Origin of the sequence: Desulfocucumis palustris (assembly GCF_002933875.1) — a bacterium.
Classification (GTDB): domain Bacteria; phylum Bacillota; class Desulfotomaculia; order Desulfotomaculales; family Desulfocucumaceae; genus Desulfocucumis; species Desulfocucumis palustris.
This window is the reverse complement of sequence record NZ_BFAV01000157.1, coordinates 230,686-284,575: the sequence shown is the minus strand read 5'-3', so window position 1 is coordinate 284,575 and position 53,890 is coordinate 230,686. Positions and strand designations below refer to the sequence as shown.

Here is a 53,890-nt window from a genome sequence, read left to right as displayed (position 1 = left end):
GTTCCCATCCCGAACACGGTAGTTAAGCCCTTCAGCGCCGATGGTACTTGGGGTTAACCCCTGGGAGAGTAGGTCGTCGCCGGAATAAATTTTAATTGGGGACATTCCTTGGAAAGAGGTTTGTCCCCTTTCCTATAGCAATTTCCTAAAAGAGGCCTGTCCCCATTATACTCACGGTAAAACCGTGAGATTTTTAAATTATATATATTTTGACTACTCAAAAAATAAATTACTTGATTTGTTATCCGGGTGAGTTTATAAATTGTAAGAGAGGTACCACTATAACAAGGAGTGCTCACGCATGAAGATTACTATCATTGGTGCCGGTAAGGTAGGACTGGAAATTACCCGCAGGCTATCTGAAGAAGGGCACGACATAGTGGTTATTGATCGTGATGAGGCTAAACTGAATAAAATCCAGGAAAAAATGGATGTGCTCACTGTCCGGGGAAACGGTTCCAGCGCCCAGTTAATGAGGGATTCCGGCATAAGCGACAGCGATCTGCTGGTGGCGGTGACCAACAGTGACGAAATCAACATGATTTCCTGCATGACCGCCAAAAGGCTGGGCATACAGCGAACCATCGCCAGGATACGCGATCCGGATTACGCCAGGGATCTGATAATTTCCAAGGAGGACCTTGGAGTTGATCTGGTTATTAACCCGGAATATGCGGCTTCGCTGGAAATTATGCGGTTATTAACCATTAATCTGCCGGTGCACACGGAGCTCTTTGCCAACGGAAAGGTACAGATGCTGGAACTCAATATTGACGAATCCCACAGCCATTTCGCGGGTAAAAAGCTGATGGAGATTGAGCTGCCCAAATCCTGCCTGGTGGTTGGCATTTCCCGGAAGGGGAACCTGATTGTTCCCGGCGGTATGGATTTCATTTTGCCCGGAGATACAATTTACCTGCTGGGCAATACGGAGAGTACAAATAAAATATGCAGCAGGGTTAAAAAGAGAAAGCAGCGGGTTCAGAGTGTGCTTATACTGGGCGGGGGAAAAATTGCCTATTATTTGACGGAACGCTTATGCCGCCAGGGTTTGAAAGTTAAAATAATTGAGCAGAATCCGGAACGCTGCAAAGAATTATCCGAGCGCCTGCCCGAAGCCCTTATATTAAAAGGTGACGGAACCGATGTGGAGCTTTTAAAGAACGAGGGAATACATGAAACAGACGGATTTGTGGCGGTAACCGGAATAGATGAGGAGAATTTGTTAATCTCCCTGCTAGCCAAGCAGCTTGGGGCCAAAAGGGTTATAGCCAAAGTCAGCCGCCCCAGCTACGCTCCGCTGGTGGAACGGCTGGGGGTCGACGCGGCTATCAGCCCACGCCTGATTACCATCGGGGAAATAATGCGCTTTATCCGGGGAGGCAGGCTGCTGTCGATGGTTTTGTTGCTGAATGAACAGGCCGAGGCGATGGAGTTGATCGCCCAGACCGGCAGCAAGATAGTAGGGAGGACATTAAAGAATTCGGGATTGCCCAAAGGGGTTATTGTGGGGGCTATCAGCAGGGAAAATAAAATAATAATACCCAAGGGCAATGAGGTTATACGGCCCGAGGACCGGCTGGTGGTTTTCGCCCTGGGGCATAACGTTCATACTGTAATAGCCATGTGCAGCGCGGAGGGAAACCTGCTTGAACAGACGACTTATTTTAAGGACACTGGGACTGGTGCTGTTATGTGAGGCGGCCGCCATGGTCCCTTCTCTTTTTATATCTTTTTATTACACCGGAGAAGATTCCCGGGCTTTAATGATAAGTATTGTTATCACCGCCGCGTCGGGAGCCCTGCTGGCCCTGGTTAAACCGGAGTCACTGCACGTGGGCTACCGGGAGGGTTTTGCCATAGCCACTTTCAGCTGGCTGTTGTCGGCCATTTTCGGTTCTATCCCCTTCGTGCTCTCCGGTGTTCTGCCCAGCCCGGTGGATGCTTTTTTTGAGACCATGTCCGGTTTTACCACCACCGGGGCGTCGGTAATTACCGACCTGGAGGTTATACCCCAGGGAATTCTTTTCTGGAGGAGCTTTACCCACTGGCTGGGGGGCATGGGTATTATTGTGCTGACACTGGCGCTGATTCCCTCGTTGAAAATTGCCGGCATGCAGATGTACAAGGCCGAGGTGCCCGGTCCGACCAAAAGCAAAATGCTGCCGAGAATTGCCCAGACCTCCAGGGAATTGTACAAAATATATCTTATTATCACAATTGTTGAAATAATCGCCCTTAAGATAGCGGGAATGAACTGGTTTGATTCAATTATCCATACTTTCGGGACGGTTGCCACCGGGGGCTTTTCAAACAAAAACGCCAGCGTAGGCGCGTACGATAATCTGGCCGTGGAAGTAATAATTATCTTTTTCATGATTGTCTGCGGCATGAATTTCGCCCTGCATTTTTACGCCCTGCGCGGTAATTTCAGGCCCATATGGAAGGATCCTGAAAGCAGATTGTACTTAGGGGTAATACTGTCCAGCATTCTTTTAATCAGCGGCAACCTGGTGCTGTCCGCCCAGTTTGAGATTGGAAAGGCTCTCAGGGACGCCGCCTTTTCAGTCAGTTCCATTATCACCACCACGGGCTATGCCACTGCGGATTTTGATAAATGGCCGTTATTCAGCCAGTTAGTGCTATTGATGCTGATGCTTATCGGGGGCTGCGCGGGCTCCACCGGCGGCGCCATAAAAAATGCCCGTTTTCTTATCATGTTCAAAGCCATATCGAAACAATTCGTCAAACTTCTTCACCCCCAGGCGGTGGTGCCTGTCAGGGTGGGCAAGGAGGTTATTTCCCAGGACGTGGTGGAAAATGTTCAGACGTTCTTTTTCCTTTATTTTATAATTCTCAGCGGGGCTACCTTCTATATGGCCGGGATAGGGCTGGATTTTATCAGCGCCGTTTCCTCTGTGGCCGCCACCCTTGGCAACGTTGGGCCGGGCTTCGGCGCGGTGGGTCCCATGACCAATTATTCGGGTATACCGGATTCAGGCAAGGTTATACTTTCCCTATGTATGCTGGTGGGCAGACTGGAGATATACAGCGTGATTCTGTTGCTGAGTTCTAAATTTTGGAGATAGCATTCTCTTTGTTGATACCGCTTTGTCCTTTTTTGGTTCTATGTTAAAATATTTACCGTAAGTTGGGGACATTCCATTGAGATAAAGGAGTTGATATAGATGTCGGGACATTCAAAGTGGTCCACTATAAAAAGAAAGAAAGCCAAAGTCGACGCCCAGCGGGGCAAGGTGTTCACCAGACTGTCCAAGGAGATTATCATGGCGGCCAAGGCCGGGGGCGGTGATCCCGAAGGTAATATGCGGCTGAAGACTGCCATTCAGAAAGCCAAGGAGGTCAATATACCCAACGAAAACATTCAGCGGGCCATAATGAAGGGCACCGGGGAATTGGGCGGAGGCAACTTTGAAGAGATCGTCTATGAAGGCTACGGGCCTGGTGGCGTGGCCGTGATGATGGAAATACTGACCGACAACAGGAACCGCACGGCGGGAGAAATAAGGCACCTTTTTTCCAGGTACGGAGGCAACCTGGGTGAAACCGGCTGCGTCTCCTGGATGTTTGACAAAAAAGGTTTAATTATGGTTGATAAAGCCTCCGGCGCCAATGAGGACGACCTTCTTCTGGCTGTGCTTGAGGCCGGGGCCGAGGATATGAAGGTAGAAGAAGACAGCTTCGAAATATATACTGAGCCGGAAAGTTTAGAGTCGGTCCGGGAAAATCTGGCCGCTCAGGGCTGTGTTATCGCTGACGCGGAGATTACCATGATCCCCCAGACATCGGTTAACCTCGCCGGGAATGAGGCGGAGCAGATGCTTAAACTAATGGATTCCCTGGAGGACCATGACGACGTGCAGGAGGTTTACGCCAATTTCGATATTACGGAATAAATCAGTGTTATAAATATGGTATAATGCCTATTAACGCCACAAGCGGGGCGAACGGTGAATCCAAGGTATAAAACATTACTTAAATGGTTATAAATCAGATATCTTGAGAATTACCGGGGTGAACCGCATGTTAAGAAAGATTCCCATGCTGGCAATGAGTATTGTCGTGATTATGCTGGTGGCGTTTGTTTTTTATCAGGCCCTCAATTTTTTTGTGAGTCCTTTAATGAAGCCCGGCCATCCGGTATATAATATTGGCCTGGCCGGGGATACCAGGGTGGTTTCGGGAACCATCGTAAGGCAGGAGAACAGTTACCTCTGCAAGGACGTGGAGACGGTATATCAGGGGCCTGCTCCCAGGGAACTGGTGGGTCTGACCGAAAAGGAGCTGGAAAAGAAATATCCCGCCGAAGAAGGCTGGAGCATCAAAACCGTTGACGGCGGGATACTGGTGCTGACCAGGAATGTTGATGATTTTTGCAGCCTGCACAGGGATTACCGGCACCTGGGCATTTACCGCAACGTGCTGGCCGTATATCAGGGCCCCCTTGGCTGCGACCAGAAACTGATACGGCTGGAAGAGGGTAAAAGGATGGAACTGCTGCCGGAGGATTTAAGGAAACGGCTTGAAAGCGCGGCGGATTTGGCAAATGTCGACCCAGCAGCCAGAGAAGAATTGAAGTATCACCTGGAATTTGAGAACGAGGCAATGCTTAACAGCATGCTGGAAAACCTGGATGAAGTTGTCGAGTAATCGGGGACATTCCTTCCGGGAACAAATAAAAAGGTGAGGGGTTTAAGCATATAAAGGCCTCTTGCCCGGCCCGGGGGTGGCTTATGATAATTATGGGGGTGGATCCCGGTATCGCCATTACCGGTTACGCGGTTTTGGATTACAGCCGGGACCGTTTCAAGGTGATTGACTTCGGCGCTGTAACCACCGATAGCAAAACACCCCTGCCACTAAGACTGAAACAACTATTTAACCAGCTGGATGATATAATTAAAACAACAGCTCCGGAGCAATTTGCCCTGGAGCAGCTTTTCTTTAATAAAAATGTACGCACGGCCCTTACTGTGGGGCATGCCAGGGGTGTGGCCATGCTTTGCGCGGCCCGGGCGGGACTTGAAGTTTTCGAGTACACGCCGCTGCAGGTTAAACAGGCCGTGGTGGGTGAGGGCAGGGCTGATAAAGGCCAGGTGCAGTTCATGGTCCGGGCGCTGCTTTCCCTGCGGGAAGCCCCCAGTCCGGATGATGTGGCCGACGCCCTGGCAGTGGCCATTTGTCATTCCTATCACTGTGGCGTATCGGGGGTTGGTTTTAGATGATCGCGTTTATTAAAGGCAATCTTTATTCTGTGCATACGGACACGGTGGTTGTGGATGTCAACGGAGTGGGCTACAGGCTGCAGGTGCCCTTGTCGGTAATACCCCGTCTGCCCGGGACCGGTGTGGAAGTGGTGCTGTATACCCATATGCACATGAGGGAGGACGGTATAAGCCTGTTTGGTTTCGACACCCAGGAGGCATTGGAGCTGTTCAGGCTGCTGCTGGGAGTCAGCGGGGTGGGCCCCAAGGCCGCCCTGGGGGTACTGTCCACTATAACGCCGGAAAATTTCAGCTCCGCGGTAATCACTGAAAATGCCGCCCTGATTAGCAGGGCTCCGGGGGTGGGCAAAAAAACCGCCCAGAGAATTATTTTAGAGCTCAAGGATAAAATCGCCAAGATTAGCCTGCCGGACAGGGAGCAAACAGTGCTGTCCGGAGAGGCGGGACACACCGCGGACGCGGTCAGTGCTTTGATTGCCCTGGGCTATGGCTCCGCCGAGGCGCTCAGGGCGGTGCAGGAGACCGGCAGGGAATTGGAACAGCCGGGCGTAGAGGATTTAATCAAATTGTCCTTAAAAAGGCTTGCCGGCAACAGAGTATAAGGTGAGGGGACACACCGCGATAAACTGTTTTACCGGTAATAATTAACCCGGGGGATGTTGGTGGTTTTGAATAATAATTTTAATGACAGGTTGATATCGGCGACGCTGAAGGATGAGGATGCGGAAGCTGAAAACAGCCTGCGGCCACGCAGACTTTCCGAATACATAGGGCAGAATAAGGTAAAGGAAACAATAGATATTTTTATCAGGGCCGCCAGGGAAAGAGACGAGGCGCTGGACCATGTTCTCCTGTTCGGGCCTCCTGGCCTTGGCAAAACAACCCTGGCCAATATCATAGCCAACGAACTGGGGGTAAGTATTAAAATTACCTCCGGGCCTGCGGTGGAAAGACCCGGGGACCTGGCCGCCATTCTAACCAATCTGGGTCCCGGGGATGTGCTGTTTATTGATGAGATACACAGGCTGAACAGGTCTGTGGAAGAAATACTGTATCCCGCCATGGAGGATTACGCCCTGGATATTATTATCGGCAAGGGCCCCGGGGCGCGCTCCATTCGTCTGGAGCTGCCCCGCTTTACCCTTATCGGCGCCACCACCAGGGCGGGGCTGCTGACTTCCCCGCTGAGGGACCGCTTCGGGGTTATTTCCAGGCTGGATTACTACAGACTGGAGGATCTGGTGGAAATTATAAACCGGGCTTCGGATATACTGAAAGTACGGACGGATAACGCCGGGGCCCGGGAAATAGCCAGGCGCTCCAGGGGTACGCCCAGGGTGGCCAACCGGCTGCTTAAAAGAGTCCGGGACTATGCCCAGATTAAGGCGGATGGAGTGATTGACGCCCGGGTGGCGGCGGAGGCCCTGCATTTTTTCGAGGTGGATGCCCTGGGGCTGGATAAAACCGACCAGCGTTTACTGCTTGCAATCATCGAAAAGTTCAATGGAGGACCGGTGGGGCTTGATACCATATCGGCCGCCGTGGGGGAAGAAGCCGATACCATTGAGGATGTATACGAGCCTTACCTGATGCAACTGGGCTTGCTGACCCGCACTCCCCGGGGCAGAATTGCCACTGCCATGGCTTACAGACATCTGGACATACCTGGTCCCGAAAAGGATTGATATGAATTGAAATTGCTGTTGCACACCTGCTGCGGGCCCTGTACCATCTACCCGCTGGATAAAATCAGAGAAGAGGCCATGGATGTGACAGGTTACTATTATAACCCCAACATTCATCCTTACAGTGAATGGCTAAAGCGCAGGGAAACCTTGGAAAATTACGCCAGGGAAAAGGATTTCAGGCTGATTGTTGACGAAGATTATCCCCTGGAAGAATTTTTGCGTTCCGTGGTGCACCGGGAGTCCGTACGGTGTTCTTATTGCTATGCCATGCGCCTGCGCAGGGCTGCAAAGGTGGCCAGGAAGGGAAAATTCGACTGTTTTTCCAGTACGCTTCTGGTAAGCCCCTTTCAAAAGCATGATTTAATAAAGGAAATAGGCGAAGCGGTGGCCAAGGAAACCGGTATTCCTTTTTATTATGCCGATTTCCGGCCCGGCTACAAGGAGGCCGCTTCCCGGTCCAGGGAACTGGGGATGTACCGGCAGCAATACTGCGGCTGTATATATAGCGAAAAGGAAAGGTATTATAAAAAGCCGGGCAAATAGATTGGTGAGTGATTGAAATGGATTCCCTTAACGGCATCGGAAAAATTATCGTTATCATGGGGATTATTCTGGTTGTGACCGGGCTTTTGCTCATGTTCTCCGGCAAGATATTCAATTTTGGAAAACTGCCCGGTGACATATTAATCCGCAAGGGTAATTTTACTTTTTATTTTCCCCTGGTTTCCATGATACTTCTCAGTATATTGCTGACGGTGATACTTAATCTGTTTTTCCGGAGGTAGCCGTTATGCCTCCCCAAAACAACTAAAATTAATACTGAGTAATAATTTAGGCAGGAAAAATCTGCTTGGTGTCGAAATCCCTAGTTTGTTAAATATTTCTTCTTTATGTTATCGGGGGTTTTGACAGCATGCTTGCACATAATTTTTTCAAATTAAATAACCGACTGGTCAAGGCACCATTAACGGGGCTGTTTTTTTTGTTTCTGGGGGTGGCGCTGTTTTTACTTCCCTTTAAGGCCGGCGCCGATGTTTCCGTGGTGGTTAAGGATATAAGGGTGGGACTGGCCCTGAAAACCCTTGTGCAGGATTTTTCGGTTACCGGGGAATACCGGGTGCTGGACGCGGTGACGGGGTCGGAAGTGGCTGTGGCCAGAGCCGGGGAAAGATGGCAGGCCAGGTTTGACGGGGGGCGGATTGAACTGCTCAGGGACGGAGAGAGCCTGGGGAGATTTGACAACCCGGTGGTGCTGAAGGAATCCGCCCGGAGTATTTTGGCCATATCCGCCGGCGGCTCACTGACCGGGATTGGTCCCGGCAGGCCGGCTGTGGAGGCTGCCGGAGGTGAAACGGGGCGGCTGGACTCTGATTTGAGCGGATACCGGGTGCTTACCGGTGATGGGCAGTCGGCATTAAGAGGAACCACCGGTCAAAACCTGCTGGCTTTGAGCAATGGCGGAGCTTCTCGGAAGTACCGGGGGGATCTGGAGTTCAGGGCCTTTAGCGACGGCATGGCGGTGATAAACCAGCTGCCCCTGGAGGAATATCTATACGGCGTTGTCCCCGGGGAAATGCCTTCATCCTGGCCGGAGGAGGCTTTGAAGGCCCAGGCGGTGACGGCCAGGAGCTACGCCATGGCCCAGATGACGGCGGGCGCTTATTCATCCTATGGATTCGACGTGCTGGCCGGCCAGCAGAGCCAGGTCTACCAGGGCTATGACGCGGAGAACCAAAAGGTGAAGGATGTGGTTGACCAAACCCGGGGCCGGGTACTGACCTGCAGGGGAATTGTGATAACCGCCTTTTTCCACAGCTGCAGCGGAGGCTACATTGAGAACAGCGAGGATGTCTGGCAAAATCCTCTGGAATATATAAAGGTTAAACCCGACCCGGCGGATATTAATGACAAATACTATCACTGGGAGAAAGCATACGATCAAACCCAGTTGGTGGACCAGTTAAGGCAAAAGGGATACAGCTTCAGCAGTATTTCGGATGTTGTTGAAATAGCCAGAACCTCTTCCGGCGCCAGGGTTAAAAAGGTGGCTGTAACTGGTCTTGACGCCGGGGGACTTCCTGCCAGGGTTGAAATATGCAACGCCGATTCCGTGCGTTCCGCCTTCGGGCTGAACAGTTCCCTGTTCGAAATGGAAGTGGAGAAAGATGAGCAGGATTCTCTGTCCAGGATTGTTTTTTGCGGGAGCGGACTGGGACACGGTTTGGGCATGTCCCAGTACGGCGCTCTGGGTATGGCCGGGGAAGGTTATAATTACCAGGATATATTGAAATACTATTATACTGACGTTGATATTGACCTGCTTTATTAGAATGGCTTAAGGTGACGCATTGAAAACCGCTGATTTTGACTATTTCCTTCCCGAGGAGCTAATTGCCCAGGATCCCGGCCTGAAAAGGGACGAGTCCAGGCTGCTGGTTTTAAGAAGAGACGGCTCCGGCATGGAGCACAGGAAATTTAACAATATAGTTGAATATTTAGCGCCCGGGGACGTGCTGGTAATTAACGACACCAGGGTCATCCCGGCCAGGCTCTTTGCCCGGAAGGCGCCAACCGGGGCGGAGATAGAAGTGCTTTTACTCAGGCAGCTGTCACCCCACAGTTGGGAAACCCTGGTTCGCCCCGGCAAAAGGGTCAGGCCGGGCACCCGCCTGATTTTTAGCCAGGGACTGCTGGAGGCGGATGTGGCGGATGTTACGGATGCCGGCGGGAGGATTCTTGACTTTAAGTATCAGGGCGATTTTAATGAGGTAATAGAAAAGATAGGCCGGATGCCGCTCCCGCCTTATATTAAAAATTATCCCGCGGACCCCGGCCGCTACCAGACGGTTTATGCCCGGGAGCCGGGTTCCGTGGCGGCTCCCACGGCGGGCCTGCACTTTACTCCGGAGCTGTTGGAGAGAATAAAGGGCAAAGGCGTTAATATTGTTTCCGTGCTTTTACATGTGGGTCTGGGCACTTTCCGGCCTGTAACCGCGGAGAATGTGGAAGAGCACCTGATGCACCGGGAATACTATGAAATAACCCCGCGGGCCGCTGAAATAATCAACGGCGCCAGGGCAGGCGCCGGCAGGGTCATAGCCGTCGGCACCACCAGCACCCGCTGCCTGGAGAGTTCCGCCGAACAGGACGGCAAGGTGCGGCCGGGAACCGGCTGGACGGATATATTTATATATCCCGGCTATAAATTCAAGGTGATTGACGGTTTAATAACCAATTTTCACCTGCCCTGCTCCACCCTGCTGATGCTGGTAAGCGCCTTTGCCGGCAGGGAAAGGGTTTTGGACGCCTACCGGACTGCCGTGGACAGGCGCTACCGTTTTTTTAGTTTCGGCGACGCCATGCTGCTGATTTAAGAAAAAGTAAGAAAAAGGAACATTATGGCTATAATTTTTAAGGAACTGCTAAAAGACTCAAAATCCAGGGCCAGGCTGGGGGAACTGGAGACCCCCCACGGCAAGGTGGAAACTCCTATTTTTATGCCCGTGGGCACGCAGGCCACGGTAAAAACCATGACCCCGGAAGAAGTAAAGGAAATGGGCGGACGCCTGATACTGTCCAATACCTACCACCTTTACCTGAGACCCGGCCACCAATTGGTGCGTAAAGCCGGCGGGCTGCACCGGTTCATGAACTGGGACGGGCCAATCCTCACGGACAGCGGCGGATTTCAGGTGTTCAGCCTGGGGCCGCTGAGAAAAATTGAGGAGGACGGGGTAAGGTTCCGCTCGCACATTGACGGTTCGGAACATTATTTCAGCCCCGAGCGGGCGGTGGAAATACAGGAGGCCCTGGGGGCGGACATTATAATGGCCTTTGACGAATGCGCCCCTTATCCCTGCACCAGGGAGTATGCCGTAAAAGCCCTGGAGCGCACCACCCGCTGGGCCGGGAGATGCAAAAAAGCCCATGGCAGGGAGGAGCAGGCCCTTTTTGGCATAATCCAGGGAGGGACTTTCAGGGATTTGCGGGAAATAAGCGCATCCCAACTGCTGGAGCTTGATTTTCCCGGCTACGGTATAGGCGGCTTGAGTGTTGGCGAGCCAAAGGAATTGATGTATGAAATGCTGGATTACACAGTCCCCTTGATCCTTGAGGAAAAACCCCGTTATCTGATGGGGGTGGGGTCGCCGGACTGCCTGCTGGAGGGAGTGGCCAGGGGCGTGGATATGTTCGACTGCGTTCTTCCCACCAGGATAGCCAGAAACGGCACAGTGTTTACCCATACAGGCAAGCTTGTGGTTCGCAACGCGGCTTATGCCGAGGATTTTACTCCCCTGGATCCGGAATGCGACTGCTATACCTGCAGGAACTTCTCCAGGGCTTATGTGAGGCACCTGATCAAGGCCAACGAGGTTTTGGGCATCAGGCTTACCACCATACATAATTTGCGCTTTATAATACGTCTCATGGAAAATGTTAGAAGGACAATAAAAGAAGGCACATTCCTGGAATATAAGGAAAAATTCTTAAGCCGTTTTAATTCCGACTAATTTTTTATCCTCAGTAAAAGGGAATCGGCTTAATAAGACGAATAATATCATTATATAGAAAGGAGGTTCCTTATTGAATTCCGGTAGTATAGGCACCCTTATTTATATTGTGGCGCTTTTCGCCCTTTTGTATTTTTTGATGATTCGTCCCCAGCAGCAACGCCAGAAAAAACACCAGCAGATGGTCAGCGGCATGAAGGTTAACGATCAGGTAACCACCGCGGGCGGCATGTTGGGTTCCGTGGTTAAAATCAAAGAGGACACAATTATCCTCCGTGTGGCCGATAATGTACGCATTGAGTTTTTGAAAAGCGCCGTCGCCCAGGTGCGGGAATCCGCTCCGGAGGAAGAGAAAGAATAGCTGTTTAAGATCTGGTCCGGGCTGAACGCCCCGGGGCGTTAATAATATGCTAATAGATTCCGGATCTTGGAGGGTAGGCTTGAAGTCTACTCTCTTTCTCCGTATTGGTTAAAATGGCAAATTGAACTCCCTAAGGCTTATTATGGCAGGTCCGCCCCCTGTTTGCCGGCTCACCAAATTGCGTTACAGGGACCCGGGCATGTATAAAAATTGCCCAATCCATGCATTTTACACCATGTGCGGGATTTTTTCCTTAACGCTGCAGTTATGTTTATATACCGGCAAAACGGCAGGAGGATATATATGGTTACTCTGGAGGATGTCAGGAAGAACCCGGTGGTGGACAGCTTTATTCGCAAGGGAAATGAGTATCTGGGCGCCATGGGCTTTACCGAGCATAGCTACAGGCATGTCAACCTGGTTAGCAAGATTGCCAGCACCATCTTAAAGCAGCTGAAATATTCTCCCAGGGAAGCGGAGCTGGCGGCTATCGCGGGTTACCTGCACGATATCGGGAATGTGGTCAGCCGTAACGACCACGGTAATTCCGGGGCGTCAATAACCTTTCCCATATTGATGGCCATGGGTATGGAACCGGATGAGGTGGCGGCGGTGATATCCGCCATTGCCAACCATGAGGAACAGTATGGCCAGCCCATCAGCAACATTTCCGCCGCCTTGATCATGGCGGATAAATCCGACGTGCACCGCTCCCGGGTGCGCAATCAGGATTTTGCCACCTTCGATATCCATGATCGGGTAAATTATGCCGTGGAGCATGCTTTTCTGCGGGTGGATGCGGAAAACCGGATTATAACCATGGATCTGACCATTGATATAACAATCTGTTCGGTTATGGAGTACTTTGAGATATTTTTGACCAGAATGGTGCTCTGTCGGCGGGCTGCCTGCTTTTTGCAGTCCAATTTCGAACTGATTATTAATGATTCCAAGCTGTTGTAGCAGTTGTAAAATCAGGGGGGAGAATATTAAAACATGAAGTGGAGCAAAGTACTGATCCTGTTGCTGATTATCGCGCTGGTGATTTCCGCCGCCGTGCTGTCAGTGGCCCCGGTATTTGACCAGAACAAGACCCTGGGCAAATACCTTCCTCTGGTAAAGGGCATTAACCTGGGGCTTGACCTGCAGGGCGGGGTGCACGTGGTATTCGAGGCTCACGATACGCCGGAAGCCAAGGTTACTCCAGATACCATGAAACAATTAAAGGCCATAATTGAGAACAGGGTTAACGGACTCGGGGTATCGGAGCCGATAATCCAGATTCAGGGTGAAAGACGCCTGATTGTGGAGCTGGCAGGCATCAAGGACCCCGAAGAAGCCGTGCGCACCATCGCCAAGACCGCGTATTTGCAGTTTATTACCGAGGACGGCAAAACCGTGGTCACCGGGGCTGATTTGAAGGATGCCAAGGAGGGCAAGAACCAAAACGGAGAGAATGTAATAAACATTGCCTTTACGCCCGCGGGGACCAAAAAATTTGCCGAGGCCACTGCGGCCAACGTGAACAAAAGAATAGCCATTGTGCTGGACAACCAGGTGTTGACAAATCCCAATGTTAATGAGCCCATTCCTAACGGCAAGGCTGAAATAACGGGTTACGCCACCCTGGATGAGGCTCACAATGACGCGTTGCTGCTGCGCTCCGGAGCCCTGCCGGTAAAGGTGACGGTGGAAGAAAAACGTTCGGTGGGACCGGCCCTGGGTGCCGACTCCCTGGCTAAATCGGAACACGCCGGCCTGGTGGGCGTGGTGGCCATACTGGTGTTTATGCTGGTTTATTACCGGCTGCCGGGATTGATTGCCGATTTTGCCCTGGTGATTTACACTTTAATAGTTCTGGCGGTTTATGTGGGGCTGCACGTTACCATGACATTGCCGGGCATAGCTGGTTTTCTGCTGTCCCTGGGCATAGCGGTGGACGCCAACGTAATTATTTTCGAGCGGCTGAAGGAAGAGCTGCGCACCGGCAAGAGCCTGCGCTCCGCCATTGACGCGGGCTTTAAACGCGGTTTTACCGCTGTTTTTGACGCCAACGTCACCACCATAATAGCGGCGGTGGTGCTGTACTATCTGGGCACCGGCCCCATCAAGGGCTTTGCCGTAACCCTTATCATAGGTATTCTGGCCAGCATGTTTACGGCGATTTCGATGACCCGCTGGCTGCTGCATCTGGTGGCTGCCGCCAACATAAGTAAAAATCCCAAATATTTCGGCGCGTAAGGGGGTAGGGGAATGTTTCATTTTGTTAAACTGCGCAAAATCTGGTATATAATTTCTATTGCCGTGATAGTTCCCGGTATTATCTCCCTTATGCTGCAGGGTCTTAATTTAGGGATAGACTTTACCGGGGGCACCATTATGGAGGTCCGTTTCGACAAGGCCGTTAATGTTCAGGATGTGAGAAACGTTGTGGATTCCCTTGGTATTGAGGGAAGCAAGAGCATCCAGCAGAGCGGTGACAGGGACTATATCATTAAAACCAAGGCGCTCAGCCAGGAAGAGAGCGACAAAATGTTCAGCCAGATACAGGACAAGCTGGGCAAAGCCACCCTCATGAGAACGGACCTGGTGGGACCGGTGATCGGTCAGGAGTTAGCGTACAAAGCCTTGCTGGCCCTGTTGATTGCCGCTGTTTTAATGGTAATTTACATTACCATCCGGTTTGAGTTCAAGCAGGGCATAGCCGCCGTCGCCGCCCTTTTGCATGATACGCTGGTGGTAACGGGGGTATTCTCACTGCTGCAAATTGAAGTGGATATGGCCTTTGTGGCGGCCATACTCACCATCATCGGTTATTCCATCAACGACACCATCGTCATTTTCGACCGTATCAGGGAAAACCTCAGGAGTCAGAAAAAAGGAGAAACCCTGGAGGACCTGGTGGACAAAAGCCTGTGGCAGACCCTGGCCCGTTCCATAAACACGGTTCTCACGGTTATATTCGTGCTGCTGGCGCTGTATTTCCTGGGCGGCAGCACCATAAAAACCTTTGTTCTGGCCATGCTCATAGGGGTTGCCAGCGGCGCCTATTCTTCAATATTCAACGCAAGCCCGCTATGGGTGGACTTGAAACTTTTGGATAAAAGAAAAAAATTACAGACCGCCAAGGTATGATAGAGAAGAGAAACAAAGAGAGATAGTATTTCATCCTTTTGTTTATTAACATGATATTTGTTATATAAGTTAGTATTTAGCAGGGCGAAATTATATTTTTTTGCTCTGCTATTGTTTTTGTTAGTTAATGGCTTTAATTATGGCATTGTTTTAAATTGTTTCATCAGCTTGTAATTGTGAATACAATAATTAATTGCTGTTTTAATTGTTATTAATGGTTTTATGATATAATAGCTGTACTGTTATTTAGTAAGTAAATAAATAGGGAAATTATAGTAAATGGGACTTGATTAAAATGGTTGCTGTATTATAAAAAATATTCTTGACACAAGAAAATAGAAAACGTTACAATTATTTAGTACTAATGTGACAATATTATGACAGCCTTGCGTATTGAACTATAGTCATAAATATGTTGATAGTTGAAATTACGGCATGAGCTTGGATTTAATGAACTATATTTCATAAGTATCTGCACCACAGCTGTCTGATTGCCTGCTTAAGTTGCCGGCGGGGTATCGGGAACGGTTTTGGGGAGAATGGAGGTGGCCCACATGGTTGGTATTGTTAATCTAGAGGTTCCGGTTCTGGACGAAATAGAGAAAATGATTATCCGTCAGGCCGGCTCCACGGTGCACTATCCGAAAAATCATGTTATTTTTGCGGCTGGGGATATTGCAGACAGAATATTCATGATAGAGAACGGATGGGTCAAAATATACCGGCTTTCCAACGATGGGCGGAGGGTAACGGTGGGCAGCATCCGCAGCCCGGGGGAACTGATGGGCCTGGCGGAAACCCTCTGGGGCGGCGAGCGCACCTGCTACGCGGGAGCTATTCAAAACGTCACCATGGTGGTGGTGCGTAAAAATAAGTTTGAGGAGCTTTTAACCACCCATCCGGCCCTGGCGCTAAAGGTTGCCAAGCAACTGGGAGCGCGGATGAGGGAAGCCGAGGCCATTATTCACGATATGGTTTGCTGGCAGGCTCCCGGCAGATTGGCCCTTATACTGTTTAAGATCGGCGACCGCTGCGGCGAGGAGTCCAGAAGCGGCATAAAAATCAATCTTCCCCTGACCCACGAGGAATTGGCCAACATGGCGGGGACTTCCCGGCAAACAGTTACGTCTCTCTTAAATACCTTCAGGCAGGAAAAGAGCATTGATTACGAGGGACGGGAAATCAGGATAATTAACCCGGATAAGCTGGCCAAGTGGATCATGTGAGGTAAGTGAGCCCGAGGGCTTTAACGAATGTTGATTCCCGATTTTTGAAGCGAAGGAGCTTACAGGCTGCCCGGCGGGATAAAAGACGGGTATTTGACATAATCCACGTCATGTAAGCGACATTTATAATTTATTTTTTTTGTTAAAATTAGAAACAGGACTGGTAAATGTCCTGTTTCTAATTTTTTAAAGCTGGGGACATTCCTTCAGTACATTTGCATTGCAGTAAGAGTTACAGGCCGCTTAGGAAGGTGTTTCCCCCAACCTTATTTGGAGATGATTGGCGTGCTGACCGGTTTGGAGATTCCCCGGCTGGAGGAATTCGAAAAGGAAATGCTCAGGCAGATTGGCCGCAAATATTCCTATGGCCGGGGTGAAGTGATTTTTAGCGCCGGAGATCCCGCGGATATAATATATCTTTTGGAATCCGGCACCGCCAGGATATACCGTTTGGCCGGGGACCGGCGCCAGGTAACCGTGGGCTCCCTGAGAGGCGCCGGTGAGCTAATGGGGCTGGCGGAAGCCCTGGCCGGGGTGAAAAGGACATGCCACGCCTGTTCCCTTGAGCCGCTGAATTTAATTCTCGTAAAATATGAGGATTTCCAAAATCTGTTGTTAAAAGCCCCCCTGTTGTCCATCAAGGTAGCCAGGATGCTGGCCTACCGTATGCGGGACGCGGAGTCCTCAATCCGCGACATGGTTGCCCTGATGGCTCCGGAGAGGCTGGCCTGCACCTTGCTGAAAATAAGCCGGAGCCACGGGGTTATGACCGGGGACGGGTTGAAAATTAATTTAAGGCTGACCCACGGCGATCTGGCTTCCATGATAGGGGCTTCCAGGCAGACTGTTACCAGCATGATAACAGTGTTAAAACAGGAGAATATTATTGTGCAGGAGGGAAGGGAATACAAGATTAAGGATCCGGTGAAACTCAAACGCAGGCTGAACTGATATTTCACCGGCCCCTGTCTCCTTGATATTGAAACACCGTTCGAAAGCTGTCATCCATATGACAGTTTTTTTGTCACCAGAAAGACAGGATCGATGTCAATGGGCTGACATTGCAATTGTTAAATATCTGTTATTTTTTAGACAACGGCATAACATTTTGGGCAAAATTATAAAGGAAAGGAGTGAAAAAGACTTGGCGGGAAAAGTGCTTCGGGGTGATTTGAGCGAGTGGAAGGGCTTGGAGAAGGTTAAAAATTATAAAAAAATATTTGCTTTGGCAAAAAACCTGCTGCATCCCCACAGGGAAAAGCAGGAAAGGCTAATGTCCAGAATCAAGGAGCTAAGGGAATTGTCCTCCATTGCTTCTGAGGCCGGGATGCATTCAATGTATCAATCATTAAATAAAGAGGCCAATGAGTTGTTTATGGAATACCTGGTGCTATGTTTTTTGGATGGTATGAGTTTTTTGTTGCCCCATGCGGTGATCTTGTGGCTCTTAAGTATAAAATTCAGCACTTTGGCACTTCCTGTCAGCTTGCCCTGGGTGGGAAATCAAATCGGCATTATTGTTTTGTATCCGCTTTGTGCTGTTGCTTTTTATGCCGGGCGGGGATATTACAGAAAAAGATGTCCCCAAATAAGAATGTCGTCAACTTAAAGCTGTTTTAATATTTACGGAGGTGTGGTTAATGGAATTTAGTGTGGCTGGTGTAACTGTAAGTCCAATACTATTAATCCTCTGGTCAATTTTTGTGGGTTATATTTTCTCCACCATTGGAGCCGCGGGCGGTATCCTTGCCGGTGTGGGGCATATAACAATTTTCGGCATGAAAAAGGCCAACATGATTAAACCAATGAACCAGATGCTGACCCTGGTCAGCCCGGTTATCGCCGCGCCGCTTTACTTCAGGGAACGCCGCCTGGTGATTCCCGCCGCCGTGGCCCTTGGACTGGGCGGCATACTGGGCGCTCTGCTGGGTTCGTATCTTTCCCATACTTACCTGCAGGATATGAAATCCTATAAGCCCTTGTTCGGCGCCATCACCATGTTTATCGCCTTCCGCCTCTGGTACGAACTGACACCCTCGGCCAGGGAAAAGCAGCAGACGGTTAAAAAAGCCAACCAGTCTTTCGAGAAAAAGGTAAAAGAGCTTAAAGCCGAAGGCAAGCTTAACGAGTTAAAGGAAATCGGAGTTAATTTCAGCCAAACGGGCATCAACAACACCTTTACCTTCAGCGGGGAAACATTCAAGTATAACGCTATTTCTCCCTTCATCGCAGGCTTAATTGTAGCAATTATTTCCGCAGCCCTGGGTGTCGGCGGCGGTTTCCTGCTGGTCCCCTATTTAAGCAGCATGCTTGGTTTCCCGATGTTCATAGTGGCGGGCACATCGGTTCTTTCCATACTGGTTTCCTCAGCCACCAGCATCGGCAATTATATTAAAATGGGCAGCAGCCTGGACTGGGCCATGTTAAGCTTTGAACTTGGCGGCGTTATCATCGGCTCCTACCTCGGCCCCGTGCTTTCCAAATACATCAAGGCTATATATCTGAAAACATTTTTAGCGGTGGTTCTCACATACATCGGTATTGGCTATATGTTCGGCGGTGCTATTACAGCCGCCACGGGTATCAAAATTATATAGGTCAGGGGACACACCTCTAATGCAAGCCTGACTTTTGGGGTGAGGAATGTCCCCAACGTATGTCAGGGGACACACCTCTGATGCAAGCCTGACTTTGGGGCGAGGAATGTCCCCAACGTATGTCAAAAGACACGCCTTTATTGCAGGGCTTGGCTTTGGAGTGAAAAATATTCCTGAATTATTGTGTTATGTTACATTTGGAGAGAGTTTCGGCGTAGAGGAGGAGCGAGGATGAAGTGCGCTTACTGTAAGCAGGAACCAAAAAACAGGTGCGACAAGGACGGTCATGACTGTACCGGAGGGAAGGTAGACCTTTCCGAATACGACAAGGAAGAAAACAAACCCTTTCACCGGGCCAGCGGTTATTTTCAGTACGAATTCGGCAACAATCTCACAAGGCTGGAAGAGCTGATAAAGTTCTGCCAGCGCATGAACTACCAGAAAGTCGGCCTGGCATTCTGCGTGGGTCTGGCTTCCGAGGCGGAGTCCCTGTCAAAAATACTGGAGCAGTATTTTAAGGTGGAGTCAGTGTGCTGCAAGGTCTGTGGTTTGGATAAGAAAAGATTCGATGTTCCCAACCGGAAGCCGGATAAATTTGAGGCGCTGTGCAACCCCATTGCCCAGGCGGAAATACTAAACAAAACAAAGACAGACGTGAATGTTGAACTGGGGCTCTGTGTGGGGCACGATATGCTGTTTCACAAATATTCCGAAGCTCCCGTGACTGTTTTCGCGGTGAAGGACCGGGTGCTGGCGCACAACCCGCTGGGAGCTTTGTACTCCAGTTATCTTAGAAAGAAATTCGGGCTCAAAAATAACTGAGTCTTTGGCTCGGAAGTGGTTGGGACCCTGGAGCAAACTTAAGCTTGAGCTTTACAGCCTGTTTATCCCCGGCCTTCAAGGACGGGGGTCTTACAGGCTGTCAGCGAGATAATAAGAGGTTATGCCGTGTACCGTTTTAAATTGTTTTTATTGACATTATGTTATGACGTATATTGTATTGTTGACAAGCTGAAGAGGTGGCCGGCAAAGTAAATACACCGGTTGTTGAGCGGCCGGTGCGTTAATCACGGGGATGGGCTTGCCCATCCCCTTTTGAAGTTATGCCGGCAAATTGTCGCAAATAATTTTCAGAATTGTCGGGTAAAAGACCTTTTAGGAGGATTGGTCCATGACACTGGGTGTAAGATACAGGATATTTCTACCTGTCACGGGACTGATGCTGGCAATATTTGCCGTATTGCTGCACAACGGCTACCGGCAGATGCAAAATACTGTGGCATTACAGGAAATGGAGCGGTATAAAACCCTGGAGTCCAATATAAATGCCTCACTTGAGGAAACTTTAAAAAGCGCCCGTTACGGCTTGCTCAGCATGATAGAGCAGCCGGAGGTGCATAAGGCTTTGGCGGATAGAAACAGGGAAAAGCTGTTGCAGCTGACTATGCCGGCTTTTATTAAATTAAAGGAGGAGGGGGTGGAGCAAATTCAGTTTCTCCTGCCCCCGGCCACATCCTTTCTAAGGCTGCACATGCCGGAAAAATACGGTGATGATTTGTCCTCCATAAGACATACGGTGGTTGAGTGCGATAAAAGTAAAAAAATTGTGGAAGGCCTGGAGGAGGGCAGGGGTGGATTCGGCTTCAGGGTGGTGTCACCTGTTTTCGACCAGGGAAGATACGTGGGCTGCGCCGAATATGGAGTCGGTTTCGGCAAAAAGGAACTGGAAAAATGGAAAAAACAAACCGGCGCGGATTTTTTTGTGTATGGGATTAGTAAAGGAGTATCCTGGGTGGACAGTGCCGAAGGCAATAAGCCCCTGGCGGCAACCAGGGGGCAGGATGACTGGAAGGTGGAGGGGACAGTTGTGGAGCAGGCGCTTAAATCCGGGAGAATGACGGTGGATTATCCCGGCGACGGCGCTATTGCCGTGCTGATTATACCTGTTAAGGACTACAGCGGCAAAGCGGCCGCCTACATTAAGGCCGTGGTGAGCAGGGAAAAGGTGTTGCAGCTGATCCGGCAAACCATGGTAAAATCCATAGCCATACTGGTTGCGGGCATTTTAGTTGTGTCCCTTGTATTATACGGGGTAATAAGCCGATGTCTGCTGCCCCTGGGGAAAATAGCCGATGGAATGGAAAAGGCCGGCAGAGGGGATTTGACCCAGAAATTATCCATGAATTGCCGTGATGAAATAGGCAGGCTGGTTAACGGATTTAACGGGATGGTGGATAATTTTAAATTGCTGGTGACGGACGCCTCACGCTCCGCCGGGGAGCTGTCCGTGGCCAGCCAGCAGCTTTCCGCCTCCACCCGGCAGGTATCCTCGACGATACAAAATGTTGCGGCGGTAATGGACAATCTGTCCGTGGATACCGAAGGGCTGGGCGACGACGCCCAAAGGATGGAAGAGTCGGCGGGCCGGGTGTTGGAAATGGCGGCAGACGGGGAGAGGTCCATGGAGCGTTTAAAACTATCCATTGACGAACTTAAACTGCTTATTGCCGGTATTTCCGGGGTGGTAAATGATTTTGGCGCCCGTTCCCGGGATATAGGAAAGATTGTTGAAGTAATTTCGGATATAACGGAACAAACAAACCTGCTTGCCCTTAACGCTTCCATAGAGGCCGCCAGGGCGGGAGAGCACGGCCGGGGGTTCGCGGTTGTGGCCGCACAGGTGCAAACCCTGGCGGAAAAGTCCAAAAACGCCGCCCTGGAGATCAGCAGGCTGATCGGCTTCATCCAAAATGACGCGGCGGCGGCCATGGCGGAGGTGGGCAAGGGCACCGCCGGCTTTGAGGAAGGGGTCAGACAACTGGCGGATACCGGAGATAAATTTAATAAAATTACCCGGGCGATCGACAGCCAGTCACGTTTTATCCGGTCTGTGGCTGAATCCCTGACAAATATTAAAGCCGGCGCCATGGAGGTGGCGACGGCCATGGGCAATCAAACCGCCGCCACCGATAGTATCAGCGCCTCCGCCTATGAGTTGAGCGCAATGGCCGAAGGTCTGAATGAAAAAATAGCCAGATTCAGGATGTAAGGGGGCCGGCCTAACGGGAGTCCCGGCCGAAAAGGGACAATATTATTCTGGCGCGGCGAACAATGGGATATTCAATCATTTTACCGTCCACCTGGATCACCGCCCTGCCCCCGGCCTCGGCCTCCTCAAAAGCCGCTATCACTTTACGGGCGTATTCCAATTCCTCCGGCGTGGGGCTGAAAACACTGTTAACAGGTTCGAGCTGCGCCGGATGAATGATTAGCTTACCCTGGAAGCCCAGTTTTCTTGCTATGCCGGCTTCCGAAGACAGTTTCCCGGTGTTCTTAATATCGGGAAAAACCGTGTCCAGGGGCGGTTCTATACCCGCGGCCCGGGAAGCCAGGGCCAATTGGCTGCGGGCTAAAAACAGTCCGTCGCTCTCAGCCGGATAGTTTAACCCCAGTTCCTGGGAAAAATCAACACCTCCGAAGGCCAGGCATCTTACCCTGGGGCCGCCGGCTATTTCGGCGGCCCTGATGATTGCCCCGGGTGTTTCCACAAAGGGAATGAGGGGGGTGCTTCCCCTGGCCAGTCCCTGCCCGGTTTCCAGCAGGCTCAGCAGCCAGTCCACCTTTCTTAAATCTTCGGCGCATTCTGTTTTAGCCAGCATCAGTCCCGCAACGGGCAGTCCGGCAACAGCCTTCAGATCATCCAGTATGTAGTCTGTGGATGTGGAGTTTACCCTGATAAATACCGGCACCGGCGCCGGCTGCCGCAGTATCTCCCGCACGGTTTCCCTGGCGGCTTCCTTGCGGCTGTACGCCACCGCGTCCTCAAGGTCCAGGGTAACGGCGTCGGCCCCGGCTTTAAAGGCTTTTTCAATTTTGCGGCTGTCGTCTCCGGGGGTAAACAATATTGAACGCATTCCAATCACCTCGCAAATAAGGTAAGGGATACACCTTCCCGGGGTTTGCCATATCCCTTATATTCTAACAAATTCCTGTGGAAATGTCCTCTAAATAACACCATTGCGGATTTTAGCGGGTCAAGTTGCAGGGCCAAAAAAATTATCCGGGAGGAAGTGGAAAACATTGTACTTGCTGGTGATTAAAAAAAACCGGTCCCGGGTTCGCCGGGGCCGGTAATAAAAACATGGAGGGTGAGTTTGCTTGTTTATGAAGCGGTTTTTTCCTGGGTATGGCAGTTTTGATTGTTCCAAAAGGACTGCAGCCTGTTCACCATTACTCCCTGGCTTACGCTGACTTTTATTATGGGATCGACAAAACGTTCCTGGAGCGAACGTTTGGCTTCGTTGTTGTGTTCGGGAAATTTGTTGCCGATTAATTTGGTGCTGCTGTTTGTCATTGGAATTCACCCCGTTTCATCCGGCATTGCTTATGATTATTATAAAATCAATTATTTAAGTTAATATTTAGGCTCTATTAAGTTAACAGATATTTTCTGTTAATGTTTTTTTGAGATTTTGGGTTAATGCCGGGATTAATTCCCGGCATTAACATTAGTAAAATATACAACCCGGGGTAAAGATAAAAGAAGGGGCGAAGGTCTTCTAAATAACATGAAACAACTTGAATCCCGGGGATGAGTCATGCTTGATATCATATCCAGGACAGTTTTTATATATTTTGTGCTGCTGCTGATTATACGGATGATGGGCAAAAGGGAAATCAGCCAGCTTTCACCCTTTGATTTTGTGGTGGCCATAATGATCGCCGATCTGGCGGTTATTCCGCTGCATTCCACCGGCATAGCCATGTGGCACGGTATAGTCCCCCTGATTATACTGGCACTTCTGGAGGTTTTATTGAGTTATTTCGCCCTGCACAGCTTTTTCCTGCGCAGGCTGCTGGACGGAAGGCCCCAGATAGTGATAAGAAACGGCTGCATATTAAAATCGGAACTGCGTAAGGCCAGGTACAACCTTGACGATCTCATGGCTCAACTAAGGGATAGCGGCTATCCCAATGTTGAGGATGTGGAGGTGGGGATTCTGGAAACATCGGGGAAATTAAGCGTTATTCCAAAATCCCAGAAAAGGCCGGTTACCCCGGAGGATCTAAAAATACAAACCGCATACGAGGGGCTGCCCACGGTATTAATAATGGACGGGGTGGTTTTTAAAAAGGAACTGGCAAAAACAGGACTGGACATGGAGTGGCTGGACCGGCGGCTGGCCGAGGCCGGTGTCGGCGCCCAAAAGGTTTTTCTGGCCACCCTGAATACCGATGGGAGGTTTAATATAGTGGAATGTGAAGAAAAACAAAAGAGTTAAAGGAAAAAAAGGTTTTCCGTAGAAATTCAGAATAATTCTACTTTTGCTCTTCTCACATTACTGCGGCTATATATTTTGAAAAATTGTTAAATAAAAAGGAATTAATTTTAGTTTTTTAAATGCTGGCAGGTGGTTTTTTTGTTCCAGTTGGAAAGAAAACAGCAGTTGGTTGTATTAATGCTGGCTGCTGTATTTCTATTTGGGGCGGGCTATAAATACTCCCAGTGGAGTTCCGGCAGGGAGCCAGCGCATAATGCCGCCGTTCTGGAAAAGGGGCCGGGGGAAGACGGCCGGACCCCGGCGGAGATTAAGGTTCACGTGGACGGCGCGGTGGAGAAGCCCGGGGTTTACAGTTTGCCCCAGGGGGCAAGGGTGGCCGACGCGCTGGAAAAAGCCGCGGCCTTACCCCAAGCCGACCTGGGAAGGCTGAACCTGGCGGAACCTTTGAAGGACGGCAGGAAGGTGCCTGTTCCATACAAGCAGGAAATGCCGGCGGCCGGGGTTTCAGGCAATTCCACCCCGGGCGGGGGAGTTTCGGGCGGTGCCGGAAAGACAGGCGGCGCGGCTTCCTCCGGGCTGGTTAATATTAACACCGCCGGTCCAGGGGAATTGGAAAACCTGCCCGGCATCGGTCCCTCCCTGGCCGGCCGCATTGTAGACTACCGTGAAAAAAACGGATATTTTACCGACCCCGAAGATATTAAGAAAGTATCCGGTATTGGCGATAAAAAATATGAGCAGCTAAAGGATTTTATTACGGTGTACTGAGCCAAACCGGAAAAAGCGCTGCATACGTGTTGAAACCCGTGGAGTTGTCTTGGAAAGAGAGGATTTATGTCAGCCATTCAATTTGAGAAAATTTTTTACTCGTCGCCCCTTCCGATATTCATACTTTACGGTGACCGCTTTCAGCTGGTTAACGCAAAAATGGCCGAGATAACCGGTTACACCGTGGACCAGCTGTTGCATATGCCCTTTTTCAACCTGGTGCATTCCGGGGACAGGCTCCTGGTGAGGGAGAACGCGCGCCGCCGGCTGGCCGGTGAGGAGGCCCCGGAGCGCTATGAATTCAGGGCGGTTGACCGGGAGGGTAAAGTAATATATCTTACCGGGGTTTTCAGCACCGTTGATTTTAACGGCAGGGTGTCGATACTTGGCCAGATGCTGGTGGTAACCGAGCAGAAGCTGGCGGAGCAGGCCCTGCGGGAGAGCGAGCTCAAATACCGGAGCATTCTTGAAAATATTGTGGACGGCTACTTTGAGGTGGACATAAAGGGAAAGCTTCTCTTTTTCAACGACTCCCTGTGTGAATTAACCGGCTGTGGCAAGGAAGAATTGATGGGTAAAAGCTATTTGAATTTCACCACCCCCACAGATATTGAAAAGGTGTTCCAGGCCTACAACAGGGTTTATACAACCGGTGAGCCGGCCGGGGTGTTTGATTGGGAAATTATCAGAAAGGACGACGGCTCAATACGTTTTGTGGAGGCCTCCGTTTCACTGATTATTGATAATGAGGGCAAGCGGACGGGGTTCAGGGGGGTTGTCAGGGATGTGACCGAGAGGAAGCGGGCAGAGGAGCGGTTCAGGCTGCAAAAGGCCTATTTTCAGAACCTTTTTGAAAACTCGCCCGAAGGGATTGCCATATTGGACAATGAGGACAGGTTAATCAATGTTAACAGGAGTTTTGAGGAGTTGTTCCTCTACCGGGCGGACGAGGTCAAGGGTCAATTAATAAACCATATAATAGTACCGGAAGAATTTGAAAATGAAGCCTGGGATATGACAAACGCCACGCTCCTTGGGAAGGTTGTGCGGAAGGAATCGGTAAGAAAAAGAAAGGACGGCAGCCTGGTCGACGTATCCATAATGGGTTTCCCCATGGAGATAAACGGTAAGCGCCTGGGAGTTTACGGCATATACATCGACATAACCCAGCGTAAAAGATCCGAGGAGGCGCTTAACAAGGCTCTGGAAAAGCTGACGGAACTTGAAAACATCATAAACAAAAGTCCCGTGGTGGTTTTCCTCTGGGTTGCCGATATGGAAAAGGTCTGGCCGGTGGAGTATGTATCCGAAAATATCAGCCGCTACGGCTATTCCCCGGAAGATTTTACCACGGGAAAAACCTCCTACAGCAGTGCAATTCACCCGGATGATTTAAAAAGGGTTCAGGCCGAGGTGCAACAGCATTACATAATGAATAACGACGAGTTCACCCTGGAATACAGGCTGGTTACCAAATCCGGCAATTTCCGCTGGATAGAGGACCGTTCCGGGGCAAGACGGGATGCCTGCGGCGTTATTACCCATTATCAGGGTATTGTAACGGATATTACCGGGAGAAAAGAGGCCGAAACGGCTTTAAAAACCGCCAATGAGGAACTGGAGGTCACCATTGAGGAACTGGTGGCCACCGAGGAGGAATTGACCCAGCGTTTTCATGAGTTGCAGGATAATGAACGGGCCTTAAGGGAAAGTGAGGAAAAATACCGTATACTCTTCCACAACGTGAACGATGGAATAGTGATGCTGGAATTTGAAAATGAAATACCCTCCCGGATAATTGAGGTGAACCAGGTTTTATGCAGCAGGTACGGTTATACCAGGGAAGAATTACTGGCTGCGGACCCTTTGCAAATGGTATCCGCCGAACATATTCACAGAATTCCCGTTATAGTTCAGAAATGCAGGGCTTTGGGCCATGTAACCTTTGAAATAGTCCTTATAGCGAAGAAAGGGCGGGAGGTTCCCTTTGAAGTCAGCGCGCACATATACAACATGGGTGATAAGGTTGTGGGGCTGCTGGTTATCCGGGATATTACCGACCGCAAACAATCCGAGGAGAAACTGAAATATTTAAGTCTTCACGACTCCCTCACGGGGCTTTTCAACCGGGCTTATTTTGAGCAGGAGATGGAGCGGCTGGAAGGGGACAGGCATTCGCCGGTTAGTATTATCATCTGCGATGTGGACGGTCTCAAACTGGTTAACGATACAATGGGTCATCACAAGGGCGACGAACTTTTAAAAACGGCTTCGTCCATCATCAGGGAATCCTTTCGTAGCGGAGACGTGGTGGCCAGGATAGGAGGGGACGAGTTTGCGGTGTTGCTCCCCCGCAGCGGCCCCGGGGTGGTGGAGAGGGCCATACAAAGGCTCAGGGATGAACTGGCGGGTTATAATGAGCAAAATCCAGACCTGCTTTTAAGCATATCCATCGGATTTGCCACCGGAAAAGGCGAAAAGGTCAACATGGGCGATCTTTTCAAGGAAGCCGACAATAACATGTACCGGGAAAAGCTGCACCGCAGCCAGAGCGCCCGCAGCGCCATTGTTCAGACCCTGATGAGGGCGCTGGAGGCCAGGGATTTTATCACCGAGGGCCATGCCGACCGCCTGCAGGAACTGGTGGCCGGGGTGGCCCAGGCCCTGGGGCTGCCCGAGCGCAATGTCATAGATTTGCGGCTGCTGGCACAGTTTCACGATATAGGCAAGGTGGGCATACCGGACAGGATTCTTTTCAAGCCGGGTCCGCTGAATTCAGATGAAATGGTTGAAATGAAAAGACACTGCGAAATAGGTCACCGGATAGCACAGTCCTCGCCGGATCTGGTGCCCATAGCCGGATGGATTCTGGCCCACCACGAGTGGTGGAATGGGCAGGGCTACCCCCTGGGCTCCAGGGAGGAGGAAATCCCCCTGGAATGCCGCATACTGGCCATAGCGGATGCTTATGACGCCATGACCAGCGACCGGCCCTACCGGAGGGCGATGACTCACAGTGATGCCGTGACGGAGTTGGAGAAGTGCGCCGGGACGCAGTTTGACCCGCGCCTGGTATGTATATTTGTGCGGGTGCTGGATGCCCGGGCGACAAAATTTGACTCTTTATAGAGGATTTTCTTGTTATGGGTTGAATTTATATTCAGGTTAACTCATTTTATATTATGTCTTGGGATGTGTTTTTGGTGCAGATTGACCTGCTTTTACAGATGCTTCAGCTGCAATTGCTTAATCCCGCCGGCAGCCTGAAAACCCCGGAGAGGGAAAGCTCCATGGGCTCAAGCTTTGCACTGCTGCTGGCAGCCGTTCTGTCGGCCTCCGGGACCGGTGGCGGCGACGGACTTCCGGGACTTACCATCAATCCGGGCGGGCCCTTTAATTACGTTAACAGGTATCCTTCCTTAATGCCGGAGGGGACAAAGAGAAACGTTGTGGGTACTTCCGTCGGGGCCTCCGCCGCCGCGGCCGCAACCGGGGTGGAGGAAATAATCGCCAAAGTATCGGAAAAATACAATCTGGACCCAGCGCTTCTAAAAGCAGTGGTCAAGGTGGAATCGGGGTTTAATCCCCTGGCGGTGTCTTCCGCCGGAGCCATGGGGCTGATGCAGTTAATGCCCGGTACCGCCGCCGGCCTCGGGGTTAAGGATCCCTTTGACCCGGGTGAGAATATTGACGCGGGGGCCCGTTACCTGAAATCCATGCTGGACCGCTACAACGGCAACGTCAACCTTGCTTTGGCGGCATATAACGCGGGGCCGGGCGCGGTGCAGAAGTACGGCGGTGTGCCTCCTTACAGGGAAACAATGGATTACCTGCAGCGGGTGGCAAAAAGCCGCAGGGAATTTGTGGTGTAGTTTACACGTCCGGAGGGTGAAGGATTATTGCCTGAAAGACCGTTGTTGGGTGTGGCGGCGGCTTATATAGCGGGAATGGTGCTTTCCGCACTGACCGGAATCGGTCCGGAGTGGCCCCTTCTGGCTTCTATGGCGGCGTTTTTGTCAGCCGTATATTTATACCTGTCAGCACGGCGTGGCCTTGGCCCCGCCTTTTTAATTCTGTTTGCCCTGCTGGGCATGACCATGTCCGGGCAGGCAATAACCGGAGAAGAAAAATTATTTCTAAGACCTTACTGGGGACATTTTGTCACCGTGGAAGGAACAATCCTCGACGGGCCGGATATCAGAAGCCTGGACACCCGCTACCTGGTTAAAACCGGCTGGGTGACCATGGGAGGAATAAGAAAAAGGTATGAAGGGAAAATAATTATCCGGGCGGCGGCGGGTATCCCTGTTTTTAATTACGGCCATGGCCTGAAAGCCAGGGGCTATTTGTCAATGCCGGAGGAGCCCGGAAACCCGGGGCAGTTCAATTACCGCTCCTACCTGTCGCGCAGGGGCATAGGCGGGATTTTGGCGGTGAATTCCGGTGACCAAATTGACAGCACGGGCTTAAGCGGTGGCAATCCCCTGGTGGGCTTTGCCCTGGCCGTAAAGTCCAGGCTGTTGAAAGTGGCTGAAAACACCCTTTCGCCGGCCCGGGCGGATTTGCTGAACGGTATAATTTTCGGGGTTGTGGGGGAGATGCCTCCGGAGGAGAGGGAAATATTCTGCGAAACCGGCGTCAACCACATATTAAGTGTCAGCGGCCTGCACGTGGGCATGCTGCTGGCGGCCATGGCGTTTTTGCTGGGGATGTTGAATGTTTCCCGGCCGGCAAGATTTATCACCATTACCTGCGTGTTAATAATATACGCTGTGATGACGGGGTTAAGCCCGCCGGTGGTAAGAGCCACCATCATGGCCTTAGTCCTGCTGCTGGGACACCAGTTGGGAAGAGAGGCCGACTGGCCCACCAGCCTGGGCCTGGCGGCTCTGGCCATACTGTTTTTTCAGCCCTGGGCGCTGTTTGAGCCCGGATTTCAGCTTTCCTTTTGCGCCACCTGGGGTATACTTTACCTTACCCCGGCTATACGGACTTTACTGGCAAAAAGTTTTAAATTCCCTCCCGGCGCCGCTCTTTTTATAGCGGTGCCGCTGGCTGCCCAGTTAGGGACAGTCCCGCTTATCGCCATTCATTTCAACCTGATAACCGCGGCATCCCTTCCGGCCAATTTAATAGCCGTTCCCATAACCGGTGTCATACTGCCCCTGGGCGCCCTGGCGGCCATCACCGGCCAATTTTCAATGACCCTGGCGGGATTTATAAATATTGCCACCGGAGCCCTGCTTGATTTGTTTAAATGGCTGGTGGAGGCCATAAGGGAAATACCGGGGTTGTTTATTTATGTGGAAGCCCCTTCCTGGATTTTTGCCGCCGCTTGGTATTTGCTGTTCTGGGCGCTGGGAAAGCCCGTCCCGGGAAAGGTGGCGGGGAGCGGGGAAACCCCTCCCGGCAGCCTGGCCGGAGGAGCTTTTCCGGCGGTATCCAGGGGGGCGGCCTTTACCCTGCTGGTGTTTGCGGCAGGCGTTGCCTGGATACCGGGAAGAGGGCCCGGCGACGCCGGGCTGAGGGTGCACTTTATTGATGTGGGACAGGGGGACTCGGCATACGTTGAATTTCCCGGCGGCGGCAACATGCTGGTGGATGCCGGCGGCAGGCCCGGCGAGTTCGAGTCCGCCAGGGGAGCGGGGGATGTGGTGGTGGATTATTTAAAGGGGCAGGGTGTAAACAGGCTGGACGTACTGGTTATTACCCACCCCCATGAGGATCATGCGGGCGGGGTGGGGGCGGTTGTCCGGCGTTTTGCTATTGGCTCGGTGGTGGTTCCGCCACTGCCCCCGGCGGAGGGAAGCGCCTCCTCCGGGGCTTACAAGGGAGGTGAAAGGCCTGATCCGGCATACGGCAGGCTGCTGGAGGATATTGCCCTGAAGGGGATACCCGTGGAGATCGCTGTGTCCGGAGACAGGCTCAAGCTCGACCGGGAGGTGGGGATCGAAGTAATAAACCCCGCTCCCGAATTAATGGAGGGCACCAGATCGGATCTGAACAACAACTCCCTGGTGCTGATGATGGAATACAGACAGCAAACCTTACTGCTGGCGGCGGACATAGAGGAGGAGGCCCAGCGGCGTATTCTGGAATCCGGCCGGGATATTCATTGCACCGTTTTAAAAGTGCCGCATCACGGCAGCCGTTACATTTCACCGGAGTTTTTCGGGCGGGCCGGGCCCCGGCTGGCGGTAATATCAGCGGGAAAGAACAATAACTTCGGCCATCCCGACCCCCAAACCCTGCAGCTGTTGGAAGACCTGGGCGTCAGGGTATACCGCACCGACCGGGACGGGGCGGTGGTGGTGTCCACGGACGGCGAGAAAATCCGGGTTAAATGGGGAAGAATGGATAGGGAGAGTGCGGTTCAGCAGCCGGGTAATGCCGCATGACAGAATGGACAGGGAGGTAAATATAGTGAAATTTATTATTGATAAAGAGGTGTTCCGGGTTTTACCCACAGTATGTTTTGGGGGGGTGGCGGCCGGTGGTCTGGACAATACCGGAAAATCGGCGGAAATTCTGGAGCTGTTAAAGGAAGCCACGTCCTTTGCCCGCTCCAAATTCCAGGGGGGGAACTTGAAAGAGCACCCGGACCTGGTTTGTTACCGCAACGCCTTCATTAAAATAGGCTTCAACCCCAATAAATTTTTGAGTTCCGTGGAGGCTCTCACCTCCCGGGTTTTAAAGGGCGGGGAGTTGCCCGACATCAACGACGCCGTGAATCTGGTCAACGCCATATCCCTTAAATATACTTTGCCCATGGGGGCACACGATTTAAATTCCATTGAGGGAGATATATCCGTACGTTATTCCCGGGAGGGGGAATACTTTACACCCTTTGGCGCCGGCGTTGCCGAAGAGGTTCCCGGGGGAGATCTGGTTTATGCCGACGCCGTGGATATCAGGACCAGGCGTTGGATCTGGAGGCAGAGCGACAGGGGCAAGGTAACGGCGGCAAGCAGCAAAATTTTCTTCCCCATCGACGGGTTTACCGACCGCAACCTTGAATCGGTAAAAGCGGCCAGGGAAGAACTTGCAAATTGCATTGAGAAATATTTTGGTGTGCAACCCGTGAAATTTTACCTGGACGTGGATAACCCGGAAACGGAAACGGAAATAGAAATATAGGAAGGTGTAGCTTCATATTGCAAATATTATGTCTTTGAAAAAAAACGGTTATATTGGAGGATTTTTTCCTCGTGTGCCAAATAAGTATTGTAGCTGTAAAATATTGTCCCGGTTTATGAGGTAACAACATGCGCGCGACTTTATTAGCAATGCTGCTTTTTACCCTGTTCCCCTTCCGGGCCGCTTTCGCCCTGCCACCGGTTCCTCCGGCGGATTTTACTCCAGCGGTGGATAAAGTTGCGGTCCTGGCCTATCATCACCTGGAACCCTCTTCTTCCGGAAAGCATTTGACCAATTCCGCCATTCTGCCGGTGGAGGAGTTTTTCTGGCAGATGCAGTATCTGCGGGACAATAATTTTTATACCCTGAACCTTGAGGAAATGGGGGAATTCCTGGCCGGAAGGTTCAAACCTCCGGGGCCGGCGGTACTGATAACCTTTGATGACGGATATGAGTCAAACTATGTCTATGCCTTGCCGGTGTTGATTCGCTGCAATTTCAAGGCGGTTATATTCCCCACCGGAAGGGTGCCGGAAGACCAGCCCGGCGATCCGGAAAAAGCTGCCGCCCAGGGGCTGGTCCGTAACCGCCACCTTACCACTTATCAGCTGAAAAGCATGCTTAGAACAGGCCTGCTGGAATTCGGCTGCCACACATATGACAACCACAGGTATATTGGAGATAAGCCCGCTCTGGAGGTGCTGGACGAAGCAGCCATAAGGGCTGATTTACTCCGTTTTAACAAGACCTTTATTATGCTGGGCATACCGGTGCCCCACGCCATAGCCTATCCCTACGGAGTTGCCGGCCATAACGCCATACCCGTGGCTTCCTCCATGGGCTACAGGCTGGGTTTTACGGTTAATCCGGGCTATGCCGGTCCCGGAAGCAACACCATGCTAATAAACAGATTTTCCATACACCCCGGTGACAGCCGGCAATTTTTCACAGATGTGGTTAATGGAAAATGGAAGTAAAGGAGTGTTTATAATGGGCGAAGGCGTATTCAGGCAGAGAAACGGCATGGTTGCCGTGGATGTTGTTGCTGCCTGCGGGGTTATGACACCGGAGCAATTTTTGGCATTGGCCGGGAAGGTGAATGAACTGGGGAGTTTCAGGGTGAAACTTACTACCCGGCAGACCCTGGTGGTGGTTCTGGAGGAGGATAAGGCTCCGGCTCTTATTAAGGCCTTACCGGAAATGGGACTGGTACTGTCCCCGTACGGGGATGTGGTCCGGGCTGTAAAAGCCTGCGCCGGGAATTCTGCGTTATGCCCCCGCTCCACGGGGGAGGCCCTTGATCTGGGAATAGAGATTCAGAATCGTTATCTGGGAAAAGCGGTCCCCAAGGATTTCAAAATAGCCGTGGCCGGTTGCTACAGGGGCTGTGTGGACCCCCACTGCGCCGACTTCGGGGTTGTATGCGCCGGCAGGGACTTTTACGATGTCATCCTGGGAGGCTTGGGAGGAGGCGCCAGGCCCGCACACGGAAGGGTTGTCGCCCGCAAGGCAACCAAGGATTCAGTTTACGCCATACTGGATTTTGTGATTGAAAATTTCACCAGGCTGGCGGAACCGGGGGAAAAGCTTTGCCGCGCCATGGCAAGACTGGGGCCTGAGCGGTTCACGCCGCCCGACCAGTTAATCAACTGTAAGGATGATGCCGGGGATAATGAGTTTAAGAACTTTCTTTTAGCCGATTAGAAGGAGGGATGGTGGTGACGCAGATAAGAAAAACAGACGAAATAAACCTTTCGGCGCCGATGGCGCGGTTGGAGAATATCTGCAAGTCCTGCGATTTACTGAATACTGAAGATTGCAAGGAATCAGGCTGCCTGGTGGGCTTTTCAAAAAAAGTTTTACGCTTTGCCCTGCAAAAGGGTGTTCTGGACATTCCCGGGGCCTCGGGGCTGATCCCCTCCAGTGACTTTAAACCGTACTATTCCGATACCGTGGCTCCGGTGCTGGCGGAAACCTGCAGGCAGTGCAAGGAGTGCCGGGACAACCACTCCCCGGATTGCGTGGTGGCGCTGGTGCGCAGCGCCATGGAGCTTACTGTTTTGCCTGAAGCCGTGCCATATCCGGGCAGTATATTCATGTACCTGGCCGGGATCAAATCCCGGGACCCGCAGCTGGCGGCAAAACTGGCGGATGAATTGCAAAAGGGCGGCAAACAGAGGTAGACCACGGTTAATGTTTTGTTGATTTTAGTTTAATAACACCGTATAAAGGGGACACTGTCCTCTTTATTTTTTGGGCGAAAGCAATGAATCCAGCTTCTGCCTGCTTTCCTTTAACTGGTATTCCAATCCCAGCATGTCGTCGGGAAGGCTGTGCAGATACCTGTTAATATCCACTGTCAAGTCGTTGTCGGGCCGGCTAAGGTCTATTTGCCCGGTGGTCTGGAAATTAATATCCTTGCGTATATCGTCAAGATATTTGATTACCAGTTCCTCTCTTTTTTTTGCCGTGTCTATATAATTTTTAAGCTCCGATTTAATTTCAGCCTTTTTTACGGAATTGGCAATCTGGTCCAGATCCTTTAGTGTTTCCGTGCTCTGCTGGGCCCTGTCCATGTAATCCATGGACAAATTTCCCGGGAAAGCCGGATCATCCGGTATCATTTTAAATTGATAAAAAGTAATCATATTTTCTTCATATTTATCAAGTTCCGATTGAACCTTCTGCAGGGTGGCGGTGGAGTCTTTATTGCCGCAACCGCCGCAGATAAGGAGCAGCAATGCCAGAAATATCAATGAGGCCTTTTTCAATTTATCTCCTCCCCCGAAAGGGTATTTATCCAGCCGGCTTCAGCTGTAAGAATCCGGCAATTCCTTAATAATAGAAATCCTCACCGCCCTGATCCTGGTTTACCGGTTGATAGTTTACATTCTTTTGCTGGGTTCTTGTTTTGCCCCATTTGTTGGCCACCTGGACGGTTATGGTGTTAAGTCCCTCTTTTAACTGCACGGTTCCCGAAAAAATGCCGTTGTTGTTGTTTACATTGGTTTTTACGTCATTGACGTAGGCCAGCAGCACCGTGTTGTCGTCCGTAATACCGCTGATGGTCACCTGCTGGCTGCTGGTTTCGCCTGGAACTATAAGCACCAGTTTGGGATCCGGGGGATTGAAAGTAACGTTTTTGGTCACCAGGGCCTGGCCTCCCAGGCTGTTTGAAGAAACAACCTTAATGGAGTTGGAGCCGGGCTCAAGCTTTACAGGCAGGGAAAAATTCCCCTTTTTATCCGGTTGGGTCCGGCTGCTGTTTATATAAACAATGCAGCCCGGCTCCGTCTGGCCGGAAACGGTTACAGTCTCCGAGTCGGAGCTTTCCGGGGCCAGCGCCAGGAGCTTTGGCGCCAGGGGCTGATATTTTATGGACAGGCTTTGTTTGTCCGGAGTTCCTTTCTTATTTAAGGTATCCACAGCTATGGTGTTGTCGCCGGGCTTCAATTGGACTGTTCCTGTGAATTGCCCCCTGGGGTCCACCGGCGTTTCCTTGCCGTTTATGAAGATCCTGTTGCCGGCCCTGGTTTTTCCGCTTATTTCCACAGTTTCGTCAGCGGTAAAATCAGGCAGCGGGTTGATTTTGGTTTCCGACGGGGGCATTTTGCCGCCGTTCGGGTCCTGGGGGTTTGTTGCCGGATTGCCTGGTTGTCCCTGCAGTGCCTCATCAAGTTGTTTCTTTACCGTGTTATCCCGCTCATCGCCCGGTGCCCCTTCGTCGCCGGCGGCGGTCTGCGCCTGGCCTTCGGTCCGGGATTCCTTATCCTGACGGGCGCAGCCCGGCAGCGCCAGCAACAGCATTAACCCAACCAGCATTAATGATAGGAAGGTCTTTCGCATTGTTACCTCCGGTGAAAAAAGGCATTTCTACAAGATTTCAACAGCATATGATAATTTCCTCCCGGATTGGACGGTAAATGACACAATATGAGGAACTTTTAATATTAATGGCGTTTAGTTGGTAAGGCTGCTGACCGGCGCGGGAATTCTGCCTCCCCGGCGGACAAATATGTCGGAGGAAAAGGGGTGCACCGGCATAACCGGGGCGCGACCCAGCAGTCCCCCGAATTCCACCCGGTCTCCCACCTTTTTGCCCGGGGCGGGGATTATCCTTACGGCGGTGGTTTTGTGGTTAATCACCCCTATGGCCACCTCGTCGGCAATTATCGCGGCAATGGTCTCCGGGCCGGTGTCTCCCGGCACCGCAATCATGTCCAGCCCCACGGAACATACGCAGGTCATGGCTTCCAGCTTGTCCAGTCCCAGGGCGCCGATTTCAACCGCCCTGATCATTCCCGCGTCCTCGCTTACCGGTATGAATGCCCCGGACAGTCCTCCCACATAGGAAGAGCCCATGGCGCCTCCTTTTTTCACAGCGTCATTCAATAAAGCCAGGGCGGCGGTGGTGCCGTGGGTGCCGCACCTTTCCAATCCCATGTACTCAAGTATTTCCGCCACACTGTCACCCACCGCGGGGGTGGGAGCCAGGGATATATCCACTATTCCGAAGGGAACCCCCAGCCGGGAGGCCGCCGTGCGGCCCACCAGTTCACCCATGCGGGTTATTTTAAAGGCCGTCTTTTTTATTGCTTCGGCCAGGGTGCCGAAATCCGCGTCTTTATTTCTTTCCACCACATTTTTAACCACTCCGGGGCCCGATACTCCCACATTGATTACCGATTCCGGTTCGCCTATGCCATGAAAGGCCCCGGCCATAAAAGGGTTGTCCTCGGGCACGTTGCTGAACACCACCAGTTTGGCGCAGCCCAGTCCGTCCCTGTGGGCGGTTAATTGCGCGGTTTCCTTAATTATTTTGCCCATCAGGTAAACAGCGTCCATGTTTATGCCCGCCTTGCTGGTGGCCACGTTGACCGAGGAACATACCCTTTGGGTGGTGGCCAGGGCCCGGGGGATGGACTGTACCAGGCGCATGTCGCCGGTGGTGAAGCCCTTGTGCACCAGCGCGGAAAATCCACCTATAAAATTAACCCCCACCGCTTCCGCGGCTTCATCCAGGGTCTTGGCAAAACCGGTGTAATCCTCTTCTCCACAGCTTTCAGCCACCAGGGAAATGGGGGTGACGGAAATTCTTTTGTTGACTATGGGGATGCCGAATTCCTTTTCTATTTCCTCGCCCACCCGGACCAGGTTGCCGGCCAGGCCGGTTATTTTATCGTAAATCTTTTTCCTGGCGGCCGCCGGGCTGGGTCCTGCGCAGTCCCTCAGACTGATGCCCATGGTGATGGTGCGTATATCCAGGTTTTCTTCCTGGACCATTTTTATGGTTTCAACTATTTCAGCCAGTGTAAGCATATTACCCTCCAAAAATAAAAAATACCGCCCCGGATTCCGGGGCATGCCGGGCCTTTCGGAGTTCCGGGGTTATAGCCTGTGCATGAAATTAAAAACATCTTCATGCTGGGCGTCGATTTTAACTCCTATTTCCCTGCCCTTTTCCGCCAGTTTCTCCTTCAGTTGTTCCATGTTGATTTTGCTTTTTTCCATATCGGCTATTAAAACCATGGCCAGAAATTCCTGTATGATTGTTTGGCTTATATCCAGTATATTAATATTGTTTTCCGACAGGATGTTTGCTACTCCGGCAATTATGCCGACCCGGTCCGGTCCCAGCACGCTGATGATTACCCTGTTTCCCTTGGAATCCTGCTTTAAATTTTGCATCTTAAATACCTCACTTGGTTTTTATGAATAAAAATTGATATTTCGTCGGTTAATATGATATTCCTGCCACCTTGAAATTATTAAGAATAATATTAAGTCATAGAAAATTATGTAATATGCCCCGGGACGGGGAAGCCGCTTTCAATCCGAATGCCCGGGGGCATTACAAGGATGCGCCGGCGCATCTTGCCGACTCAAGCCCCTTAAGCAGAAATTCAACCTAGTCAGACTATTTTGCATGCAAATGCGCATTATTAATATTGTGAAATTTATAAATTATCTCTATATAAGCCGGTGAAAGTCTTTTAATAAATCGGCCGGTTTTTTGCAAGTTATTGAAGGCCGGTAAAGAAAATAGTCCGGTGAATGGGGGGATGTTCCGCAGCGGCAATAATTTTTTCCTAAAGAGACAAATATTGTTAGGGGTGAACTGCTTAGTGTCGGATCAGAATGCAGGATTTGATAAAGTTCTAGGTAAATTCGACGTTTTTGCCCTGGCATTCGGGGCTATGATTGGTTGGGGATGGGTTATCCTCACCGGCGACTGGATTAATGCCGCAGGTTCCATCGGAGCCATGCTGGCTTTCGGATTGGGGAGCGCCGTGGTTATTTTCGTGGGGCTGGCCTACTCGGAACTTACCGCCGCCATGCCGAAGGTTGGCGGCGAGCACGTTTTTTGTTACCGGGCCATGGGAATCACAGCCTCCTTTATTGCCACCTGGTCCATCATTCTCAGTTACATTTCAGTGGTGGCCTTCGAGGCCGTGGCCCTGCCGACGGTTATTGAATATCTTATTCCCGGGTACTACAAGGGATATCTCTGGACTGTGGCCGGCTGGGACGTATACGCCAGTTGGGTGGCGGTGGGAGTTATAGCTTCCATTATTTTAACAATAGCCAATTATTTCGGTGTAAAAACAGCAGCTTTATTACAGTCCTTATTTACTATAATCATATTTATTGCCGGGGTCTTACTGGTTACCGGAAGTTTATTCAACGGCAGCACCGCCAAGATGGAACCGCTTTTTGTAAGCGGCGCCGGCGGAATGATGACGGTACTGATTATGACTCCATTCATGTTTGTCGGATTTAATGTCATTCCCCAGGCCGCCGAGGAAATAAACCTGCCGTACAAATCCATAGGCAAGGTATTGATTCTATCCGTTATTATGGCTGCGGCCTTCTACATGCTGATAATTTTCGGAGTGTCAAGGTCTCTTACCGCCGGGGAAATGACCGCATCCAAACTGGTTACCGCCGATGCCATGGCTGCGTTGTTTGGCGGCCACTGGGCTGGAAAACTGTTGATTCTGGGGGGTATTGCGGGTATCGTTTCCAGCTGGAACGGGTTCTATATCGGGGCCAGCCGCGCTATTTACGCCATGGCCCGCTCCAAAATGCTGCCGGAGTTTTTGGGGTACATGCATCCTAAATATAAAACTCCCAGCAACGCCATTCTTCTTATCGGGGCGCTGTCCACCCTGGCTCCCCTGTTCGGACGTAAAATGCTGGTCTGGCTGGTGGATGCCGGTGGTTTGAGCATATGCGTGGCGTATCTGCTGGTTTGCATAGCCTTTATCATACTGAGAAACCGTGAGCCTGAAATGAGCAGGCCCTTTAAGGTCAGCAACGGCAAATTTATCGGCTATATAGCCATAATACTGTCCATGGGGTTTGTGCTGCTTTACCTGCCCGGCAGCCCCTCCGCCCTGGTATGGCCTTACGAGTGGGTCATCGTCGGGGGCTGGACCATAATGGGCATAATATTCTACTATTGGGCCAGAAGGACATACGGCAATGAAGCCGCCGATTCCTACATGCGCAAAGAAATCTTTTCAGCGGACAAGCAGTAGTGATAAAATGAGCCAAAGGCGCATGCAGGATATGTTATCCCGATGCGCAAAAAGGCTGGCATCATTATTGCTGTAATTGCAATACAGTTGGTAATCGGAGTTTAAAAGTGGTTATTCAGATAAATGTAAAGGCGGGGGTGCTGCTGGCCGGGTTGTCGCCGCGCTTTCCGTCCGGGGAAACAGAAAAAATATTTACTGTTGCTTCAGGAACCACCCTGGGAGATCTGCTGAAAATAGCCGCCATTCCCGGGGATCATGTGGGCTTTGCCGCCGTCAACGGTGAAAAAGCCGATAGTAATTACCTTCTCCAACAGGGTGACGAAGTAATATTTTTCCCCTACATAGTGGGGGGATAAAACTGGTTGACAAGTCAATGATGACGAATTCTACCGGCCAATGACGGCCGAATCTCAATAAAACACATTTTTAAAGGGAGGAAGACCAATGACAATGGAATTCAAACCGAATGCTGCCGGCTTACCTGGACCCAAGGGGCAGGCATTGCTTGACAGGAAAGCAAAAATCGTGGCCAGGGGTATATCCAACTCCACCCCTATTTTCGTGGACGAGGCCAAAGGCGCCATGTTGAAGGATGTTGACGGCAATACTTTCATTGATTTCTACGGCGGTATTGCCACCCTGAACGCGGGGCACTGTCCCGAGCCGGTGGTGAACGCCATCAAGGAACAGGCTGATAAACTGCTGCACACCTGCTTCATGGTTACCATGTACGAGCCTTATGTGGCCCTGGCTGAAAAGATTGCCGAACTGGCGCCGGGCAATTTCCCCAAAAAGGTGATGTTTGCCAACAGCGGCGCCGAGGCGGTGGAAAACGCCGTTAAAATAGCCCGCTCTGCCACCAAAAGATCAGGTATAGTTGCCTTTGAATGCGCTTTCCACGGCAGAACCCTTATGACCATGACCCTCACCAGCAAGGTGAAACCCTATAAATTCGGTTTCGGCCCCTTCGCTCCGGATGTCTACAAGGTTCCGTCCGCTTACTGCTACCGCTGCTACTATAATTCCACCTATCCGGGCTGCGGCATGCACTGCCTGGAAAGGTTCGACAGGTTCTTCGCCGCCGAGGCTGCCCCGGAGAGCATCGCTGCCATGATTATCGAGCCGGTGCAGGGTGAAGGCGGCTTCCTGGTCCCGCCCAAGGAGTTTCTGCCCGGATTGAAATCCATCTGTGAAAAGCACGGCATTGTTTTTATAGCAGACGAGGTTCAAACAGGTTTCGGCAGGACCGGAAAGATGTTCGCGGTGGAACATTTCGGCGTGGTGCCGGACCTGATGACCGTGGCCAAGTCCATTGCCGCCGGTATGCCTCTAAGCGGCGTGGTGGGCAAGGCGGAGATTATGGACGCCCCGGATCCCGGGTATATTGGCGGAACATACGGCGGCAACCCGGTATCCTGCGCGGCCGGTTTAGCCACCATAGATTATCTCCAGTCCGGCAACCTGGCGGATAGGTCCAGCGCTCTGGGCGCCAAGTCCATTGAAAGGTTGAAGGCCCTGCAGGAGAAATATCCCATGATCGGCGACGTGCGGGGACTTGGTGCCATGGTGGCCATGGAACTGGTCAAAGACTCCAAGACCAAGGAACCTGCCAAGGAAGCCGCCGGACAGATTGTTTCCGAGTGCTACAAGCGCGGCCTGCTGCTGCTGGGGGCCGGAATATTCGGCAACGTGGTGCGCATGCTTATGCCTCTGTCCATTACCGAGCAGCAGTTTGAGCAGGGCTTTGCCATACTGGACGGTGTGGCGGCGGAGGTTTTAAAGTAACTCTTAACCATAACTGAACTTAAAGAGCCTGCTTTAAGGGCAGGCTCTCTCCATATACCGGTATAAGAAGAAATGGCCCCTGAAGGAGTGAAACTGATGAAGGGCTTTTTCGGTAAGCTTTTAAGGATTAACCTAACGGATAAATCCTATGCCGTTGAAGGAATTCCCGAAAGCATCCTGAAAAAATATCTGGGGGGCAAGGGACTTGGCTCCTACCTGCTGTTGAACAATGTTTCCGCCGGTGTGGACCCTTTGAGTTCCGACAATAAATTAATATTTACCACCGGCCCGGCCACCGGCACCCTGGTGCCCGGCTCCAGCCGCTACGGATTATACGCCAAATCGCCCCAGACCGGGCTTTACGCCGAGTCTTACGCCGGTGGAAGGGTGGCGCCGGCTATCCGGGCAACCGGTTACGACGCGATAATAATTGAGGGAGCTGCCTCTTCTCCCGCCTATTTAGAAATAAATGACAAAGAAGTGCTCTTTCACGATGCGGGACAACTCTGGGGAACACAGACCTATGCCGCGGAAGACGCGCTGCTGGCTGCCGCCGGCAGAAAGGACGCCCAGGCCGTGGTCATCGGCCCCGCGGGGGAAAAACTGGTGGCCTTTGCCTGCGTGGAAAACAACTACTGGCGCTCGGCAGGCAGAACCGGCATGGGAGCCGTTATGGGCTCAAAGAAATTAAAGGGCATAGTATTTTACGGGGACGCCAAATCCCAGGCGGCGGACCCGGAATTGCTCAAAGAAGCCGTGGGCCGCATCCGGGAAAAGGCCAAGGACAACCCCGGGGTTAAGGCCTATCAAACCTACGGTACACCGGTAATGGTGGGAACAATGAATGCCGCCAAGGCCTTTCCCACCCGTTACTGGTCCGACGGCTCCTATGACAGGTGGCAGGAAATAAACGGCGACGCCCACCAGCAAAGGTTTAAGGTAAAGGCCCGCTCCTGCCCGTCCTGCTTTTTGGCCTGTGCCAAGGACACGGTGGTTACCGAGGGGGAGTACAAGGATCTGAGGATTGAAGGGCCTGAATACGAGACAATCTACTCCTTCGGAGGACTGTGCTGCATCCACCGGCTGGACGAGATTCTGTACCTTAACGACATCTGCGACCGCCTGGGAATGGATACAATAACAGCGGGCAATCTGGCCGGATTGGTTATTGAAGCCGGAAAAGGGGGAAGACTGGATTATAAACTGGAATACGGGGACGCCGGGGGTGTGGCCCGGTTGCTGGAGGATATGGCCCTGCGCCGGGGAATAGGAGAGGAGCTTGCCCGGGGAATTAAATATTTCAGTGAAAAGTATGGTTTACAAGACATTGCGGTTCACGTCAAGGGGCTTGAGCCCCCGGGGTACGATCCCCGGAAGCTGAAAGGCATGGGCCTTGCTTTTGCCACCTCCACCAGGGGCGCTTGCCACCTGCGGGCAACCTTTTACAAGCCGGAGCTGGCAGGTATGATTGACCCTTCCACCACGGACGGCAAAGCTGAGTTATTTATCCAGTTCGAAAACAGGCTTACAATATTCAATACCTTTATACTGTGCGTGTTCTTCAGGGACCTTTACCAGTGGGAAGATCTGATTCCGCTTATCAAGGCCCTGACGGGCTGGGAGTATACCCGGCAGGAGCTGGAGGAGGTGGCCAACAATATAGTCACCCTTACCCGGCAGTTCAACGCCAGGGAAGGCGCCACCAAACAGCAGGATACACTGCCGCCCAAGCTTTTCAACGAGCCGATCAATGAGGGCCGGAACATTATCACCAGGGAAGAGCTGCAAATTCTGGTGGATGACTATTACCGGCTCAGAGGCTGGGACGATCAGGGCTATCCCATGGCATAAAGTTAAATTTCCGGCGCAGCCATTTGCTGCCCGGTTACTTCCAATCATACGTTTCATTCTCCAATGGGCGGGCGCTTAATGGCACCCGCCGCTTTTTTTGTGCCGCCGGGCCGGCATGAATTAAAATAGGGGCCGGTAATATTGAATCTATTTATGGGCAGCCCGGCGTTGCTGCAAATTAATGCCGTTCGGCATAATTAATAATGCTCCGGCGCATCTTTTTGTATACATAATACTGGCCGCTTTGAATTGATTGTATATTCGAAAAGTTAAATGCAAATGCAGCAGGGCATTAACGGGTTGCACAGGGAAAGGCCCGCCGGGGTAATTTTGGCCTGAAGTGCTTGTTTTTATTGAATGTAATTAATTTTTTAACTATTAGAACCAATGGCATATTTTATGCAGATTCATAACACTAAATATTTGCTGTTATGGAGGGGCTAAAATTGAGTAAACAACAAATCAACAGCTTTGAGATTGTACAGGGACTGCTTAAAGATTCGGTTAAGCAGCTCAACCTTAAGCCGGTGGTATACGATATGTTCAAAGAACCCAACAGGGTTATGACCGTGGCTGTTCCTGTGGAGATGGACGACGGCAGCGTAAAGGTTTTTGTGGGTTACCGTTCCCAGCACAACAATGCTCTTGGTCCCTATAAAGGTGGCATCAGATTCCACCAGGATGTTACTTTGGACGAGGTAAAGGCGTTATCCACCTGGATGTCTCTTAAATGTGCCGTGGTGGGCATTCCATACGGCGGAGCCAAGGGCGGCGTCATAGTGGATCCCAAAAAACTGTCCCCCACCGAACTGGAAAGGCTCAGCAGGGGGTACATCCGGGCAATCGCCCCCATGCTTGGGGAAGAAATGGATATTCCAGCCCCGGATGTCAACACCAATGGCCAGGTTATGGCCTGGATGATGGATGAGTTTGCCAAACAAAGAGGGTTTAATGAATTTGGAGTTATTACCGGCAAACCCATGATCCTGGGAGGTTCCGCGGGCAGGGTGGAGGCCACCGCCAGGGGTTGTGTCATTACCGTCCGGGAAGCCGCCAAGGCTCTGGGGCTGAACATGAACGGCGCCAACGCCGCGGTATTGGGCTTCGGCAATGTGGGCGGCATCGCCGCGAGGCTGCTGGTTGAGCAGGGCGTCAAGGTTATAGCGGTGAACGATTCCACCGGCGGGGCTTACAATCCCATGGGACTGGATATCGCGTTACTGCAGTCGCATAAAAATAAAACCGGCTCGGTCAAGGGCTGCCCGGGCACCAAGGAAATCAGCAGCGACGAGATACTGGCGCTTAAATGCGACATACTCATTCCCGCCGCCCTGGAAAACCAGATTACAGAGGAAAACGCCGGTACCATCAAGGCCAAAATAGTGGCTGAGGGCGCCAATGGCCCCACCACCCCCGGCGCGGACAAAATACTGTTCCAGAACAAGGTGCTGGTGGTGCCCGACGTGCTGGCCAACGCCGGAGGCGTTACAGTGTCGTACTTCGAGTGGGTGCAAAACAAGGCCGGTTACTACTGGACCGAGGAAGAGGTCAACAGCAGGCTGGAATGCAGGATGGTGGAAGCATTCAATTGCGTGTACGGTTTATTCAAAAAGCGCAGGGATGTGGATATGAGGGGCGCCGCCTACCTGCTGGCTGTGGACCGGATTACCGAGGGCATGAGGCTGAGGGGCTGGCTGGGTCATAAAAGCGTTTACGAATCCAGGGTGGAGGACAAACTGGCTTAAATAAGGCTGCCTGTTTAAACGCCGGCGGAACTTTTGTTCCGGCCGGCGTTTAAAATTTAGGCCAACCGTAAATTAGCAAAATGTTGCCCAACAGGCATTTTTTAATGTAAGCCTGTCTCCCAATGATTTTTACCCTGCGCAAACCAGGTACCCTCCTGTTTAAAAAAGCACGTTTTTTGCATATATACTTTTACATGAAAAATGCCCCAGGGGTGAAATTGAAGGAATCCCGGTTATTCAATTGAAATTATTATAAAGGACGACACTTACCAGGGTAGTGAGGTGGGCTGCATGCAACAGGAAATTTTTGACGCAATATCCCACGGTATCATTATAATTAACGATAAAGGCGAAATAACGGTTTTTAACAGGCCTGCCGAGGCATTGCTGGGAATAGACGCCGGCATGGCACTGGGGCGTCCCATTAACGAGGTGCTGCCCTCCAACGGTTTGACGGAGGTGCTGGCCACGGGTAAACCACAGTTGAACCAGAAAGTAATCGCCGGCCGGTTTACCCTTGTGATTAACCGGACTCCGCTGATAAACGACGGTAAAGTGGTGGGAGCCGTTGCTCTTTTCGAGGATATCTCGGTAAAGGAGAGCATGGCCAGGGAACTGGCCATGGTCAGGGAACTGAAGGACGACCTGGAGGCCATTTTCAATTCCTCCTATGATGAGATATTTGTTATTGACGGCCAGGGCACTGTCACCAAGGTTAACAAAATTTCCGAAACCTATTACGGAGTGCCCACCGAGGAAATTGTGGGCAAAAATGTTTTGGATCTTGAAAAAGAGGGTTTTTTCCGGCCCTCTGTGACCAGCATGGTATTCAAAGAAAAGCGCCGCCTCACCATAGCCCAGAAAACCCGCAGCGGAAAGGAATTGATTGTAACCGCCAACCCTGTTTTCAACCAGCAGGGAGAGATTACCAGGGTGGTGGTCAACTCCCGGGACGTCACGGAATTAACCAGCCTGAAGCAAAAGCTGACTGAAACTGAAAAACTGGCCGAATCCTACCGCACTCAGATTATGCAGTTGCAGATGGAAAAGCTGAAGAGCGATGAGATAATAGCCCGCAGCAGTCATTCCAGGCAGCTTCTGGAAATGGTGGAAAAAGTGGCCCAGGTGGATTCCACTGTGCTGATAACAGGAGAATCGGGTGTGGGCAAGGGAATAATCAGCGCCAAAATCCACAAACTGAGCAAACGGTCCCCGGGTCCCTTCGTGGCCATCAACTGCGGCGCCATACCGGTTAATCTTCTTGAGTCGGAATTGTTCGGCTATGAGCCCGGAGCCTTTACCGGGGCTAAAAAGGAAGGGAAAAAGGGTTTAATCCAGCTTGGCCAGGGCGGCACCGTATTTTTGGATGAAATTGCCGACCTGCCGCTTAATCTGCAGGTAAAACTGCTGCACGTGATTCAGCAAAAGTCTCTTACCCGGGTGGGAGGCAGCAAACCCGTGGATGTTAACGTCAGATTTATAGCCGCCACCAACAGGGATATCAAGCAGATGATGAAAGAAGGAACCTTCAGGGAAGATCTCTTCTACCGCCTGAACGTGATACCTTTATACATTCAGCCTTTAAGATACCGCAGTGAGGATATATTGCCCCTGGTGGAGCATTTTTTAAGTATTTATAACGGAAAATACGGCATAAATAAAAAATTTGCCAAAGAGACCAGGGATATTTTGGAGAAGTACCACTGGCCCGGCAATGTCCGGGAGGTGGAAAACATTGTGGAGCGGCTGATGGTTACCACCGAGTCGGCGGACATATTGCCTATTCACCTGCCTGATTATATCATCAATTCATCGGACAATATGAACAACCGTGTTTACGTTCTGGATCTTTGCTCCCTGGACGAGGCCATAGAGGAAGTGGAGAGGCAGTTGCTCCAAAAGGCTTTTGAACGTTACGACAATACCTACCGCATGGCGGAGGCCCTGAAGGTAAACCAGTCCACAGTGGTGAGGAAGATGAAGAAATATATACCCTCGGCCGGGGGAAGACCCGGGGGCAGAAGAAGAAAGCAGTAGTGCTTTAATTAAACATTTAATTTTAACTATCGGTTTTTATTGGTTCTGAACATAGTGTATTTAAAGTTGGCGATTCTTTATAAACTATTGACGATTGCTATTTAAATGTGATATTTTATCCTATGACTTGAAAAATTAAATAGTGGCAATGATGCCACGATTTTTTGGTTACTACAAGGCAAAGGCGCTTGGCGGGATACCCGTCAAGCGGTTTTTGTTTTTAAATGCGCATATGCATTTAAAGATGCAATATTGCATCTTTAAATTAAGAAAAAATATAAAATATTTTTACATGCAGGAAAATTAAAAATATTTTTAGAATTATACTTGATATTTTTTATCATATTCCCGGGTTGGCTAAGTATGTCATTATAGAACAAGTGCTGACAGGAGGTGGTAAAAGAGGGGTTTGTAGTAAAAGAAAAATAAAATGATTTTAAAGGAGTGTTGTTTGTGAGAAAACGTATCAATTTCCTGTGGATTACAGCATTTTTACTATGTTTGGCCCTGGCGGTGCTGTCGGCCGGCTGCGGAAACAAGGAAGCCGCCACCACCGGGGATAGCAAGGAGCAGGGTGATGTTTTCAAGGTCGGGGTGCTGACCTCCCTTTCAGGGGCTGAAGTGTACGGAGGAAATATTACCAAACGCGGCTACGACACCTGGGCGGACACAGTTAATCAAAAGGGCGGCATAAAGGTTGGCGACAAGCAGTACAAGGTGCAGATGTTTTATGCCGATGACCAGAGCGACCCGGCGTCCGGCGCCGATGCGGTGGAGCGTATGATAACCAAGGACAAGGTGGATTTTATCCTGGGTCCTTATACCAGCGGCGTGACCCTGGCTGCGGCTCCCATTTGTGAGAAATACAAAGTTCCCATGATCACCGGTTCCGCGGAGTCTCCCATGATCTGGCAGCAAAAGTTCAAATATACCTTCGGAACCATACCGGCGGTGAATTTAACCGCCAGTTACCCGGTTAACACCCTGGTCAGCGATATACCCGGCGGAGCCAAAACCATGGCTATTCTGGCCGTAAACGACGCCTTTTCCAAGGCGGTGGCCGAATCCTTCAAAGCCACCGCGGAAAAGCTGGGTGTTAAAGTTGTTAAGTATGATATAGTGCCGGCGGGCACCGACTTTACTCCCCTGCTGGGCGCCATCAAGGGGCTAAATCCCGACGTGGTGGCAGTGGGCGGTCATGAAAAAGAGCATATGGAAGTTATTAAATCCGCAAAGTCCCTGGGATTCTTACCAAAAGCATTTTTAATGCATTACGGCGTAACCAATCCCGATTTTGTTAAAAACCTCGGCAAGGACGCGGAAGCCGTATATGGAGCTTCCACCTGGACCTCGGATCTGGATATCGCGGATGCCCTTTTTGAATCCTCTAAAAAGTTTGTAGAAACATATAAGACCAAATGGGGCGACGAGCCGGATTATACCGCCACCGGCTGCACCGTGGCCGGCGAGGTCTTTGGGGCCGCCCTGGAAAAACTGGGAGCAAAGCCGCCCCTGTCCGAATCGGATAGGGAAGCCATGGTGACAGTTCTGGAGGATATTAAGGTTGATACTTTGTACGGCGCCACCTCCTTCGCCAAGGAGGGCGACAATTACCACAACAATACGGGTCTTGAGGGCTTAACCATTCAAATTCAAGGCGGCGCGGTTAAAATTGTCGGACCCAAGGATAAAAAGCTGGCGGAACCCATATACCCCGCTCCGGCCTGGGATAAAAGATAATATAAGGGTAAAATGGGTGTAATTACACCGGTGTTTGAATTAAAGGGTATAACGGAGTTTATCCGTTATACCCCTCAATAAGAATTTTTAAGCCTTAAGAAATATGGCACTGAGGTGTGGCTGATGGAACTGCTAATACAAACTATTATAAACGGACTCCTGATTGGCGGCATCTATATCACTATATCAGCGGGTTTTACCCTGTGCTTCGGGGTTTTGCACGTTATTGACTTTGCCGTCGGGGAGTGGGTGATGCTGGGGGCATTTATAACCTTCATAATATCAACGTCAACTCATATTGATCCATTTTTATTGCTGCCTTTAATATTCGTAATGTTTTTTATAGCCGGTTATCTGCTGCAGCCAACGTTGCAGAGGGTAATTACAAAAAATAAATCAAATGCTTTATTAATGGCCCTTGCCTTTACCTTCGGCATATCGGTTCTGTTTAAAGGGGCCGCCCTGACCATTTGGGGTTTTAATGAACGCAACCTGGTGACTATATTGTCGGGGAAAAGCATATCCCTGCTGGGTATAAATATTCCTTCTTTACGTTTGGGAACTTTTGTTTTCGCCATTATTATCACTATTGTGTTTTTGTGGTTTTTGCAAAAAACAAGGTTTGGCCTTGCTGTCAGGGCAGCCGCTGAAAGACAGGATGTTGCCGGTTTAATGGGGATAGATTCCAATATGATTAACAAGGTGGTTTATGCCATATATACGGGATTAACAGCCTGTTCCGGCGCTTTAATAGGCGCCATATTCTCCATCAATACGGAAATGGGAGTCAGATATACCATCTTTGCCTTCTTTGTGGTGGTGGCCGGAGGTTTGGGTTCCATAGAGGGCGCCATAGTGGCGGGTATACTGCTGGGCCTGTTAAACAGTTTTATATCTGTTTATATAGGCGGCCAGTATGTTTTCCTGGTGCTATTCCTGTTCCTTTATCTGATACTTCTGGCTAAACCAAAGGGACTTCTGGGCAAAGGCTGGTAAGGGGGTAATCATTTGACAAAAAATAATAAAGCGCTGGTGGGGCTGCTGCTGGCAGGGATTGCCATGCTGATGCTGCCCCTGGTAATATCATCCTTCTGGCTGCGCATCGTTACCGGAGCCATTATGTGGGTGGGGCTGGCCCAGAGCTGGAATATGCTTGCCGGGTATATGGGATATGTAAGCTTCGGCCACGGCGCCTTTTTTGGAATAGGGGCGTATGTTACCGCCATTCTGATGGCTAAAGGACTTCCCTTCATTGGCGCCCTGGTCCTGGCAGCCCTGGTGACGGCCCTCTTCGCGGCTATTATCGGCCAGCCCACTTTACGGCTCCAGGGGGCCTATTTTGCCATCGCCACCTGGGCCTTTGCCGAGGGGATCCGCCAGCTGGTGCTGGTACTGCCCTTTACCGGAGGGGCGAACGGCATGCGCATGGAGGCCTTTCTCAATGAAAATTTCTTTTACTACAGCATGCTGCTGGTTTCAGCGGCGGCAGTGGCGGTTACGTATTTTTTGTTTCAAAAAGCGGTTTTTGGCCTCAGGGTAAGGGCAATCAGGGAGGAAGAAACAGCCTCGCAGGCCCTGGGACTTAACACCACGGCCATTAAAGTGAAGGTATTCGCCTTAAGCGCGCTGTTTCCCGGAATACTGGGAGGAGTATATGCCTACTGGATTACTTACATCCATCCGGAGAGTGTGCTGACACCGCTGATTGCGGACCAGATGGTGGTTATGGCCCTGCTGGGAGGCTTGGGCACCATTGCCGGCCCCATAGTTGGAGCCATGGTGCTTTTCCTGGGCAACAGGATACTCTGGGTTATGTTTGGCGATACGTCCTTCTACCTGGTATTGCTGGGACTTGCCATCGCCATTGTGATTTTGTTCCTTCCGGACGGCATTGTAAGTTTGTTTACCAGGAAGAAGAAAACCGGCGAAGGCATTTCCAAGGAAAATGTGCGGAACATTACCGGGTAGAATATTAAAGGGGAAGGTTAAATATGCTTTTATCCGTAAAAGGACTTACCCATTATTTCGGAGGACTCCGGGCGGTAAATGATTTTAACATGGAAATTGAAAAAGGTATCATCCAGGGGTTAATCGGGCCGAACGGAGCCGGGAAAACAACCACCTTCAACTTAATCACAGGTATGCATGTGCCCACCTCGGGGGAGATTATATTTTCAGGCGACAATATAACCGGCAAACCTGCTTACCACATCGCCGGAAAAGGTATTGCCAGAACCTTTCAAAATCTAAAGCTGTTTAGCAGGCTGACGGTAAGGGAGAACATCAGGGTTGTCCAGAATAAACAGGGTAAAGACGCTGCGGCTGAGGAAGAGCGGTTAATAAAACTGTTCGAGCTGGAAAAATATGCGGAGTACAGATCCTGCGACCTGCCCTACGGCGCCCAGAGGAGGCTGGAAATAGCCAGGGCTCTGGCCATAAAGCCCAAACTTTTATTGCTGGATGAACCCGCGGCGGGAATGAATCCTTCGGAGGTGGACAACCTTAGCGAATTGATTAATATGATTATTAAAGAGTTTGACATAACCATTCTGTTGATTGAACATCAAATGAGAATGGTTATGAAGCTGTGCCATAAATTGACCGTTCTTAATTTTGGTGAAGTAATAGCAACCGGAGCGCCCCGGGATATTCTTAATAATTCCGGTGTTGTTGAGGCTTATTTGGGCAAAGGGGGTGCTTCCATACGTGGCAAAAGGTCTGAGCGTTAAGGGTTTAAAAGTGGCTTACGGCAATATCGAAGCTGTTCACGGAGTTTCCTTCGAGGTTAACGAGGGGGAAATTGTAACCCTGATCGGAGCCAACGGCGCCGGTAAATCCACCATCTTGAGGGCCGTTTCAGGCATGATACCCGTAAAAGAAGGTACCGTTATTTTAAACGGCACCGAGATAACCTCCTGGCCCTCGCACCAGATTACGGGGCTGGGCATGGCCCATGTCCCCGAGGGCAGGGGAATATTTACCAGGCTGACGGTCCTGGAAAATTTATTGGTGGGGGCCTTTAAGAGGAAGGATAAAAAGGAAATCGACGGTGATCTGGATTACGTTCTGGGACTGTTTCCCCGGCTTAATGAAAGAAAAAAACAATTGGCCGGCACCCTGTCCGGGGGAGAGCAGCAGATGCTGGCCGTGGGCAGGGCGTTGATGACCGGAGCGGATATACTGCTGCTTGACGAGCCGTCCATGGGGTTGGCCCCGGTTCTGGTGGAAAGTATTTTTAACATATGCATAGATATTGCCGAAGCTGGAAAAACAATCCTTCTGGTGGAGCAGAATGCCGCCATGGCACTGGCCATAGCGGACCGCGGCTATGTGTTGGAAACAGGCAGCATTGCCATCCACGGGGACGCGGAATATCTTAGCAAACACCCTGATGTCCTAAACGCCTACCTAGGAGGCGCCTCCTAACGGGGCCAGGCTCTTAACTTATTAACTTATATATTAATGGTGTGTAGCCTTCTGTTAAAATATAACAGGAGGCGTTTTGCTTTGTCCGGGCGTAAGAGGATAGAATATCCGGGAGCCATGCGTCATGTAATACAGCGGGAAACAACAGGGAGAATGTGTTTTTGACGTGCCTGAAAAGAATAGTGAATTTTTGCGAAATCTGTGGCGGCGGATAACACTGAATTGTATGTTATGAATAATCACTAACAAATTGCTTTAAAATTATGTAAGGGAATTGCTTAACAAAGTGAGCACAGTATAATACCGGGTATAACATTAGAAAATACAGCCACAGATGGAGCAAGAAGACAATTTTATCTATTAAATAATTAAAACAACAGAGAATGATGTCAAAGAAGACCGGAATCAATAATGAGAACAGGCTGCCGCTAAACGAAACGCTGAGTGACCCCGGCGTCTGTCAGGAGGAATTTGAGATTCGGCGAGGATTTATTAGGCAAAATAGGCAGGGAACAATGTTATTCATTAAGTGAGATACAGGTTACATAGGGGGTTCCCCCGTGGTAATATTGAAATACTTAAACGGGAAATAAGAGAATAAGTTAATAAGTTAAGAGCCTGACCCCGAGGAGGTTGATAGTTATGAAGATAGTTGGTTTTATGGGAAGTCCGCGAAAGAATGGAAATACAGCAATATTGCTGAACAAGGTTATGGAGGGAGCCGAAAAAGAAGGTACTCAAACCACGGTATATTACCCCAATGACCTTAACCTAAGAGGTTGTCAGGGGTGTAATGCCTGTAAAAAGAAAGGGCATTGTGTTATACCGGACGATATGCAAAATATTTATAAGGCCATTGACGAAGCGGATGTTCTTATTTTCGCATCTCCCGTTTATATGTGGGGGATGACGGCCCAGTTGAAATTAGTGGTGGACCGTCTATATGCATATATGAATGCCGACTACTCCAGCAGAATTACTAAACCTATTAAATTTGCTTTAATATTTACCCAGCACCGGGAAGATCAAGAGGCCTTTATGCCTTATTTTAAATCTGTTGCCGGAATCTTGAAGGTCATAGGATTTGAGTTCATACCGGAAATATTGGTAGGTTCAGGGCTGCATGACGCGGGTGAAGTGAAAAGTAATAATACCCTGCTGGGAAAGGCTTATGCTTATGGGGTCAGGCTATTAACTTATTAACTTATATATTAATGGTGTAAACGCCTTCTGTTAAAATATAACAGAAGGCGTTTTGTCTTGGCCAGGCGCGAGAGGATGTCATATCCTGGAGTCATGCACCATGTAATACAGCGGGGAAACCGGGGTTATTCATTAACTTAGTAACCTGTTAAATAGGGGTTTCCCCTGTGGCAGTAGTTAAATATATAAAGGAGAAACGAAAGAATAAGTTAATAAGTTAATAGCCTGACCCCTATTTGTTAGCGGTTGGGGGCGTAGCCGAGTTCAATGTTGGCGATGATCTGCATATGCATGTTGGAGGTTCCTTCCAGGGTTTCAAACTGTTTGGAATCCCGGAGCCATCTGCCGCAGGGATACTCATTGGAATATCCGTATGAACCGTATATTTTCATTGCCAGGTTGGCGGCGTGAACAGCCGCATTGCAGCCTGACAGTTTGGCAATGGAGGTTGCCTGCTGGCTGGGTAATTTATTATCTTTTAACCAGGCGGCGCGATAAACCAGATTTTTGGCGGCCTCATCTTCCAATATCATTTCAGCAATCTGAGCTTGAATCATTTGATGTTTTCCGATTGGTTTGCCAAACTGGACGCGTTCATTGGCATATTGAAC

General features: G+C 50.7%; 50 protein-coding genes and 1 rRNA gene (1 of these 51 cut by a window edge). 44 read left to right on the top strand and 7 right to left on the bottom strand.

All coding sequences use genetic code 11. The features are described 5' to 3' along the window. The 23 genes from rrf to DCCM_RS15995 all read left to right on the top strand — a co-directional run. Positions 1-85: ribosomal RNA gene (gene rrf / locus DCCM_RS16105) — 5S ribosomal RNA — on the top strand; the annotation flags it as partial. A 216-nt stretch (positions 86-301) separates the two neighbouring features. Further along, positions 302-1,699 (top strand): Trk system potassium transporter TrkA, encoded by a 1,398-nt coding sequence (gene trkA, locus DCCM_RS16100; protein ID WP_104373391.1) that lies wholly within the window; start codon positions 302-304, stop codon positions 1,697-1,699. Then, positions 1,650-3,089 (top strand): TrkH family potassium uptake protein, encoded by a 1,440-nt coding sequence (locus tag DCCM_RS16095; RefSeq protein ID WP_104373390.1) that lies wholly within the window; start codon positions 1,650-1,652, stop codon positions 3,087-3,089. The genes trkA and DCCM_RS16095 overlap by 50 nt, the downstream gene beginning before the upstream one ends. Before the next feature lie 99 nt (positions 3,090-3,188). Then, entirely contained in the window at positions 3,189-3,917 is a 729-nt protein-coding gene (locus DCCM_RS16090) for a YebC/PmpR family DNA-binding transcriptional regulator (RefSeq protein ID WP_104373389.1), read from the top strand. 127 nt (positions 3,918-4,044) lie between these two features. After that, the gene (locus DCCM_RS16085) at positions 4,045-4,671 is read left to right on the top strand and encodes a hypothetical protein (protein ID WP_104373388.1); all 627 of its coding nucleotides are present in this window, start codon (positions 4,045-4,047) and stop codon (positions 4,669-4,671) included. 83 nt (positions 4,672-4,754) lie between these two features. Continuing rightward, entirely contained in the window at positions 4,755-5,246 is a 492-nt protein-coding gene (gene ruvC, locus DCCM_RS16080) for a crossover junction endodeoxyribonuclease RuvC (RefSeq protein WP_104373387.1), read from the top strand. Continuing rightward, positions 5,243-5,848, top strand: a complete 606-nt coding sequence (gene ruvA / locus DCCM_RS16075) for a Holliday junction branch migration protein RuvA (RefSeq protein ID WP_104373386.1) — start codon at positions 5,243-5,245, stop codon at positions 5,846-5,848. Before ruvC ends, ruvA begins: the two co-directional genes overlap by 4 nt. A 66-nt stretch (positions 5,849-5,914) precedes the next feature. Continuing rightward, a complete protein-coding gene (gene ruvB / locus DCCM_RS16070) occupies positions 5,915-6,931 on the top strand; it encodes a Holliday junction branch migration DNA helicase RuvB (RefSeq protein WP_231702809.1) in 1,017 nt (338 codons plus the stop codon). Between the two features lie 6 nt (positions 6,932-6,937). After that, entirely contained in the window at positions 6,938-7,477 is a 540-nt protein-coding gene (locus DCCM_RS16065; protein WP_104373384.1) for an epoxyqueuosine reductase QueH, read from the top strand. Positions 7,478-7,494: 17 nt separating this feature from the next. Beyond that, complete coding sequence (locus tag DCCM_RS16060) at positions 7,495-7,719, top strand: DUF2905 domain-containing protein (protein WP_104373383.1); 225 nt, start codon at positions 7,495-7,497, stop codon at positions 7,717-7,719. A 197-nt stretch (positions 7,720-7,916) separates the two neighbouring features. Then, entirely contained in the window at positions 7,917-9,263 is a 1,347-nt protein-coding gene (locus DCCM_RS16055; protein WP_165792207.1) for a SpoIID/LytB domain-containing protein, read from the top strand. Between the two features lie 19 nt (positions 9,264-9,282). After that, positions 9,283-10,308, top strand: a complete 1,026-nt coding sequence (queA, locus tag DCCM_RS16050) for a tRNA preQ1(34) S-adenosylmethionine ribosyltransferase-isomerase QueA (protein WP_104373381.1) — start codon at positions 9,283-9,285, stop codon at positions 10,306-10,308. A 24-nt stretch (positions 10,309-10,332) separates the two neighbouring features. Next, positions 10,333-11,445, top strand: a complete 1,113-nt coding sequence (tgt, locus tag DCCM_RS16045; protein WP_104373380.1) for a tRNA guanosine(34) transglycosylase Tgt — start codon at positions 10,333-10,335, stop codon at positions 11,443-11,445. A 73-nt stretch (positions 11,446-11,518) separates the two neighbouring features. Beyond that, entirely contained in the window at positions 11,519-11,806 is a 288-nt protein-coding gene (gene yajC, locus DCCM_RS16040; protein ID WP_104373379.1) for a preprotein translocase subunit YajC, read from the top strand. Between the two features lie 303 nt (positions 11,807-12,109). Then, positions 12,110-12,769 (top strand): HD domain-containing protein, encoded by a 660-nt coding sequence (locus DCCM_RS16035; protein WP_104373378.1) that lies wholly within the window; start codon positions 12,110-12,112, stop codon positions 12,767-12,769. Between the two features lie 33 nt (positions 12,770-12,802). Continuing rightward, positions 12,803-14,047 carry a protein translocase subunit SecD gene (secD, locus tag DCCM_RS16030; RefSeq protein WP_104373377.1) on the top strand — a complete coding sequence of 415 codons (1,245 nt, stop codon included), beginning with the start codon at positions 12,803-12,805 and terminating at the stop codon, positions 14,045-14,047. A 12-nt stretch (positions 14,048-14,059) separates the two neighbouring features. Next, positions 14,060-14,941: a protein translocase subunit SecF gene (secF, locus tag DCCM_RS16025; RefSeq protein ID WP_104373376.1), complete on the top strand. Its 882-nt coding sequence runs from the start codon at positions 14,060-14,062 to the stop codon at positions 14,939-14,941. Positions 14,942-15,495: 554 nt separating this feature from the next. Then, on the top strand, positions 15,496-16,167 hold the full coding sequence (locus DCCM_RS16020) for a Crp/Fnr family transcriptional regulator (RefSeq protein ID WP_104373375.1): 672 nt from the start codon (positions 15,496-15,498) through the stop codon (positions 16,165-16,167). Between the two features lie 285 nt (positions 16,168-16,452). Further along, positions 16,453-17,118 (top strand): Crp/Fnr family transcriptional regulator, encoded by a 666-nt coding sequence (locus tag DCCM_RS16015; RefSeq protein ID WP_231702808.1) that lies wholly within the window; start codon positions 16,453-16,455, stop codon positions 17,116-17,118. Between the two features lie 193 nt (positions 17,119-17,311). Further along, complete coding sequence (locus DCCM_RS16010; protein WP_104373373.1) at positions 17,312-17,776, top strand: hypothetical protein; 465 nt, start codon at positions 17,312-17,314, stop codon at positions 17,774-17,776. Between the two features lie 31 nt (positions 17,777-17,807). Beyond that, entirely contained in the window at positions 17,808-18,764 is a 957-nt protein-coding gene (locus DCCM_RS16005) for a sulfite exporter TauE/SafE family protein (protein ID WP_104373372.1), read from the top strand. A gap of 231 nt (positions 18,765-18,995) precedes the next feature. After that, positions 18,996-19,586, top strand: a complete 591-nt coding sequence (locus DCCM_RS16000) for a DUF1847 domain-containing protein (RefSeq protein WP_104373371.1) — start codon at positions 18,996-18,998, stop codon at positions 19,584-19,586. A 349-nt stretch (positions 19,587-19,935) separates the two neighbouring features. Next, positions 19,936-21,813, top strand: a complete 1,878-nt coding sequence (locus tag DCCM_RS15995; RefSeq protein WP_104373370.1) for a methyl-accepting chemotaxis protein — start codon at positions 19,936-19,938, stop codon at positions 21,811-21,813. A 10-nt stretch (positions 21,814-21,823) separates the two neighbouring features. On the opposite strand, the gene DCCM_RS15990 is transcribed toward DCCM_RS15995, so the two are convergent. Further along, a complete protein-coding gene (locus DCCM_RS15990) occupies positions 21,824-22,678 on the bottom strand; it encodes an HpcH/HpaI aldolase/citrate lyase family protein (RefSeq protein ID WP_231702807.1) in 855 nt (284 codons plus the stop codon). Positions 22,679-22,926: 248 nt separating this feature from the next. Further along, positions 22,927-23,118: a hypothetical protein gene (locus tag DCCM_RS15985; RefSeq protein WP_104373368.1), complete on the bottom strand. Its 192-nt coding sequence runs from the start codon at positions 23,116-23,118 to the stop codon at positions 22,927-22,929. A gap of 244 nt (positions 23,119-23,362) precedes the next feature. Here DCCM_RS15985 and DCCM_RS15980 point away from each other — a divergent pair, with 244 nt between their 5' ends. The 9 genes from DCCM_RS15980 to DCCM_RS15940 all read left to right on the top strand — a co-directional run bounded on the left by DCCM_RS15980 (position 23,363) and on the right by DCCM_RS15940 (position 34,134). Further along, positions 23,363-24,046, top strand: coding sequence for a DUF421 domain-containing protein (locus tag DCCM_RS15980; RefSeq protein WP_104373367.1), 684 nt, complete (start codon positions 23,363-23,365; stop codon positions 24,044-24,046). Positions 24,047-24,175: 129 nt separating this feature from the next. Next, positions 24,176-24,814, top strand: a complete 639-nt coding sequence (locus tag DCCM_RS15975) for a ComEA family DNA-binding protein (RefSeq protein ID WP_307718823.1) — start codon at positions 24,176-24,178, stop codon at positions 24,812-24,814. 66 nt (positions 24,815-24,880) lie between these two features. After that, a complete protein-coding gene (locus DCCM_RS15970; protein ID WP_104373365.1) occupies positions 24,881-27,943 on the top strand; it encodes a PAS domain S-box protein in 3,063 nt (1,020 codons plus the stop codon). A 74-nt stretch (positions 27,944-28,017) separates the two neighbouring features. Then, on the top strand, positions 28,018-28,686 hold the full coding sequence (locus tag DCCM_RS15965) for a lytic transglycosylase domain-containing protein (RefSeq protein ID WP_231702806.1): 669 nt from the start codon (positions 28,018-28,020) through the stop codon (positions 28,684-28,686). 27 nt (positions 28,687-28,713) lie between these two features. Then, a complete protein-coding gene (locus DCCM_RS15960; protein ID WP_104373364.1) occupies positions 28,714-31,212 on the top strand; it encodes a ComEC/Rec2 family competence protein in 2,499 nt (832 codons plus the stop codon). A gap of 25 nt (positions 31,213-31,237) precedes the next feature. Further along, positions 31,238-31,951 carry a B3/B4 domain-containing protein gene (locus tag DCCM_RS15955; RefSeq protein WP_104373418.1) on the top strand — a complete coding sequence of 238 codons (714 nt, stop codon included), beginning with the start codon at positions 31,238-31,240 and terminating at the stop codon, positions 31,949-31,951. A 128-nt stretch (positions 31,952-32,079) separates the two neighbouring features. Beyond that, the gene (locus tag DCCM_RS15950) at positions 32,080-32,928 is read left to right on the top strand and encodes a polysaccharide deacetylase family protein (protein ID WP_104373363.1); all 849 of its coding nucleotides are present in this window, start codon (positions 32,080-32,082) and stop codon (positions 32,926-32,928) included. 13 nt (positions 32,929-32,941) lie between these two features. Then, positions 32,942-33,655, top strand: coding sequence for a ferredoxin-like domain-containing protein (locus tag DCCM_RS15945; protein WP_104373362.1), 714 nt, complete (start codon positions 32,942-32,944; stop codon positions 33,653-33,655). A gap of 14 nt (positions 33,656-33,669) precedes the next feature. Continuing rightward, positions 33,670-34,134 carry a hypothetical protein gene (locus DCCM_RS15940; RefSeq protein ID WP_373855499.1) on the top strand — a complete coding sequence of 155 codons (465 nt, stop codon included), beginning with the start codon at positions 33,670-33,672 and terminating at the stop codon, positions 34,132-34,134. A gap of 63 nt (positions 34,135-34,197) precedes the next feature. On the opposite strand, the gene DCCM_RS15935 is transcribed toward DCCM_RS15940, so the two are convergent. The 4 genes from DCCM_RS15935 to DCCM_RS15920 all read right to left on the bottom strand — a co-directional run bounded on the left by DCCM_RS15935 (position 34,198) and on the right by DCCM_RS15920 (position 37,639). After that, a complete protein-coding gene (locus DCCM_RS15935) occupies positions 34,198-34,722 on the bottom strand; it encodes a hypothetical protein (RefSeq protein WP_104373360.1) in 525 nt (174 codons plus the stop codon). Positions 34,723-34,786: 64 nt separating this feature from the next. After that, a complete protein-coding gene (locus DCCM_RS15930) occupies positions 34,787-35,797 on the bottom strand; it encodes a hypothetical protein (protein ID WP_128739171.1) in 1,011 nt (336 codons plus the stop codon). A 114-nt stretch (positions 35,798-35,911) separates the two neighbouring features. Beyond that, positions 35,912-37,270, bottom strand: a complete 1,359-nt coding sequence (locus DCCM_RS15925) for a PFL family protein (RefSeq protein ID WP_104373417.1) — start codon at positions 37,268-37,270, stop codon at positions 35,912-35,914. Between the two features lie 69 nt (positions 37,271-37,339). After that, positions 37,340-37,639, bottom strand: a complete 300-nt coding sequence (locus DCCM_RS15920) for an ACT domain-containing protein (RefSeq protein ID WP_104373358.1) — start codon at positions 37,637-37,639, stop codon at positions 37,340-37,342. A 437-nt stretch (positions 37,640-38,076) separates the two neighbouring features. On the opposite strand from DCCM_RS15920, the gene DCCM_RS15915 reads away from it, so the two are divergent. From DCCM_RS15915 to DCCM_RS15860, 12 genes are all read left to right on the top strand, one after another. Next, positions 38,077-39,492, top strand: coding sequence for an APC family permease (locus DCCM_RS15915; protein WP_231702805.1), 1,416 nt, complete (start codon positions 38,077-38,079; stop codon positions 39,490-39,492). A 107-nt stretch (positions 39,493-39,599) separates the two neighbouring features. Beyond that, complete coding sequence (locus tag DCCM_RS15910; protein WP_165792206.1) at positions 39,600-39,848, top strand: MoaD/ThiS family protein; 249 nt, start codon at positions 39,600-39,602, stop codon at positions 39,846-39,848. An 88-nt stretch (positions 39,849-39,936) separates the two neighbouring features. Further along, a complete protein-coding gene (gene gabT / locus DCCM_RS15905; RefSeq protein WP_373855498.1) occupies positions 39,937-41,277 on the top strand; it encodes a 4-aminobutyrate--2-oxoglutarate transaminase in 1,341 nt (446 codons plus the stop codon). A gap of 96 nt (positions 41,278-41,373) precedes the next feature. Next, positions 41,374-43,128, top strand: a complete 1,755-nt coding sequence (locus DCCM_RS15900) for an aldehyde ferredoxin oxidoreductase family protein (RefSeq protein ID WP_104373355.1) — start codon at positions 41,374-41,376, stop codon at positions 43,126-43,128. A 446-nt stretch (positions 43,129-43,574) separates the two neighbouring features. Further along, positions 43,575-44,873: a Glu/Leu/Phe/Val family dehydrogenase gene (locus DCCM_RS15895; protein WP_269433764.1), complete on the top strand. Its 1,299-nt coding sequence runs from the start codon at positions 43,575-43,577 to the stop codon at positions 44,871-44,873. A gap of 291 nt (positions 44,874-45,164) precedes the next feature. Further along, a complete protein-coding gene (locus DCCM_RS15890) occupies positions 45,165-46,910 on the top strand; it encodes a sigma 54-interacting transcriptional regulator (protein WP_104373353.1) in 1,746 nt (581 codons plus the stop codon). A 453-nt stretch (positions 46,911-47,363) separates the two neighbouring features. After that, positions 47,364-48,650 carry an amino acid ABC transporter substrate-binding protein gene (locus tag DCCM_RS15885; protein WP_104373352.1) on the top strand — a complete coding sequence of 429 codons (1,287 nt, stop codon included), beginning with the start codon at positions 47,364-47,366 and terminating at the stop codon, positions 48,648-48,650. Positions 48,651-48,773: 123 nt separating this feature from the next. Further along, a complete protein-coding gene (locus DCCM_RS15880) occupies positions 48,774-49,646 on the top strand; it encodes a branched-chain amino acid ABC transporter permease (RefSeq protein WP_104373351.1) in 873 nt (290 codons plus the stop codon). 12 nt (positions 49,647-49,658) lie between these two features. Continuing rightward, positions 49,659-50,618 carry a branched-chain amino acid ABC transporter permease gene (locus DCCM_RS15875; protein ID WP_104373350.1) on the top strand — a complete coding sequence of 320 codons (960 nt, stop codon included), beginning with the start codon at positions 49,659-49,661 and terminating at the stop codon, positions 50,616-50,618. A gap of 23 nt (positions 50,619-50,641) precedes the next feature. Further along, a complete protein-coding gene (locus DCCM_RS15870; protein WP_104373349.1) occupies positions 50,642-51,379 on the top strand; it encodes an ABC transporter ATP-binding protein in 738 nt (245 codons plus the stop codon). After that, positions 51,357-52,076: an ABC transporter ATP-binding protein gene (locus DCCM_RS15865; protein WP_231702804.1), complete on the top strand. Its 720-nt coding sequence runs from the start codon at positions 51,357-51,359 to the stop codon at positions 52,074-52,076. The genes DCCM_RS15870 and DCCM_RS15865 overlap by 23 nt, the downstream gene beginning before the upstream one ends. Before the next feature lie 642 nt (positions 52,077-52,718). Next, positions 52,719-53,279, top strand: a complete 561-nt coding sequence (locus DCCM_RS15860; RefSeq protein ID WP_104373348.1) for a flavodoxin family protein — start codon at positions 52,719-52,721, stop codon at positions 53,277-53,279. A gap of 239 nt (positions 53,280-53,518) precedes the next feature. On the opposite strand, the gene DCCM_RS15855 is transcribed toward DCCM_RS15860, so the two are convergent. Beyond that, positions 53,519-53,890, bottom strand: partial view of an acyl-CoA dehydrogenase family protein gene (locus tag DCCM_RS15855; RefSeq protein ID WP_104373347.1) — the final stretch only. It continues 786 nt past the right edge of the window; 372 of the gene's 1,158 nt are visible here — the last part of the coding sequence; its start codon lies off the right edge, out of view — the gene reads right to left on this strand; its stop codon occupies positions 53,519-53,521.

Bases quoted from the DNA above. Each gene is read 5' to 3' on its own strand.
- trkA (WP_104373391.1), top strand. From the start codon at position 302: ATGAAGATTACTATCATTGGTGCCGGTAAGGTAGGACTGGAAATTACC.
- DCCM_RS16090 (WP_104373389.1), top strand. From the start codon at position 3,189: ATGTCGGGACATTCAAAGTGGTCCACTATAAAAAGAAAGAAAGCCAAA.
- DCCM_RS16085 (WP_104373388.1), top strand. From the start codon at position 4,045: ATGTTAAGAAAGATTCCCATGCTGGCAATGAGTATTGTCGTGATTATG.
- ruvC (WP_104373387.1), top strand. From the start codon at position 4,755: ATGATAATTATGGGGGTGGATCCCGGTATCGCCATTACCGGTTACGCG.
- ruvA (WP_104373386.1), top strand. From the start codon at position 5,243: ATGATCGCGTTTATTAAAGGCAATCTTTATTCTGTGCATACGGACACG.
- DCCM_RS16060 (WP_104373383.1), top strand. From the start codon at position 7,495: ATGGATTCCCTTAACGGCATCGGAAAAATTATCGTTATCATGGGGATT.
- tgt (WP_104373380.1), top strand. From the start codon at position 10,333: ATGGCTATAATTTTTAAGGAACTGCTAAAAGACTCAAAATCCAGGGCC.
- DCCM_RS16035 (WP_104373378.1), top strand. From the start codon at position 12,110: ATGGTTACTCTGGAGGATGTCAGGAAGAACCCGGTGGTGGACAGCTTT.
- secD (WP_104373377.1), top strand. From the start codon at position 12,803: ATGAAGTGGAGCAAAGTACTGATCCTGTTGCTGATTATCGCGCTGGTG.
- secF (WP_104373376.1), top strand. From the start codon at position 14,060: ATGTTTCATTTTGTTAAACTGCGCAAAATCTGGTATATAATTTCTATT.
- DCCM_RS16020 (WP_104373375.1), top strand. From the start codon at position 15,496: ATGGTTGGTATTGTTAATCTAGAGGTTCCGGTTCTGGACGAAATAGAG.
- DCCM_RS16005 (WP_104373372.1), top strand. From the start codon at position 17,808: ATGGAATTTAGTGTGGCTGGTGTAACTGTAAGTCCAATACTATTAATC.
- DCCM_RS16000 (WP_104373371.1), top strand. From the start codon at position 18,996: ATGAAGTGCGCTTACTGTAAGCAGGAACCAAAAAACAGGTGCGACAAG.
- DCCM_RS15995 (WP_104373370.1), top strand. From the start codon at position 19,936: ATGACACTGGGTGTAAGATACAGGATATTTCTACCTGTCACGGGACTG.
- DCCM_RS15990 (WP_231702807.1), bottom strand. From the start codon at position 22,678: ATGCGTTCAATATTGTTTACCCCCGGAGACGACAGCCGCAAAATTGAA.
- DCCM_RS15985 (WP_104373368.1), bottom strand. From the start codon at position 23,118: ATGACAAACAGCAGCACCAAATTAATCGGCAACAAATTTCCCGAACAC.
- DCCM_RS15980 (WP_104373367.1), top strand. From the start codon at position 23,363: ATGCTTGATATCATATCCAGGACAGTTTTTATATATTTTGTGCTGCTG.
- DCCM_RS15970 (WP_104373365.1), top strand. From the start codon at position 24,881: ATGTCAGCCATTCAATTTGAGAAAATTTTTTACTCGTCGCCCCTTCCG.
- DCCM_RS15950 (WP_104373363.1), top strand. From the start codon at position 32,080: ATGCGCGCGACTTTATTAGCAATGCTGCTTTTTACCCTGTTCCCCTTC.
- DCCM_RS15945 (WP_104373362.1), top strand. From the start codon at position 32,942: ATGGGCGAAGGCGTATTCAGGCAGAGAAACGGCATGGTTGCCGTGGAT.
- DCCM_RS15930 (WP_128739171.1), bottom strand. From the start codon at position 35,797: ATGCGAAAGACCTTCCTATCATTAATGCTGGTTGGGTTAATGCTGTTG.
- DCCM_RS15925 (WP_104373417.1), bottom strand. From the start codon at position 37,270: ATGCTTACACTGGCTGAAATAGTTGAAACCATAAAAATGGTCCAGGAA.
- DCCM_RS15920 (WP_104373358.1), bottom strand. From the start codon at position 37,639: ATGCAAAATTTAAAGCAGGATTCCAAGGGAAACAGGGTAATCATCAGC.
- gabT (WP_373855498.1), top strand. From the start codon at position 39,937: ATGACAATGGAATTCAAACCGAATGCTGCCGGCTTACCTGGACCCAAG.
- DCCM_RS15900 (WP_104373355.1), top strand. From the start codon at position 41,374: ATGAAGGGCTTTTTCGGTAAGCTTTTAAGGATTAACCTAACGGATAAA.
- DCCM_RS15890 (WP_104373353.1), top strand. From the start codon at position 45,165: ATGCAACAGGAAATTTTTGACGCAATATCCCACGGTATCATTATAATT.
- DCCM_RS15880 (WP_104373351.1), top strand. From the start codon at position 48,774: ATGGAACTGCTAATACAAACTATTATAAACGGACTCCTGATTGGCGGC.
- DCCM_RS15870 (WP_104373349.1), top strand. From the start codon at position 50,642: ATGCTTTTATCCGTAAAAGGACTTACCCATTATTTCGGAGGACTCCGG.
- DCCM_RS15860 (WP_104373348.1), top strand. From the start codon at position 52,719: ATGAAGATAGTTGGTTTTATGGGAAGTCCGCGAAAGAATGGAAATACA.